49 protein-coding genes (2 of these 49 running past the window's edge) are annotated in these 57,671 nt (G+C 36.6%); 22 read left to right on the top strand and 27 right to left on the bottom strand.

The window, feature by feature from the left end; all coding sequences use genetic code 11:
* The 3 genes from C8J95_RS12810 to C8J95_RS12800 form a co-directional block, all read left to right on the top strand.
* Positions 1-2,006: the 3' portion of a pitrilysin family protein gene (locus tag C8J95_RS12810; protein WP_107808680.1), read on the top strand. 910 nt of this gene lie to the left of the window's left edge; only the last 2,006 of its 2,916 coding nucleotides appear in the window; its start codon lies beyond the left edge, outside the window; the stop codon is at positions 2,004-2,006.
* Positions 2,007-2,291: 285 nt separating this feature from the next.
* Positions 2,292-3,788, top strand: a complete 1,497-nt coding sequence (putP, locus tag C8J95_RS12805; protein ID WP_107808679.1) for a sodium/proline symporter PutP — start codon at positions 2,292-2,294, stop codon at positions 3,786-3,788.
* A gap of 167 nt (positions 3,789-3,955) precedes the next feature.
* Positions 3,956-6,217: a glycoside hydrolase family 3 C-terminal domain-containing protein gene (locus tag C8J95_RS12800; RefSeq protein WP_107808678.1), complete on the top strand. Its 2,262-nt coding sequence runs from the start codon at positions 3,956-3,958 to the stop codon at positions 6,215-6,217.
* 65 nt (positions 6,218-6,282) lie between these two features.
* Here the strand turns inward: C8J95_RS12800 and C8J95_RS12795 are convergent, their stop codons facing one another.
* Positions 6,283-8,418, bottom strand: a complete 2,136-nt coding sequence (locus tag C8J95_RS12795; protein ID WP_107808677.1) for a S46 family peptidase — start codon at positions 8,416-8,418, stop codon at positions 6,283-6,285.
* Positions 8,419-8,551: 133 nt separating this feature from the next.
* On the opposite strand from C8J95_RS12795, the gene C8J95_RS12790 reads away from it, so the two are divergent.
* Positions 8,552-9,028, top strand: coding sequence for a copper resistance protein NlpE (locus C8J95_RS12790; RefSeq protein ID WP_107808676.1), 477 nt, complete (start codon positions 8,552-8,554; stop codon positions 9,026-9,028).
* Between the two features lie 50 nt (positions 9,029-9,078).
* Here C8J95_RS12790 and C8J95_RS12785 read toward each other — a convergent pair whose 3' ends face one another.
* The 13 genes from C8J95_RS12785 to C8J95_RS12720 form a co-directional block, all read right to left on the bottom strand.
* Complete coding sequence (locus tag C8J95_RS12785) at positions 9,079-9,450, bottom strand: hypothetical protein (protein WP_107808675.1); 372 nt, start codon at positions 9,448-9,450, stop codon at positions 9,079-9,081.
* A gap of 11 nt (positions 9,451-9,461) precedes the next feature.
* Complete coding sequence (locus C8J95_RS12780; protein ID WP_107808674.1) at positions 9,462-10,106, bottom strand: MgtC/SapB family protein; 645 nt, start codon at positions 10,104-10,106, stop codon at positions 9,462-9,464.
* Positions 10,107-10,188: 82 nt separating this feature from the next.
* Complete coding sequence (locus C8J95_RS12775; protein ID WP_107808673.1) at positions 10,189-11,910, bottom strand: ATP-binding protein; 1,722 nt, start codon at positions 11,908-11,910, stop codon at positions 10,189-10,191.
* Between the two features lie 5 nt (positions 11,911-11,915).
* The gene (locus C8J95_RS12770) at positions 11,916-13,025 is read right to left on the bottom strand and encodes a histidine kinase (RefSeq protein ID WP_107808672.1); all 1,110 of its coding nucleotides are present in this window, start codon (positions 13,023-13,025) and stop codon (positions 11,916-11,918) included.
* A gap of 149 nt (positions 13,026-13,174) precedes the next feature.
* Positions 13,175-14,263, bottom strand: coding sequence for a porin (locus C8J95_RS12765; RefSeq protein WP_185124603.1), 1,089 nt, complete (start codon positions 14,261-14,263; stop codon positions 13,175-13,177).
* A gap of 2 nt (positions 14,264-14,265) precedes the next feature.
* Entirely contained in the window at positions 14,266-14,832 is a 567-nt protein-coding gene (locus C8J95_RS12760) for a potassium-transporting ATPase subunit C (protein WP_107808707.1), read from the bottom strand.
* 10 nt (positions 14,833-14,842) lie between these two features.
* A complete protein-coding gene (kdpB, locus tag C8J95_RS12755; protein WP_059322677.1) occupies positions 14,843-16,882 on the bottom strand; it encodes a potassium-transporting ATPase subunit KdpB in 2,040 nt (679 codons plus the stop codon).
* Between the two features lie 24 nt (positions 16,883-16,906).
* A complete protein-coding gene (gene kdpA / locus C8J95_RS12750; protein ID WP_107808671.1) occupies positions 16,907-18,601 on the bottom strand; it encodes a potassium-transporting ATPase subunit KdpA in 1,695 nt (564 codons plus the stop codon).
* Positions 18,602-19,124: 523 nt separating this feature from the next.
* Positions 19,125-20,453: a sigma-54 dependent transcriptional regulator gene (locus C8J95_RS12740; RefSeq protein WP_107808670.1), complete on the bottom strand. Its 1,329-nt coding sequence runs from the start codon at positions 20,451-20,453 to the stop codon at positions 19,125-19,127.
* A 111-nt stretch (positions 20,454-20,564) separates the two neighbouring features.
* Positions 20,565-22,550, bottom strand: coding sequence for a heavy metal translocating P-type ATPase (locus tag C8J95_RS12735; protein WP_107808669.1), 1,986 nt, complete (start codon positions 22,548-22,550; stop codon positions 20,565-20,567).
* 57 nt (positions 22,551-22,607) lie between these two features.
* Complete coding sequence (locus C8J95_RS12730; protein WP_107808668.1) at positions 22,608-23,315, bottom strand: LytTR family DNA-binding domain-containing protein; 708 nt, start codon at positions 23,313-23,315, stop codon at positions 22,608-22,610.
* A complete protein-coding gene (locus C8J95_RS12725) occupies positions 23,315-24,379 on the bottom strand; it encodes a sensor histidine kinase (RefSeq protein ID WP_255412804.1) in 1,065 nt (354 codons plus the stop codon). Before C8J95_RS12725 ends, C8J95_RS12730 begins: the two co-directional genes overlap by 1 nt.
* A 164-nt stretch (positions 24,380-24,543) precedes the next feature.
* Complete coding sequence (locus tag C8J95_RS12720) at positions 24,544-25,281, bottom strand: CPBP family intramembrane glutamic endopeptidase (RefSeq protein WP_107808666.1); 738 nt, start codon at positions 25,279-25,281, stop codon at positions 24,544-24,546.
* A gap of 163 nt (positions 25,282-25,444) precedes the next feature.
* Here C8J95_RS12720 and C8J95_RS12715 point away from each other — a divergent pair, with 163 nt between their 5' ends.
* A complete protein-coding gene (locus C8J95_RS12715; RefSeq protein WP_107808665.1) occupies positions 25,445-25,930 on the top strand; it encodes a DUF6265 family protein in 486 nt (161 codons plus the stop codon).
* 56 nt (positions 25,931-25,986) lie between these two features.
* On the opposite strand, the gene C8J95_RS12710 is transcribed toward C8J95_RS12715, so the two are convergent.
* Positions 25,987-26,346, bottom strand: a complete 360-nt coding sequence (locus C8J95_RS12710; RefSeq protein WP_107808706.1) for a Fur family transcriptional regulator — start codon at positions 26,344-26,346, stop codon at positions 25,987-25,989.
* A 192-nt stretch (positions 26,347-26,538) separates the two neighbouring features.
* On the opposite strand from C8J95_RS12710, the gene C8J95_RS12705 reads away from it, so the two are divergent.
* The gene (locus tag C8J95_RS12705) at positions 26,539-27,003 is read left to right on the top strand and encodes a hypothetical protein (RefSeq protein WP_107808664.1); all 465 of its coding nucleotides are present in this window, start codon (positions 26,539-26,541) and stop codon (positions 27,001-27,003) included.
* Between the two features lie 60 nt (positions 27,004-27,063).
* Here C8J95_RS12705 and ligA read toward each other — a convergent pair whose 3' ends face one another.
* The 3 genes from ligA to C8J95_RS12690 all read right to left on the bottom strand — a co-directional run bounded on the left by ligA (position 27,064) and on the right by C8J95_RS12690 (position 33,065).
* Positions 27,064-29,070, bottom strand: coding sequence for an NAD-dependent DNA ligase LigA (gene ligA / locus C8J95_RS12700; RefSeq protein WP_107808663.1), 2,007 nt, complete (start codon positions 29,068-29,070; stop codon positions 27,064-27,066).
* Positions 29,071-29,145: 75 nt separating this feature from the next.
* The gene (locus C8J95_RS12695) at positions 29,146-31,602 is read right to left on the bottom strand and encodes a DUF5686 family protein (RefSeq protein WP_107808662.1); all 2,457 of its coding nucleotides are present in this window, start codon (positions 31,600-31,602) and stop codon (positions 29,146-29,148) included.
* A 125-nt stretch (positions 31,603-31,727) separates the two neighbouring features.
* Positions 31,728-33,065: a carboxylesterase family protein gene (locus tag C8J95_RS12690; protein WP_107808661.1), complete on the bottom strand. Its 1,338-nt coding sequence runs from the start codon at positions 33,063-33,065 to the stop codon at positions 31,728-31,730.
* Between the two features lie 102 nt (positions 33,066-33,167).
* Between C8J95_RS12690 and C8J95_RS12685 the strand changes: the two genes are divergently transcribed.
* Positions 33,168-33,662 carry a thermonuclease family protein gene (locus tag C8J95_RS12685; RefSeq protein ID WP_255412803.1) on the top strand — a complete coding sequence of 165 codons (495 nt, stop codon included), beginning with the start codon at positions 33,168-33,170 and terminating at the stop codon, positions 33,660-33,662.
* A gap of 73 nt (positions 33,663-33,735) precedes the next feature.
* The gene (locus C8J95_RS12680) at positions 33,736-34,449 is read left to right on the top strand and encodes a 3-ketoacyl-ACP reductase (RefSeq protein WP_107808659.1); all 714 of its coding nucleotides are present in this window, start codon (positions 33,736-33,738) and stop codon (positions 34,447-34,449) included.
* 67 nt (positions 34,450-34,516) lie between these two features.
* On the opposite strand, the gene alaS is transcribed toward C8J95_RS12680, so the two are convergent.
* From alaS to C8J95_RS12665, 3 genes are all read right to left on the bottom strand, one after another.
* The gene (gene alaS, locus C8J95_RS12675) at positions 34,517-37,120 is read right to left on the bottom strand and encodes an alanine--tRNA ligase (RefSeq protein WP_107808658.1); all 2,604 of its coding nucleotides are present in this window, start codon (positions 37,118-37,120) and stop codon (positions 34,517-34,519) included.
* Between the two features lie 213 nt (positions 37,121-37,333).
* The gene (locus tag C8J95_RS12670) at positions 37,334-38,182 is read right to left on the bottom strand and encodes an ABC transporter permease (protein WP_107808657.1); all 849 of its coding nucleotides are present in this window, start codon (positions 38,180-38,182) and stop codon (positions 37,334-37,336) included.
* A 4-nt stretch (positions 38,183-38,186) separates the two neighbouring features.
* A complete protein-coding gene (locus tag C8J95_RS12665) occupies positions 38,187-39,077 on the bottom strand; it encodes an ABC transporter ATP-binding protein (protein WP_107808656.1) in 891 nt (296 codons plus the stop codon).
* A gap of 98 nt (positions 39,078-39,175) precedes the next feature.
* Here C8J95_RS12665 and C8J95_RS12660 point away from each other — a divergent pair, with 98 nt between their 5' ends.
* Complete coding sequence (locus C8J95_RS12660) at positions 39,176-40,519, top strand: AAA family ATPase (protein ID WP_107808655.1); 1,344 nt, start codon at positions 39,176-39,178, stop codon at positions 40,517-40,519.
* 174 nt (positions 40,520-40,693) lie between these two features.
* On the opposite strand, the gene C8J95_RS12655 is transcribed toward C8J95_RS12660, so the two are convergent.
* Entirely contained in the window at positions 40,694-41,260 is a 567-nt protein-coding gene (locus C8J95_RS12655; protein ID WP_107808654.1) for a Crp/Fnr family transcriptional regulator, read from the bottom strand.
* Between the two features lie 177 nt (positions 41,261-41,437).
* Between C8J95_RS12655 and prfB the strand changes: the two genes are divergently transcribed.
* The 8 genes from prfB to C8J95_RS12615 all read left to right on the top strand — a co-directional run bounded on the left by prfB (position 41,438) and on the right by C8J95_RS12615 (position 50,344).
* Positions 41,438-42,547 carry a peptide chain release factor 2 gene (gene prfB, locus C8J95_RS12650; protein ID WP_107808653.1) on the top strand — a complete coding sequence of 370 codons (1,110 nt, stop codon included), beginning with the start codon at positions 41,438-41,440 and terminating at the stop codon, positions 42,545-42,547.
* Between the two features lie 9 nt (positions 42,548-42,556).
* Positions 42,557-43,033 (top strand): cupin domain-containing protein, encoded by a 477-nt coding sequence (locus tag C8J95_RS12645; RefSeq protein WP_107808652.1) that lies wholly within the window; start codon positions 42,557-42,559, stop codon positions 43,031-43,033.
* A 93-nt stretch (positions 43,034-43,126) separates the two neighbouring features.
* Positions 43,127-43,804, top strand: a complete 678-nt coding sequence (locus C8J95_RS12640) for a DedA family protein (RefSeq protein ID WP_059322655.1) — start codon at positions 43,127-43,129, stop codon at positions 43,802-43,804.
* A gap of 95 nt (positions 43,805-43,899) precedes the next feature.
* Positions 43,900-45,819 carry a DNA primase gene (gene dnaG, locus C8J95_RS12635; RefSeq protein ID WP_107808651.1) on the top strand — a complete coding sequence of 640 codons (1,920 nt, stop codon included), beginning with the start codon at positions 43,900-43,902 and terminating at the stop codon, positions 45,817-45,819.
* Between the two features lie 70 nt (positions 45,820-45,889).
* Positions 45,890-46,573: an ATP-dependent Clp endopeptidase proteolytic subunit ClpP gene (gene clpP, locus C8J95_RS12630; protein WP_009091431.1), complete on the top strand. Its 684-nt coding sequence runs from the start codon at positions 45,890-45,892 to the stop codon at positions 46,571-46,573.
* A 170-nt stretch (positions 46,574-46,743) separates the two neighbouring features.
* Positions 46,744-48,222, top strand: coding sequence for a hypothetical protein (locus C8J95_RS12625; RefSeq protein WP_107808650.1), 1,479 nt, complete (start codon positions 46,744-46,746; stop codon positions 48,220-48,222).
* 63 nt (positions 48,223-48,285) lie between these two features.
* The gene (locus C8J95_RS12620) at positions 48,286-50,091 is read left to right on the top strand and encodes a cytochrome-c peroxidase (RefSeq protein WP_107808649.1); all 1,806 of its coding nucleotides are present in this window, start codon (positions 48,286-48,288) and stop codon (positions 50,089-50,091) included.
* A gap of 19 nt (positions 50,092-50,110) precedes the next feature.
* Positions 50,111-50,344 (top strand): hypothetical protein, encoded by a 234-nt coding sequence (locus C8J95_RS12615; RefSeq protein ID WP_078404363.1) that lies wholly within the window; start codon positions 50,111-50,113, stop codon positions 50,342-50,344.
* Here C8J95_RS12615 and C8J95_RS12610 read toward each other — a convergent pair whose 3' ends face one another.
* From C8J95_RS12610 to C8J95_RS12600, 3 genes are all read right to left on the bottom strand, one after another.
* Entirely contained in the window at positions 50,345-50,761 is a 417-nt protein-coding gene (locus C8J95_RS12610) for an EamA family transporter (RefSeq protein WP_107808648.1), read from the bottom strand.
* An 18-nt stretch (positions 50,762-50,779) separates the two neighbouring features.
* On the bottom strand, positions 50,780-51,478 hold the full coding sequence (locus C8J95_RS12605; RefSeq protein ID WP_107808647.1) for a VIT family protein: 699 nt from the start codon (positions 51,476-51,478) through the stop codon (positions 50,780-50,782).
* 120 nt (positions 51,479-51,598) lie between these two features.
* A complete protein-coding gene (locus tag C8J95_RS12600) occupies positions 51,599-52,027 on the bottom strand; it encodes a GNAT family N-acetyltransferase (protein ID WP_107808646.1) in 429 nt (142 codons plus the stop codon).
* Positions 52,028-52,284: 257 nt separating this feature from the next.
* Between C8J95_RS12600 and C8J95_RS12595 the strand changes: the two genes are divergently transcribed.
* Positions 52,285-53,088 (top strand): hypothetical protein, encoded by an 804-nt coding sequence (locus C8J95_RS12595; RefSeq protein ID WP_255412801.1) that lies wholly within the window; start codon positions 52,285-52,287, stop codon positions 53,086-53,088.
* A gap of 31 nt (positions 53,089-53,119) precedes the next feature.
* Here the strand turns inward: C8J95_RS12595 and C8J95_RS12590 are convergent, their stop codons facing one another.
* Positions 53,120-54,040 carry a DMT family transporter gene (locus C8J95_RS12590; protein WP_107808645.1) on the bottom strand — a complete coding sequence of 307 codons (921 nt, stop codon included), beginning with the start codon at positions 54,038-54,040 and terminating at the stop codon, positions 53,120-53,122.
* Positions 54,041-54,169: 129 nt separating this feature from the next.
* On the opposite strand from C8J95_RS12590, the gene C8J95_RS12585 reads away from it, so the two are divergent.
* Positions 54,170-54,640: an Lrp/AsnC family transcriptional regulator gene (locus tag C8J95_RS12585; protein ID WP_107808644.1), complete on the top strand. Its 471-nt coding sequence runs from the start codon at positions 54,170-54,172 to the stop codon at positions 54,638-54,640.
* Positions 54,641-54,720: 80 nt separating this feature from the next.
* Here C8J95_RS12585 and folP read toward each other — a convergent pair whose 3' ends face one another.
* A complete protein-coding gene (gene folP, locus C8J95_RS12580) occupies positions 54,721-55,581 on the bottom strand; it encodes a dihydropteroate synthase (RefSeq protein WP_107808643.1) in 861 nt (286 codons plus the stop codon).
* A gap of 53 nt (positions 55,582-55,634) precedes the next feature.
* On the opposite strand from folP, the gene C8J95_RS12575 reads away from it, so the two are divergent.
* The 3 genes in view from C8J95_RS12575 to C8J95_RS12565 are tightly spaced (at most 56 nt apart) and all read left to right on the top strand, a layout consistent with a single transcriptional unit that may run on beyond the window.
* Positions 55,635-56,171: a DUF1599 domain-containing protein gene (locus C8J95_RS12575; protein WP_057267707.1), complete on the top strand. Its 537-nt coding sequence runs from the start codon at positions 55,635-55,637 to the stop codon at positions 56,169-56,171.
* A 46-nt stretch (positions 56,172-56,217) separates the two neighbouring features.
* Positions 56,218-57,303, top strand: a complete 1,086-nt coding sequence (locus tag C8J95_RS12570) for a BT_3928 family protein (protein ID WP_107808642.1) — start codon at positions 56,218-56,220, stop codon at positions 57,301-57,303.
* A gap of 56 nt (positions 57,304-57,359) precedes the next feature.
* Positions 57,360-57,671, top strand: the start of a protein-coding gene (locus C8J95_RS12565) for a M28 family peptidase (protein ID WP_107808641.1). It continues 1,158 nt past the right edge of the window; the window shows 312 of its 1,470 coding nt (coding positions 1-312); it begins with the start codon at positions 57,360-57,362; its stop codon lies beyond the right edge, outside the window.

The raw sequence follows: 57,671 nt of genomic DNA, 5'->3' as shown, positions 1-57,671 counted from the left end.
AATTGCCAATGAAGAAGATGGTTTCGGAAGAACCAATGATTAAAATTGTTGAAAAAACAGTAAAAAGTCCTACTACGCCGAGACTGCAAATGGCATGGAGAACAGATAGTTACGGTTCTAACGAATCTCATCTGGCAGAAATTACAGCACAAATCCTTAGTAACAGTGGAGAAGCAGGGCTTCTTGATACCAATGTCAATCAGCAGCAGAAAGCTTTACGTGCTGTGGCATATAACTCTCCGCTGAAAGCTTACGGATATTTTACTATGGTTATTGTTCCTAAAGAAGGACAAAGTATGCAGGATGCAAAGCAATTGCTGCTGGAACAAATAGACCTTATTAAAAAAGGAGAATTTCCGGACTGGATGATCCCTGCAATTGTAGAAGATATGAAGCTTTCCAGAATGAGACAACTGGAAACAGCGGATGGATTAGCAACCAATCTTTATGATGTTTATATCAAAGGCAGAAATTGGGATCAGGAGCTTAATGAAATCAATGAGTATTCTAAGATTACAAAAGATGATATTGTAAAGTTTGCCAACGATTTCTTTAAAGACAATTATGTTGTTGTTTACAAAGAAAAAGGTGTAAACGATAAACTAGTCAGAGTAGAAAATCCTGGTATTACCCCGATTCAGTTGAACAAAGATTCACAGTCACCTTTCCTTAAAGAAATCATTTCCGAAAAAGTTTCAGACATTGCTCCGGTATTTGTAGACTTCAAAAAAGAAATCAAAGAAACCACAGTTAAAGGTGTAAAACTGAGTTATATTCAGAATAAAACAAATGATATAGCACAGATGAACTATATCTTTAACCTTGGGACTGATAATGATAAAGAATTGGGACTTGCACTGAGTGTACTGGAATATTTGGGAACAGATAAATATACACCAGAGCAGTTAAAGGCTGAATTCTATAAAATAGGTATTTCCTATAACCTTCAGATTGGTGCAGACAGAATTAATGTTTCACTTTCAGGACCGGAGAAAAATATAGGAAAAGGCCTTGCTTTAGTAAACCATTGGATTCAGAGCGTAAAACCAGATCAGGAAATCTATAATAAAACAGTAAAAACAATCCTGGAAGGTCGTGAAATAGCGAAAAAAGATAAAGCCCGCATTATGGCTGCATTGACTAACTATGCTAAGTTCGGAACAGATTCAAGATTCAGAGATGTAATTTCCAAAGATCGTCTTACTGCCATAAAAGCAGAGGAAATCACAGATAAAATAAAATCCCTTGCAAAATATCCATACGAATTATTCTTCTATGGGAAAGACCTTGGTTCTTTTGAGAATGAAGTAAGTGGCTATGTACAAAAAGCAAGTCTGAAATATCCTGCAGCTAAAGTATATCCTGAATTGCCAACCGGCGGACAGGTATATTTCACAAACTATGATATGGTACAAATGGAGATGAGCAAAATTGGCCGTGGTGAAGAAATTAAGCCAGCTAATTTTGGCAAAATCAATGTATTCAATGAGTATTTTGGACGAGGCTTGTCATCTATTGTATTTCAGGAAATCCGTGAATCACGTTCATTGGCATATTCTGCTTATGTAAACTATGCTTATCCGGATGAACTGAAGAAACACGATTATGTAACGACTTATGTCGGAACACAAGCTAATAAGCTGCCACAGGCGGTTTCTGCAATGAATGAGTTGATGGCAGAACTTCCGCAAATTCAGGTGCAGTTTGACAATGCTAAAGGATCTGCACTAAAGCAGATTGCTTCTAACAGAATTACCAAGCGTAATATTTATTTCAATTATCTTAGGATGAAGAAACTTGGGATTGATTATGACGTCCGTAAAGATATCTACAATGAAGTGAAAGAACTCACTTTACCTCAGTTATCCAATTTCTATAATACAGAAGTTAAACCTGTTAACTATAATACGGCTATTATTGGTAAGAAAGAAAATCTGGATATGAATGCAATTAATAAACTGGGAACATTCCGGGAAGTAAGTCTGGAAGAAATCTTCGGTTATTAAAAAGATAAAAATGAAAATCCGGGAAACTTTCCGGATTTTTTATTGAAAATTAAACACGACTTTCAGTATTTAAAAACCTCACAGAATATTATAGCCTGTGAAGCTTTTTATATCTGTCCGGTTTACTACAAGTTATCATGTCTGTATCACTTTTGAAACGGAGACTATATGCAGTTTAAATAGTTTAAACACAGGTTTTACGGCTTTAAAATCTTAATTTTTTCTTAAAATTAGACCCCATATTTTTTTGAAAATGGTTATATTCGGGACCATAAAAAAAACGATATGCAAATATACGAAGCGATTTCTGTGGGGCTGTATCTGTTGTTAATGATAGGTATCGGCGTATATTCTTATAAAAAATCAACAAGCAATTCCGAGGAGTTTTTAATTGGAGGAAGGAAGATGGGAGCAGCCGTAACGGCACTCTCAGCCGGAGCAGCCGACATGAGTGGCTGGCTACTGATGGGTGTCCCGGGTGCCATGTATTTATCAGGGATTTCCAGTTCCTGGATTGCCATAGGACTTACTACCGGAGCATTTCTTAATTATATTATTGTAGCACCGCGGCTAAGGATTTATACGGAAGTTGCTCAGAATGCAATTACATTACCTGTCTTTTTTGAAAACAGGTTTAAAAATAAAAATCATCTTCTGAAAGTTACTTCTTCAATTTTTATTCTGGTATTTTTTACATTGTATACTTCGGCTGGTATGGTTTCCGGAGGTAAATTATTTGAATCAGCCTTTGGAATAGACTATACTGTGGGGCTATTACTAACCAGCTTGGTTGTTGTGTTATACACATTCCTGGGAGGCTTCCTTGCGGTAAGTCTTACCGATTTTGTACAAGGAACTATCATGGTATTAGCCTTAGTTATCGTACCTATTGTAGCGATTTTACAAATCGGAAGTATAAGTGAGACTTTTTCTCTTATCAAAGCTAAAGACCCTAAATACTTAGATTTGTTCAGAGGGACAACCACTATCAGTATTGTTTCTTTATTGGCATGGGGACTTGGATATTGTGGACAGCCACATATTCTGGTGCGTTTTATGGCAATAGATAAGCCAAAAGATCTAGTTAAGGCCAGAAGAATAGGGATTACATGGATGATCTTTACTGTTGCCGGAGCACTAGCAATTGGTCTAATCGGGATTGCTTACCTGCAAAAGTTTGATATTGACACAATGATGAAGTTTGATGGTTCCAAAACAGAGGCAGAAACTATTTTCATTTATTTCTCCCGTATTCTGTTCCATCCGCTTGTTGCAGGATTTTTATTAACAGCCATTCTTGCAGCGGTTATGAGCACTATCTCTTCACAATTGTTGGTAACATCCAGCTCATTAACTGAAGATATTTACAAAGCTTTCCTGAATAAAAATGCAACACCAAAACAACTCTTGCTTACCAGCAGACTGTCAGTTCTGTTAGTAGCTGTGGTTGCAGTGCTTTTGTCTCTTAATCCTAAAGATAGTATCCTTAATCTTGTGGGGAATGCATGGGCAGGTTTTGGTTCCGCTTTCGGACCTTTAATTTTATTGTCTCTTCTCTGGAAAAAAACAACTTGGCAGGGAGGTCTTGCAGGTATGTTGGTTGGAGGGATTACAGTATTGGCTTGGGTATATATCCAGCATCCTTTTAAAGACTGGTACGAAATGATTCCCGGTTTTATATTGTCATTGCTAACCAATTTGGTAGTTTCTACATTAACTTATAAGCCAGATGAGGTTATTGAAAGTGAATTTGAAGAAATGAATAAAATTATGCAGGAATAATAAATATCTGTAGAATATTATAAAATAATCAGAAGGAAGTAGTAATTTTAAAACGAATCCTTCTGGTTATTTTATTTTTATATCATATTTTTATTATCTCATTTTGAGACAATTTAAAAATTTATTACATTTACATTATTAATAATTATAAAGTAAAAACGATAGCTATGCTGAAGAGAATTATCTTAGCCTCATTGATATCTTTGCTGGCTCCCGGATTACAGGCGCAAAATAAACAAGTTCCTGCTTACCTGGATGCATCGAAGCCTGTAGAACAACGCATTGAAGATGCACTTTCCAGAATGACACTGGAAGAAAAAGTAACCATGCTTCATGCTCAATCCAAATTTAGTTCTGCCGGAGTTCCGCGCTTAGGAATACCAGAATTCTGGACTACAGATGGTCCGCACGGTGTACGTCCGGAAGTTTTATGGGACGAATGGGATCAGGCAGGTTGGAGTAACGACTCTATCGTAGCATATCCGGCTCTTACAGCTTTATCGGCTACATGGAACAAAAGAATGTCATGGAATTATGGTAAAGCCTTAGGTGAAGAAGCTCGTTATCGTAAAAAAGATATTCTGTTAGGCCCTGGTGTAAATATTTACAGAACACCGTTAAACGGGCGTAATTTTGAATATATGGGAGAAGACCCATATCTCACTTCCAAGATGGTCGTTCCATATATCAAAGGAGTACAGTCCAATGGAGTTGCAACCAGCGTGAAGCACTTTGCACTCAATAACCAGGAAGAATTCCGCCATACCAGTAATGTCATCGTTGACGACCGTACTTTATACGAAATATATTTACCACCATTTAAAGCCGCTGTTCAGGAAGGAGATTCATGGACAATTATGGGAGCTTATGATAAATATAAGAATCAGTATGCCAGCCAGAATGAATATTTGCTAAACAAAATTCTGAAAGGAGAATGGGGATACAAAGGTGTAGTGGTATCCGACTGGGGGGCTGTAAACAATACCGAGCAGGCTATTCATAACGGATTGGATATGGAATTCGGCAGTTGGACAAATGGACTTTCTGCAGGGACCAGAAATGCATATGACAATTACTATCTTGCAAAACCTTATTTGGATCTTATAAAATCCGGAAAGGTAGGCACAACAGAGCTGGATGATAAAGTAAGAAGGATTCTTCGTCTGGCATATAATACGACAATTAATCCTAATAAGCCTCTTGGTAATATCGCTTCGGAAGATCATATGGCTGTAGCCAAAGAAATTGGAGAAGAAGGAATTGTATTGCTCCAGAACAATAACAATGTTTTGCCAATAAACACGGATAAAGTCCGAAAGATTGCAGTAATCGGAGAGAATGCTATTAAGATGATGACAGTGGGCGGTGGTTCCTCTTCATTAAAAGTAAAATATGAAACCCTGCCTCTGGAAGGTATTAAGTCGAGGTTTGGTAAAAAAGCCGAAGTACAATATGCACGTGGTTATGTAGGTGATGTTGGCGGAGAATATAATGGTGTGAAGTCTGGTCAGAATCTTAAAGATGACCGTCCGGCTTCGGAATTATTAAATGAAGCTGTAGCATTGGCTAAAAAATCTGATGTAGTAATCTTTGTTGGTGGCCTTAATAAAAGCGACTACCAGGATAGTGAAGGACACGACAGAAAAGAATTGGGATTACCATATAACCAAGATCAGTTGATTTATGCATTGTCAAAAGCCAATAAAAATCTTGCCGTAGTACTGGTTTCTGGTAATGCTGTTGCTATGCCGTGGGTAAAAGAAGTTCCTGCAATTGTACAGGGATGGTATTTGGGTTCCGAGGCTGGAAATGCTCTTGCCGCTGTATTAGCCGGAGATGTGAGTCCTTCTGGAAAACTACCATTTACATTTCCTGTAAAACTGGAAGATAATGCCGCTCATCAGATGGGAGAGTATCCTGGGAATAAAGCCGAATTAGCTGCCGGAAAAGGAAAAGATCAAAAGAATCCGATTAATATTACTTACAACGAAGGTGTTTTTGTTGGCTATCGTTGGCATGATACCAAAAATATAAAACCATTGTTCAGCTTCGGCCATGGTCTTAGCTATACAACTTTTGAATATGGGAAAGTCCGTGCAGATAAAACACAGATAACTCAGGACGGAACAATTACATTTACTGTAAGTATTAAAAATACAGGTAAAAGAGAAGGCGCTGAGGTTGCTCAGTTATATATCAGTGATCTTAAATCATCTGTGCCACGTCCGCTAAAAGAGCTAAAAGGTTTTGAGAAAATAAACTTGAAACCAGGTGAACAAAAAGAAGTAAGCTTTACAATTGATAAATCGGCATTAAGCTTCTTTGATGCGGCTAAGCATCAGTGGGTAGCTGAACCAGGAGAATTCGAAGCATTGGTAGGAGCATCTTCTACAGATATTAAAACAAAAGTGAAGTTTACACTTCAGTAATATTAGGTTAATTATAAATAGAAAATGCCGGAATATTCCGGCACTTCTTATTTTAGTGATGAAGATTATTTTACAATCTTCATTTCGTTGATCAGCCATTTAGCATCAGCAAACTTATCGATAATGAACAGGACATATTTTGTATCCACCATAATATTTCTGCTGAAACGTGGATCAAAATTAATATCACTCATAGTTCCTTCCCATTGTCTGTCGAAGTTAAGACCTACAAGGTTTCCGTTAGCATCTAATGCAGGACTTCCGGAGTTACCACCAGTAGTGTGGTTAGTTGCTGTAAAGTTTACAGGAACATCACCCGTCTGGTCTTTATACATTCCGTAATCTTTATTGTTGTATAAATCAATAAGCTTCTTAGGAACATCGAACTCATAGTCTCCAGGTACATATTTCTCCATTACACCTGCAAGGTGAGTTTTGTAACCATAGGTTACCGCATCTCTTGGGTTAGAACCTTTTACTACACCATAAGTTACACGAAGTGTAGAATTGGCATCCGGGAAGAATTTCTTATCCTTATCTGTTTCCAGTTGCTGCTTCATATATTTCTTCTGAAGTGCATCGATTTCTGTCTGTAAAGAAGCATATTTAGGATCTACTTTCTGAGAGTAGGCATCTTTCATAGATAAAGCCAGTTTGTAGAAAGGATCGTTTTTAATAGCAGTGGCAAAACCGGCATCAGCAAAAATCTTGTCGATGTTCTGGTTTGTATAAGTACCATTTAGTGCTTTACGTCCACTGATTATAGAGTTTTTGGACCAGTCCTCGATTACTGTAAGGTTTTTGTTTACATCACTAAACTGAGCAAAACCTGATGGCAGAAAGTCTGCCGGAGTTTTCTGTACATACAGTGCCAATAATTTAGCTGTTACCTTAGCATCCAGTTCACCTTCGTAATCTTTATAGAAAGAAGTTAAAGTATTCTTCAACTTCTTAGTAGATTCCGGAGTTGCTTTTCCGGATTCAACATCCTGAAAATAAGTGATAAAATAATTAGCAAGACGCAATGTTTCAGCATTTCTTGTAACCTCAGTATAATAAGCGTTGTTTAGGGCATAAGGTGCCTGCTCGCTATACAGTTGGTTAAATTTATCAATAGTTGCTTTTACTTCCTGGTTTTTCTGTGCCAGAGTTTGCTCATAAGCTTGTTTTTTAGCTACAGCATTAGATTTTTTCAAACCTTCTACTTCGCCCATCCACTTTTTCCAGTAGTTAGCCACAGAAGCATATTTAGAAGCATACTTTATACGAGTTGCATTATCTGTACGCATTTTTTCATCAAGAGTTTTCAACGCAATATCACGTACTGTAATTTTTGCAGGATCTGTATCATTAATGATTTTTTCTACTGCAACAGAAGGAAGATATTCAGTTGTTTTTCCCGGGAATCCGAAAACGAATGTGAAGTCACCTTCCTTAAGATCTTTTACAGATACCGGCAGTGAATATTTCGGAGTATATGGAATGTTATCTTTAGAATATTCTGCAGGCTTATTGTTTTTGTCTGCATAGATACGGAACATAGAGAAATCTCCTGTATGTCTTGGCCATACCCAGTTATCAGTATCCGAACCAAATTTACCGATAGATTGAGGTGGTGCCCCTACTAAACGGATATCTTTGAAAGTTTCAATGATAAATGCATAGTATTTGTTGCCATCATACATGGATTTGATAACTACTTTCTGAGAAGGCTCCAATTTGAAGCTTGCTTTTGCAGCCTCTATATTTTTATCAATTGCAGCTTTTACATCCTTAGCAGCAAGGTTTTCTGTACCTGGAAGAATTTGATTGGTTACCTCTTTAATATCAGTAATGAAATCTACTACTACACCTGGATTAGGAAGTTCTTCGTCCATATTCTTTGCCCAGAAACCATTACTTAGAAGGTCATTTTGCACTGTAGAATGTGCCTGAATTTGTCCAAAACCACAGTGGTGATTTGTTAATAATAAACCTTTTTGAGATATTATTTCAGCAGTACAGCCTCCATTGAATTGCACTACAGCATCTTTAATACTAGGCTTTTGGGTATTGAAAATATCTTTTGCAGAAATCTTCATTCCCAATTCCTTCATTTCCTTTTCATTTAACTCTGTAGGAATCCACATTCCTCCCGCCTGTTGAGCAAAAGCCGTTACTGCGGGGAGTAAAGCAAGTGCTAGTAGGATGTTTTTCTTCATAAACTAAAATTTGCCCCAATTTACGAAGAATATTTAGGATAGACTGACTTTATATTAATTTCAGTAAGTCGGTAGAAATGGCTTGAAATTTGGATTGTAGGCGATAAATTTAACACCTAAAATTAACTAAAAGATGAAAAAAAATGTATTACTGATTGCTGCTACAGCGGGACTTTTATTAATGTCATGCTCCCAAAAGAAAGAGCTACAACCTGGAAGCGGGGTTGAAGAGACAACAGCTGAAGCTAAAACAAATTCAATATCTGTAGAGCCGATTACTAATGACGGTCACAATTCCCAAAACTCATTAGACTGGGCCGGAACTTATGAAGGAACATTGCCTTGTGCAGATTGCCCGGGAATTAAAACTACTATTACGCTGAAGGACGATAATACCTATACAATGACTGAAGAGTATGTGGATAAAAAAACAAAAGCAGAGGATAAAGGTAAGTTTGAGTGGGATAAGAGTGGTGGAAAAATTTCTTTGGTAAGTAAAGATGGTAAAAGACAATATATGGTTGGTGAAAACCAATTGATCCATCTTGATATGGACGGAAAAGAAATTACCGGACCAAATAAAGATTTTTATATTCTAAAAAAGAAATAAGGATTATTGATAACAAAAAGAGAACTCCCTGAATAGCTTCAGGGAGTTTTTTATACCAGTCTGCAAGGAACCTCCAGATCTTCGGTCAGATAGTAGCTGCTACATAAACGGTGATATCCGTCGGCAATAATTAACTCATTCTGACCTCTTACCAAAAGGATAGGAGAGAGCTTTTTATTCTTTTCTACCTTTTTCAGGTTTTCTTTTACATGAATGTTGGTTTCAGGAAGCAAGACTAGCCTACTCGCCCTTAGTATATCTTTGGATTTCTTCTTTATAGTGGGTACCTTTTTTAGTTTTGCAACAATTTTTTTGGCTTCATCCGGTACAAAAAGAAGTTCCAAATAATCTTGTGCTGCAGGAAAGTCGTGTTCTTCAGGCTGTTCCAGCCAGATATCTGCTTTTGGAGAATTCTTCTTCATTAGAGAATTTTTTAAAATTGATATGAAGTTATTTTTTCATCATCCATCAGTTGTTGAATCAATGCCAGATGGTGTCTGTTTTTTCCGGAGAGTCTCCATGTTGTAGCCAATACGCCCTGTCCATATTGTTGCCTGATAATAATGAAGTTCAGATGGTGCTTTTTAAATATACTTTCACAATAAGCAAAGTCAGATTGTGATGAGGTTGTAATTTTATATTCCCGTATTTTGTGATGGTTATCTATATAATCCTGGAGATACGTTAAAAGGCTAAGAATAGCCATGACCAAAACCGTACCTAATAATGCCAGGTATACATAACCGGAACCTACACACATTCCCAGTGATGCAGTAGCCCAAATTGTAGTAGCTGTAGTGATTCCGCCAATTTTATTGTCATCTTTGAAGATAACACCGGCGCCCAGAAATCCTATACCGGTAATGATATTGGCTGCTAACCGATCCGGATTTTCTACTCCGATTTTTATAGAAAGTATGGTGAATAAACAGGATCCGAAACATACCAGAATAAAGGTACGCAAGCCAGCCGATTTATTTCTGTATTCCCGTTCTGCCCCAATAATAAGTCCGATAATAACGGAAATGATAATAAGCAATAATTCATTCTGTACAGGAAGTTTATCAAATATATCCATAGCGCTGAAAATGATAAATAAATGTACAAAAAAACCTGTTACTATTTTTAGTAACAGGCCTTTATGGTGGTATATATTTTATTTAAATATCAGAAACTGGTAATGTAAAATAGAAAGTGCTTCCCTGATTCAGAGAACTGGATACACCAATTTCACCATGTTGTTTTTCAATGAAGTTTTTAGATATTGCCAGTCCCAGACCGGTTCCGCTCTGATGCTCCCCTGGTACCTGGAAGTAACGGTCGAATATCTGGCGGTGGTATTTTTCATCAATTCCTTTTCCGCTGTCCGAGATACCAAACCTTACAAATGCACCTTTTTTCTCTACAAGAATTCGGATACTCTCTTCGGGGAATGAATGCTTGATAGCATTGCTCAGGAAATTATTAATAACCCACACCGTTTTATCGAAATCTGCGGTTACGTGGTCTTCTTTCTCCGTCTTTATTTCTGTAGTAATGGAGATGTTTTTTTGTTCTGCCAGCATTTCAACATTTTTAACGGCTGTATAAACCAGCTCTTCCGGATTACAAGATTCAACATTCAGCCGTATATTACCACTTTCTACCTGAGAAAGGTTGAGTAGCTCACTGGTTATGGTTAGAAGGCGCTGTCCGTCTTCATCTATACTTTTTAATAATTCCTGTTGCTGTTCATTCAGAGTACCAAATTTCTGATTACCCAAGAGCTGAACACCCATTTTAATAGCGGCAATAGGAGTTTTTAGTTCATGAGAAATGGTAGCAATGAAATTGGTTTTGGCAAAATCTAATTCTTTGAAAGGTGTAATGTTGCGAAGGAGGATTACTTTACCAATATTTTTCTTTTCTTTCTCACCGGTTTTAATCGTACTGATAGGAATTACATCCTGTTCGAAATAACTCTCTTTGCTGTCAGCTGCAATTTTTATAGGCTCTTCCGAAGGATTATCGATATTTTTGAGGAGCTCCCGAAGCAAATCATTGTTTATTGCAACTTCATGAGCTGTTTTTCCCATAAGCTCTTCTTTCTTCAGATTGGTTATTCTTAAAGCCTGATCGTTGATCATGTAGATGAAGTGATTTTCATCCAGGCCAATAACAGCATCGTGCATATTGTTTACAAGTGTTTCAATGCGCTTTTTATCCATTAATTGCTTGGACAGATTACTGCTTTCATATTCCTCCAGTTTTTCAGCCATGATGTTGAATGAATCTGCAAGATCATTGAATTCTTCACTGCCCTTAAAGTGAACTCTTTCATGATAATTTCTGCCGGCAATCTGTCTGATACTGGATGTAAGCTGCCGGATAGGTTCGGCAATAGTCTGAGGAAGGTTAAAAAGAAGCGTAAACGCAATCATAAAGCAAACTGTACCTAAACTAACAATCCAGAATGTGGCATTACCAGCAGTAACAATAGCTATATCGCTTTTCCTTTCAATAGCCTTCATGTTCAGAGACATGATTTTTGCTAAATCACTGCGGATTTGCTTTTCACCGGCATCTGTTTTTTGTTCCAAATATTTTTTAAAATGGATATTCAGGCTATAGGTTGCCTCTTTTTCTCCCGGTTCCGAAAGATTCTTCTCCTGAAAAGAATTGTTTATCCTGAAGTTTTTTACCGCCTGAGCACTATCTGTGTCTATTTTATCCAATGCCAGCATCATATTTTTGGCATACTCCAGACTGTTATAATTAGCTGTAAGGATTTTTTCTGTGTCGGATTTTAGTTTATTGATATACAAAGCACCAATTACTGAAAGTAAAACAATCAGTAAAAACAGAAGCCCGACTCCTAAAGTGAGTTTTGTTTTAAGTTTCATAGCGCTTAGGATAAAATAATAATATCAATATGTTTTTCGTTCAGCCGGTTCATTAAAGTGTAAATCCAACTGTAACCAGATATACGCTGCCATAGTTTGGGGTGGGGTTTTCCAATACATACTGTAGTAATATTGTGTTGGTTTACATATTCCAATATACCCTGGTGAACACTGCTTTCTTTCATGCGTACAACTTTAGCGCCTAATTCTTGCGCTAAGTTAAAATTATTAATCAGGTATCGCTGCTTATCGAGGGCAATTTTTTCAGGTCCTTCCGAAGGTTTCTGAATGTAAAGAACAGTCCATGGACTGCTGTAATAACTAGCGAGACGAGCTGTTTTTCGGATAATTGTTTTGGCTACTTTTTCGTTGCTGCTGATGCAGGCCAAAAATTTAACCGGTTTGAAGTTCTCGGTTTTTATCTCAGCTTCTACTTTTCTTTCCACGTGGGTTGCCACTTCTTTCAGTGCCAGTTCCCGTAGTTGTAAAATATGATTGCTCTGAAAGAAATTAGCCAGAGCTGTTTCAATCTTTTCTTTTTTATAGATTTTTCCTTCTTTCAGCCGGGTTAGTAGTTCATCTGCTGTGAGATCTATGTTTACAACTTCATCTGCAAGAGCCAGAACCTTGTCGGGAACACGCTCGGATACTTCTATACCGGTAATGTTTTTTACATCTTCATTCAGACTTTCAATATGCTGAATATTCATGGCGCTGATTACATTAATTCCGTTTTCCAGAATTTCCAGTACATCCTGCCAGCGTTTTTTATTTTTGGAGCCTTCTACATTAGTGTGAGCTAATTCATCTACCAGTACAACTTCCGGATGATCATTAATGATCGCCTGAAGGTCCATTTCCTCCAGATATTTCCCTTTATAGAATATTGATCTTCTATCAATGGTAGGAATTCCTATAGCCAATGCGTCGGTTTCCTCTCTGCCATGGGTTTCAATAAAACCGGCTTTTACATCGATACCGTTTCTCAGCAAGGTATGAGCTTCCTGAAGCATACGAAAAGTTTTTCCTACGCCGGCGCTCATTCCGATGTATATCTTGAATTTTCCACGTTTGGATTTCTGGATAAGTTGTAAAAAATGGTCAGCTGATGACATTACCTAAATAATTTATTGATGTTTTTAATGAATTGTAAAATTGTGGAATCGTAAAGTTATTTTTTCGCTTTTTTGTTATTCTGCAACATTACAAATACACAAAAAAACAACTTTATCATTTCTCACCTATCTTTCTAGCTGTAGTTTTTTTAAAACCATACGTTAAGGCTGGATGTTATTATAAAATTAGCTTTTTTAAAGTTATCATTTTTAGCAAATACAGCATCTTTTGAAGTGAATCCTTTTGCCTCTGTCCGGAACATTACATTTTTGAAAATTGTATAATCCACATTTACAGAATAGCCAAAGGTCTGAAATCCGTTTGGAGTACCAGAGTTAATAATCACTCCGTTTTTATCATTGTAATATTCTAATCTTCCGGCTACGGCCCATTCGGGAGCCATTTGATATTTCAGCAACAGGTTAGGGGAGTACCAGATATTATAAGCATCACTACCTTTAGTTTTCTGTTCTGCTCCTATATCGAAACCTGCAATGGCTGAGAATTTATCTGTCAACTGAAATGTGCCATACAAATCATGGAAATAACGCATTCTTTTTTCTTCTCTGGATTTGTCGTTTCCGATGAATGAGCTGCTGTTCAGGGTTACTTTTTCTGATGGCTTATAAGTAACCTGGTGACCAAAAGATATAGACTGATTGCCTTCAGGTTTTGCTATTCTTTGCCATCCGTTCAGAACCAATCCGCTGAGGTACCACTTTCCGTTATCGGTTGTATAGGAAAGTCTGACACCGGTTTCAAAATAGGGAGAATTTTCGGCAGCAATGCTTCGGGTAAGGGTGTAGTTATCTTTTCCGATAGCGCTTTCCCAGCCGATGTGCGATGGCATAATCCCCGCATCGATCCATAAATTTTTATTTTCAGAAATTTTCACCCCAATATTGGCTTCGTTAACATAGCGCAATGCTCCCTGTTCTGCAACCATATTATCCTGTGCATAGGTGCCGGCCATCAAGGCAAGATTGGCCCTTATACGTTTATCCTGATAGGTTGCCTTTGCAACCGCCAGGTTGAGGTTAATCTCATTATGGCGGTTAAAATTATACAGGAAATTTTGATGCATATGTTGTTTGGGTTCATTAAAATTATAACTGTAAAATACTTCTGTGTAAGCAGAGAATGTTATTTTTTTATCTGTTGAGATACTGTCTGTAGACTGAGCTTTTACTGAAAAGCTCAATCCTAATGCCAAAAGGGCTATTATACTTTTTTGCATACTTAAGGGCGGGTACTAATTTTGTCTAATGCCAGGTTCAGTTCTAATACGTTTACTTTTGCAGGTCCAAGAAGATGAAGAACCGGTGGAGTTGTGTTTTTGGCAACTACCTCTTTTACCTGTTCTTCGGAAAGATTGCGGACTTTAGCAATTCTTTTTACCTGATAAAGGGCTCCTTCAGGAGAAATATCCGGATCTAATCCACTGCCGCTGGCAGTTATTAGCTCTACAGGTACTTTTGTATTTTCCATACCAGGATTTTGCATTTTTAGTGTATCAATTCTTTTTTGTACAATATCCAGATATTCTTTATTACTAGGAGCCTTATTGCTTGCTCCACTTCCGTCAGCTTTATAATTTACTGAGGAAGGACGTCCGTGAAAGTATTTTGGAGATTTGAATTCCTGTCCGACATTTCTATAGAATTTTTGACCTTTATAGGTAATGATTTCGGTATTTCCATTAGTAGGAAGAACCTTTGAGCCGGCATAAACAAATAAAAGGTAAATGCCTACTAAAACTGCCATCACGAAAGTGAGTTTTGCGGCAGGTAGAATATAATTTTTCATTTTTTTAAATTTAAAAGAATACACTGATTAACAGATCTATAATTTTTATTCCGATAAAAGGAACGATGATTCCTCCCAGTCCGTAGATAAGCAGATTTCTTCTCAGAAGAGCACTGGCACCGATCGGTTTATAAGCAACTCCTTTTAGAGCAAGCGGGATAAGTATCGGGATAATTATGGCATTGAAAATAATAGCAGATAGTATAGCTGACTGTGGGCTATGAAGTTGCATTATATTAAGTTTCTGAAGTGCCGGAATAAAGGTGATGAACAACGCAGGGATAATGGCAAAGTATTTAGCAACATCATTCGCTATACTAAAAGTTGTCAGAGTTCCACGGGTCATCAGCAATTGTTTTCCTATCTCCACGATTTCAATAAGCTTGGTAGGGTCATTGTCCAGATCCACCATATTTCCGGCTTCTTTCGCAGCTTGTGTTCCGCTGTTCATGGCTACGCCAACATCTGCCTGAGCAAGAGCGGGAGCATCATTTGTTCCATCGCCCATCATGGCTACCAGTTTACCAGATTGTTGTTCTTTTTTGATATAGTTCATTTTATCCTCAGGTTTAGCTTCTGCGATAAAATCATCTACACCTGCTTTTTCCGCAATATATTTTGCTGTTAAAGGATTGTCTCCGGTAACCATTACTGTTTTTACACCCATCTTTCTTAACCGTTGAAAACGTTCCTGAATTCCGGTTTTAATGATGTCCTGTAATTCTATTACACCAATTACTTTTTCATTAAGTGATACTACCAACGGAGTGCCTCCATTTTCAGAAATGCTTATTACGGCTTCTTCTGTTTCTTTAGGGAAAATATTCCCGGCTTTTTCAGTTAGCTTTTTAATAGCGTCATAAGCTCCTTTTCTTATTCTGGTATCATCAAAATCAACTCCTGAGCTTCTGGTTTCTGCTGTAAAGTTGATGTAATGAGGGTTGTTTACCTGTAAATCTTCTGATTTCAGCTGGCTAAGTTCTATAATGGATTTTCCTTCAGGAGTTTCATCTGCAACAGAACTTAGAGCAGCAGCTTTTACAAAATCGTCTTTAGCAACAGCCAGGCATGGATGGAACTGGGTAGCCTTACGGTTTCCTATAGTGATGGTTCCGGTTTTGTCCAGAAGCAATACATCTATATCTCCGGCTGTTTCTACTGCCTTACCACTTTTGGTAATTACATTGGCACGGAGAGCTCTGTCCATTCCTGCGATTCCGATTGCAGAAAGCAAACCTCCAATTGTAGTGGGGATTAAACAAACAAAGAGGGAAATGAATGCCGCTATAGTAATTGGGGTTTGCGCATAGTCTGCAAAAGGTTTCAGTGTTACGGTAACTATAATGAATGTAAGGGTAAAACCTGCCAGGAGTATAGTCAATGCAATTTCATTTGGTGTTTTCTGGCGAGAAGCTCCTTCCACAAGAGCAATCATTTTATCCAGAAAAGATTCACCAGGTTTAGTCGTTACTTTTACTTTTATTCTGTCTGACAGCACTTTTGTACCACCGGTTACAGAGCTTTTATCACCACCGGCTTCGCGGATAACTGGTGCACTCTCTCCGGTAATTGCGGACTCATCTATAGTAGCTAGCCCCTCAATAATTTCACCATCCATAGGGATTTGGTCTCCGGCTTCGCACAGAAATAAATCCCCTAGTTTCATTTCTGCAGATTTTTTCAGTGCGGTTTCTACCTGAAATCCTGGCTGGTTATTTGTGATAACTTTTGCAGGAGTTTCTTCACGGGTTTTCCGTAGAGAATCGGCTTGTGCTTTACCTCTTGCTTCAGCAATAGCTTCAGCAAAATTGGCGAAAAGAACAGTGAAAAATAATATTATAAATACTAAAAAGTTGTAAGCGAAACTTCCCTGACTTGTATTTCCTGCAAGACTGAATAATGATACAATAAACATCACAACTGTACCAATTTCTACAAGAAACATAACCGGATTTTTAAACATGATTTTCGGATTCAGTTTTACGAAGGACTGTTTTATGGCCTCATTTACTAAATCTTTTTGAAATAATGTTTGAGATTGATTTTTCATTTTTTTAATGTTAAAAATGTTCTATTATTTGGAGAAATATTGAAGCTGTTCTGCGATTGGTCCCAGTGTAAGAGAAGGGAAGAAGGATAGTGCAGCAATTAATATGATGACAGCAAGTGTCATAAATCCAAAAGTTAATGTGTCAGTTTTCAGTGTTCCGGAACCTTCAGGAATGAATTTTTTCTCAGCCAGACATCCTGCAATAGCTATAGGGCCTATAATCGGGATGAATCTTGAAAGCAGAAGAACTATTCCTGTGGAAATATTCCACCATGGTGTATTATCTCCCAGACCTTCAAATCCGGATCCGTTGTTTGCTGAAGAAGAGGTGAACTCATATAGCATTTCGCTGAAGCCGTGGAAGCCCGGGTTGTTCAATGTTTTGGTGCCAAATTCCGGCAAATAGGCAGTAAGAGCGGTTCCTGCCAGAATAAGAAACGGATGGAATAAAGCTACAATCATAGCTATTTTCATTTCTTTGGCTTCAATCTTTTTACCCAAAAACTCTGGGGTTCTGCCGACCATTAGTCCACTAATGAATACTGCAAGGATAATGAAGATGAAGTAGTTGAGAATACCAACACCACAACCTCCGTAAAAGCAGTTAATCATCATTGCCAGAAGTTCATTCATTCCGGAAAGCGGCATGGTACTGTCGTGCATAGAGTTTACAGATCCTGTAGAGATTACAGTAGTTGCAATACTCCAGTAGCCGGAAGAAGCGCTGCCAAAACGTATTTCTTTACCTTCCATAGCACCAAGACTGCTGTCTGCACCCATTTGTGTTATTAGTGGATTCCCTGTGGTTTCATTGATAACGTTCGGAATTGCTAACGCCAGGAAGCCTATTGTCATCACTGTAAATATGATCTGGGATAATTTTTTTCTTTTAAGGTAAAACCCTAATGCAAATACTAAAGCAAACGGAATGATCATCTGAGTTGCCATTTCGGTCATATTCGTAATATAGTTCGGATTTTCCAACGGGTGTGCGGAGTTAGTTCCGTAAAATCCACCACCATTGGTTCCAAGGTGTTTAATCGCTACAAATGCTGCTACAGGACCTCTTGAAACATCTGATTTTTGTCCCTCCAGAGTTGTAATATGATCTTTCCCTTCGAAAGTCATGGGAGTTCCGTTTGCAGCTAATATAAATGCTACAATGATGGAGATGGGAATCAGAATCCGGGTCATGGATTTCATGAAATAATCATAGAAGTTCCCTAACTCTGTGGTTGTTTTTTCTTTGAAAGCTTTGAAAAGTACAGCCATAGCAGCCATTCCGGTTGCAGCTGTTACAAACTGAAGAAACATCAGAAAAAGCTGACTAAGATAGCTAACCCCTGTTTCGCCGGAGTAGTGCTGAAGGTTGCAGTTAACAAGAAAAGATATAGTTGTATTAAAAGCTAAATCTGGTGACATATTGGGATTGTCATCGGGATTCAGAGGCAGCCATTGCTGGGTTTGAAGGAGTATGAACCCGATAACGAACCAAACCAGATTAATGGTAAGCATGGCGTACATATTTTGCTTCCAGTTCATCTGGCGATTAGGATTTATTCCTGATATTTTGAAAAATAATTTTTCAACAGGATTAAAAACCGGGTCTAAAAAGGTTTTCTCATAACCATACACACGGGCGATATATTTCCCTAAGAAAAGCCCTATGATAAAGGTTAGAACAAACATGGCAATAATGCCTAAAATTTCTGTATTCATAATAATTTAAAATTTTTCAGGTTTCATCAGCACATAACAGATGTAAATGAATGCCAGAACGGAAAGGATGAATAAACTCCACATGATATATTATATTTTATCAAAAAATTGAACTGTTTTATACAAAAGCCAGAACAAAACAATACTGAGTAATAAAAGGATTAAAAGCATCATATCATTCTAATAATTAAGGTTAGAACTACGAGTGCAGCCAGAAATGTCAGTAGCCAGGTATAAGAAGACTGGCTGGGCTTCTGACCGGTTTTTTTTAAAGTTGTCATTTTTCATAATTTTTTATCTGAATGGTAAATGCCAAAACCGGTTCCAATTCAATATGAATGTTCTTAAAGTGCTATTGTGTAGGATGTTACTTGTTTTTAGAGAATACGGATGACAGAGAAAACCTTATCAAAATGATAGGCTCATTATCCAAATGATAAATAAACAATAGATTTGTTAAAATAAGACACCCCATAACTTTCATAAGTTATGGGGTGTCTTATTTAATAATAAATAGAATTCTTTATCTCAATTGGTATTCCTCCAACTTACGATATAAGGTTGCAATGCCGATTTCTAGAAGTCGCGCAGCTTCAGCTTTATTGCCCTTAGTATATTGTAACACTTTCTGGATATGTTCTTTTTCAAGTGTTTTAATGCTTAATGAGTCTGTGTCTGTAGAAGCCTGTTCCGAGTACAGTGGCAGACTGCCTGCATCAAGAATATTATTATTCATCAGAATAAGGCTCCTTTCAATGGTATTTCTAAGCTCACGGATGTTTCCCTGCCAGTTATTTTTCTTTAGTATTTTATAATAATCTTCAGAAACCTGAACTTTTGAAAGGATATTCATTTTTTTACTGAAAACGTCGATGAAGTTTTTGGCAAGAATTTTTAGATCTTCTTTTCTTTCACGTAAAGCTGGTAGATGAATTTCAAAAACATTTAGTCTGAAATAGAGGTCTTCTCTGAAGCTTCCCTGCTTTACTTCTTCCAGTAGGTTTCTGTTGGTAGCTGCAATAAGACGGAAGTTAGAGGTCGATACTTTTGTTTCTCCCATTTTAATAAATTCTCCGGTCTCTAGTACACGCAATAATTTTGCCTGTAAATCCATTGGCATTTCTCCAATTTCGTCCAGAAATAGTGTGCCACCATTGGCTTCTTCAACAAGTCCTTTTTTATCTTTTACAGCTCCTGTAAAAGCGCCCTGTTTGTGTCCGAATAGTTCACTTTCCAAAATTTCTTTACTGAAAGCAGAGCAGTTGATAGCCACAAAATTTTTATTATTCCGACTCCCTGTTTCATGAATTGCATGAGCAAATACTTCTTTCCCGGTCCCTGTTTCTCCGGTTAGTAAAACGGTAGCGTCTGTAAGCGCAACTCTTTCCGCAAGCTTTTTCGCCTGAAGGATAGACTCTGCACTTCCCAGGATCTGATCCATCCCTTTTAGTTTACATACCGGGATTGTATTATGAGATTTATTATCTTTTGCTTTCTCAATAGCTCTGTATACGAGAGGAATAATTTTTTCGTTATCATCTCCTTTTACCAGATAATCGTATGCGCCATTCTTCATTGCCTGTACAGCATCGGAAATATTTCCAAAAGCTGTCATCAGGATAACCTCTTTTTCAGGATATTTGGTTTTAATGGCCTTTACAAGCTCTACACCAAATGCATCCGGAAGCCGTACATCACTTAGTACAACATCAAAATCGTGCTGCTCAAGCATTGTCATAGCTGAGCGCGCAGTTGAAGCTTCTTTTACATTGAAGTTTTCCTGAGAAAGAATCATTCCCAGAAGTTTCAAAAGTTTAAGTTCGTCGTCAATGATGAGGATAGTTCCCGGCATATGATAGAATTGAGATGCAAACTTACATATTATTCGGCATCGAAAAACAGAAGAGGCTATTCAAAATAAAAAAATCGCCAGAAAATAGTTTCTGGCGATTTTTAACTGATATTAATTTTTAAAATTCATTCTCTGTATTCTTACTGCATTCAGAATAGCCAAGAGAGCTACACCTACATCGGCAAATACTGCTTCCCACATTGTAGCCAAACCTCCGGCCCCAAGAATAAGAACAATAGCTTTTACGGCAAAGGCTAATATAATGTTCTGCCATACGATTTTCTTAGTCTCTTTCCCTATTCTGATGGCTGTAGGAATTTTTGAAGGCTGGTCATCCTGGATAACAACGTCCGCTGTTTCAATGGTTGCATCACTGCCTAATCCACCCATTGCCATTCCGACATCACTTAGAGCAATAACCGGTGCATCGTTTACTCCATCGCCAATGAAGGCAACTGTTTCATTTTGTGCTTTTATGGCTTTTACTTTCTCAACCTTATCTTCTGGTAATAAATCACCAAAGGCATTTTCAATTCCAATTTTTTGTGCTACTTCTTTTACAACAGCTGTTTTATCACCACTCAACATAGTTGTTTTTATATTGAGCTTTTTAAGCTCTGCAACAGCTTTTACTGCATCTGGTTTTATCTGGTCCGAAATACTCAGATAACCTGCAAACTGACCACCATAAGCAATGGCGATTAATGTATCGGAAATTGCAGAGTGATTAACCTGATACTGAATATTAAATTTATCCATCAACTTGAAGTTACCGGCAAGGAAATCTTTCCCGTTGATAGTAGACTTCAATCCGTGTCCCGGAATCTCTTCTGCATTTTCTAATACTATAGAATGGTCTACTTCTCCAACATATTCGTGTACAGCAGTTGCAATAGGGTGTGTAGATTTACTTTCAATAACATTCAGATACTTCAGGATCTCATCTTTATCAAATCCGTTTTCAATATTTGCAGTTTGTACTTTAAATACACCTTCTGTCATTGTTCCGGTTTTATCCATTACTACATTCTGAATATTGGCTAATGCATCCAGGAAGTTACTGCCTTTGAAGAGTATCCCGTTTTTACTTCCGGCACCAATTCCACCGAAGTATCCTAAAGGAATGGAAATAACCAATGCACAAGGACATGAAATAACCAGGAAGATCAACGCACGGTATAACCAATCTCTGAACTCATATTGTTGTACAAAGAAGTAAGGCAATAGACAAATAGCAATAGCCAATACTACGACAATTGGTGTATATACTTTAGCAAATTTCCGGATAAACAATTCTGTTGGTGCTTTTTGCGAAGTGGCATTTTGTACCAGTTCCAGTATTTTGGAAAGCTTGCTGTCTTTATACTCTTTCTGAATCAGCACCTGACTTACTGAGTTAAGATTGATCATCCCTGCAAGTACAGCTTCACCTTTTCTTTTAGTGTCTGGCTTGCTTTCACCTGTCAGAGCTGCTGTATTGAAAGATGCACTCTCTGAGATCAGCTCTCCGTCTAAAGCCAGTTTTTCACCTGGTTTTAGCTGAATAATCTGTCCAACCTGTGCTGTTTCAGCCTTAATAGTCTTAGGAATATTGTTTTCCAGAATTGTAATTTCATCCGGTCTCTGATCCAATAATCCTTTGATATTCTTTTTGGCTCTTTGTACTGCCATAGTTTGGAATACTTCTCCTACAGAGTAGAAAAGCATTACCGCAACGCCTTCAGGATATTCTGCAATGGCAAATGCACCAAGAGTAGCAATACTCATCAGGAAAAACTCTGAGAAGAAATCGCTGTATCGGATACTCTTAACAGCATCTTTTAGTACCGGAAGACCTACCGGAATATATGCTGCTACATATAATACAACTCTTACCCAGCCCTGGAACCATTCAGGTTTTATATAATTGTCCAATGCGATTCCTACCATAAGCAGAACGAAGGAAATCACAGCTGGCAAAAATAACTGGAAGGTTGTTTTCTCGCTATTATCATGAGAATGGTCGTGACCATGATCGTGGTCGTGTCCATCCCCATTATGCTGATGATTGTGTTGTTGCTGCGGTTTTGTGCTGCAGCAGTCGCTATTTGAACTCATAACTTTTAATTTTCATCAAAGATAATACGGAGAGGCATGCAACCCTATTGCAAAGTTTTATTTTATACCTAACTGACTGAAGAGTTCATCTTTTTTGTTAAGAGCTATTGATATTGTTTTTCCGTTGATTAGCTCTACCATATTGGCATTTACACTTCTTATAGCTTCTATATTCAGTATAAATGACCGTTGTACGCGGAAGAAACCAGGTAAGGTCAGAATCTCTTCCATAGATTTTAAAGTTGCTTGTGTAGTATAAGTTTCGGAATCTATAACAATTTTAAGATAATCACCCTGAGCCTCTACATACAGGATTTCGTCCAGTAATATTTTAATGAGTTTGCCTTCAGATTTTATAAAAATTCTGTCCGTATTGACTTGCTGGATTGAAGGAATCTGTTTTAAAGCGATATAATCTTTAGCTCGGTTAACGGCTTTTAGAAAACGATCAAAACGTACAGGCTTTACCAGATAATCCGTAACCCCGGTATCAAAACCATCCAGTGCAAAATCACGGTGTGCAGTAATAAAAATAATAACCGGTGGATTAGAGAGTGATTTTACAAGCTCCATTCCGTTGATTTTAGGCATCTGAATATCACTGAATATAATATCTACAGTATTGTTTTGCAAATAGAACAAAGCTTCTGCCGGATCTCCAAATGATTTTGTTAAACTGAGAAATGGAATTTCCTGTACAAAGGACTCTATAACATCTCTTCCAAGTGGTTCATCATCTATAATTATGCAATGCAATTTTTCCATCAGTTTTCTAAAACTATTTTTAAAGTTACTTTAAATCTGTTTCCGGTATTTTCTATTTGTAGTTCATGCTGTTCAGGATATAATAACGTTAAACGTTTTCGCATATTTTCCAACCCGATTCCGCCAACGGATTGGTCTTGGTTTATTATTTCCACATCGTTTTCCAACCGAAAATAAAATGTATTGTTTTCTGTCTTTATATCCAAAAGTATAAATTGTTCTTCTGAACTTCTGAGACCATATTTGAAAGCATTTTCTATACAGCTGAATGCTAGCAAAGGTGCTATATATAATCCCGAAGTATTACCTCCGTTAGAAATATTGATCTGAATATTTTTATCTGCAGGGTAGCGCATTTTTTCCAACTCAAAATAATTTTTGATGAAGTCTAGTTCTTTATCCAGAGGAACCTTTTCAGTATTCGATTCATATAGAGTGTAGCTCATCATCTCAGACAAATTAAGGATAACTTCCGGCGTCTGATTGTCTTTTTTTATAGCCAGACTGTACAGGTTATTTAGAGTATTAAAGAGAAAATGCGGATTGAGCTGAGCTTTCAGGAAATCCTTTTCCATATTGATATTCTGAATTTCTATTTCCATTTTCTGCTCCTTTAGTTTTAATGTTCTGTTGTACATTCTGAAAATTTCAAAAAGAATTTTCACAAAAAAGAAAGGTGATAAAAGTGAGATTACAATAATGATCTGAGATAAAACTCTTTTAAAAGATAAAGCCTGGGTAAAGCTTTGCTCTGCAGCTTTGGAAATAATACCTTTTAGTTCACCCATCGGAACGTCAAATCCCAAACCATTGTATACTAATGTAATGAAGTAAGTGATGGCCATCCATAAATAGATACAGAAGGGAATACTAAGCACCAATAAAATGATTGCTTTTATTTTCCCGCCTTCAAGAGCTTTAGGTAATAGCATATAAAAGAAAATATAGAATACAACCATATTGCATATCGCCATACGCAGGGTTAGGATAATGCTATGAAATAAAGGGATATCATAAGCTAAAATATAGCTAAGCAGTAAAAATGAGGCAAAAAGTAACCACATTATGCAGTGAAATAATAATCTTCTTTTTTTACTGTAAAACTGATTGAAGTCGAATGTATCAATCTTATTTGCAAAGTAATTGTCAGGCACTGGTATATTTAGTTTTTATAGATCTAAAAGCAACTTCAAAGATAGTTTTTTGAAGTTGCTTTTGGAGATTAGTATTATAAAATTCTTATAATGACGTTGGTGATATTTATTAAATTATGTCCTAGTACAGGGTAAATAAGATTACCAGAGAACTTTCTCAGAATTCCCACACTGACTGAGGAAATTAAGGTAAGATAAACAATCGTGATGATGTCTATTTTAAACTGATGTGTATCCGTAAGAATAACACCATGTATAAGTCCAAACGTGATGGTTATAATAACAAACCCCCAACCAAATTTTATCCCTTTAAAGTTCCATTGAGGAGGGAAAGCTTTTTCCAACATCCATAGAAAGATTCCTCTGAATAGTATCTCTTCGCTTAAACCGGGCATTGTAGCCTGAAAAAGAAATGTTTCAGCATCGAAAGTACCGCCTTTGGGAAACATAATCAATTTGAATATAATGTCGAATAATGTGAGTCCCAGGAATACTAAAAGACCATATCGGATTTGTTTCTTACTATTGGTTTTGGTAGTGAATCCAATGGCTTCTCGCTCGCTTCGTGAAACTGAAAATATCAGTATCAAAGCAAAAACAATACTTATTAATTTGCTGGCCCAATTGAGCTTTAATCCCAAAAAATCAAGATTGATGTACTGTCTGCCCAATATCAGAAGATAAGAGTCTGCAAGAAAGTAAAGAATAAAATAGACCAGATATTTGGTGTTTTTGTTTTTAGATTTTATAAATGCTAAAATGATAATCGGAAGAAGAATTAAGATCCAGATGATAGGTGTAAATAATGACATAGTTTTTGATTTTTTTTCAAAGGTATTTTTATCACATACGGATACCGAAAGCTACCGATGAAATCATCTTATTAAACGATAAAAAGATATTATCAGCAGATTAAGGTTTTTGATATTAGAGGTGAAATACGGTTTATGTATATTTGATATTAGATTAACTGATATGAAAACTAGGTCTGTAAAAATAGTCTTGTCCGCAATTATTGTTGTACTTATTGTGAGCAGCTGGGTTCATCATTCTGTAAAGCCAATTGATAAAGCTATGTGGCTTATAGGTACATGGGAGAACAAAACCTCTCGTGGAAGTATCTATGAATCCTGGAAAAAAATAAATGAAAATGAGCTGTCAGGAAAGAGTTATGCGCTTAAAGGTGCAGACACCATTATATTCGAAACAGTTCAGTTGAAACAAGAAGGGGAGAGTTTATATTATATTCCCACGGTAAGAAATCAGAACGATGGTAAGCCGGTTAGTTTTAAAGCCTATTCTGTTACGGATAGTAAAATAGTTTTTGAGAATCCCGAGCACGATTTTCCACAGTCTGTTTCTTATACAAAAGTAAATGCTGATTCATTAATCGCAGAAATTTCAGGTGTTAAAAATGGAAATGTACGCCATCAGACTTTTCCCATGAAAAGAGTTAAATAGATTATTATACCGAAACTTCATTGTTGTGATATAATAGGCTATTTGGTTTTATAAAGCTATATCCGGCATTCTCTGCAAATACCTGTAGCCAGAAATTTTAATTCTTTTACCAGATAGTCATTAGGAAACGGAACATTGCTGAAGCTTACTTCCTCCAGACAAGTCGTTTGCTTGCACTTGGTACAATAAAAATGCAGGTGATAGTCATGGTGGATTTCCTCATTGCAATCATCACTACATAAGAGATATTGTGTTGTATTATGTTCCTGAATACCATGAATAAGACCTTTTTTTTCAAAAGTTTTCAGAGTACGATATAAAGTACTACGGTCAGATTGCGCTAATTTTTCCTCCAAATCGGACAACGAAAGAGCTTGTGGAGCCTCTAGAAAAGCATCCAAAACCAGCATCCGCATAGAAGTAATGGGAATCTTTTTATTATCGAGGATATTTTCTATTCTTTGTGTGTTCACAGGAGATTATAATTAGGTTTTTGATGTTATAACAAATTTAAGGATAAATTTTAAATTTTTGTTAAACCAAATGTTTTATAATCGATTAATAATCAATTTTTTATAAATTGTATATGGATATATAAAAACCTTGTTATGGAAAATATTAAAAAAAGACTGCAAGAATACTCTTTTGATAATTATAAACTGGTCTTAAACTTTGCGACTTTCGAGGATGCAGAGTTGTATGCTCAGGAACATCAGGGAGATCTTGTAGAAATAGGATTTACAGACGGTGCAGATAATCCGTTATTCGATGATTATGCAAAGCTAATTAGTAACCGTGCTGTGTTCAGAGTGAAACTTCCTGCAGAATATGACATTTTATATTCTCATGATGAACGTTTTCAGGAGTTGGCAGAAGACATTCTGGAAGCTATGAAACGTAAAGAAAATGATGTAGCTCCAGAGGACTGGCTTGCCGATCAGAATATAGCACCCGGAGACAGAATTATTATTCTGAGAGATGGTAGTATCAATACTGTAACAACAAGAGAGAGGATTAAATTCCTAATGGCCGGAAAACTTTACGAAATTGCAGTACAACTGCCTAAAAAATAGTAAAAACGCCTCACAGATCTTAAAATCTGTGAGGCGTGTAGTTTTATAGATGACTTGCTTTTAGCTGTTGACAAGATCCAAAAATTGTTGCTCATCCAGAATAGTGATGGTTCCTATATCCTGAGCTTTTTTCAGTTTGCTTCCGGCTTTTTCTCCAACAATAAGGTAGTTCAGATTTTTAGATACAGCAGAGATGTTTTTGCCACCATGTTTTTCTACCATTTCTTCAGCCTGCTCTCTTGTGAAAAGTGATAATTTTCCGGTGAAAAGGAAAGCTTTTCCATCCAAAACATTACTGATTACATCATTGGTATTTTCACCTTTTTCAAGCTGTATACCATAATTTTTCAGACGCTCTATCATCAGAAGGTTTTCCTGGTTTGCAAAGAATTCGGTAATGCTTACAGCGATTTTTGCACCGATATCTTCTACCTGGCAAAGTTCTTCTTCAGTAGCATTCTTTAATTCTTCTATACTTGGGAAGTTTTTGACCAACTTTTTAGCAACGGTTTCTCCTACATGCTTTATACCTATTCCGTACAATACCTTTTCAAAAGGTATTTCTTTTGATTTTTCTACACCATCCAAAATGTTTTGTGCAGATTTCTCTGCCATACGCTCTAAAGGGAGTAATTGTTCTTTGGTTAGAGTATAAAAGTCTGCAGGATTCTCGATTAGTTTTTCACGGTAAAGCTGTTCTATAGTTTCACCACCCAAATTTTCTATATTAAGGGCTTTACGGGAAACATAATGAATCATTCTTCCTACTACCTGTGGCGGGCAATGCAGTTCGTTCGGACAAAAATGTATTGCCTGATCTTCTATTTTTACAAGTTCGGTACCACATTCCGGACAATGCTTTATATATTCTATTTCTTTGCTTTCAGATGTTCTTTTCTCAGTATTAACACCTACAATTTTAGGAATGATTTCGCCGCCTTTTTCTACATAGACAAAATCGTTTTCATGTAGATCTAGCTTTTTTATAATATCCTCGTTATGAAGAGATGCACGTTTTACAGTAGTTCCGGCTAATAAAACCGGACGCAGATTGGCTACAGGAGTAATAGCACCAGTTCTTCCGACCTGATAAGAGACACTCAGAAGTTCAGTTTCTACCTTTTCGGCCTTAAACTTATAGGCCATGGCCCAACGTGGTGATTTGGCAGTATAACCCAATTCACGCTGATGTTTTAGTGAATTAACTTTTATAACGATACCATCGATCTCAAAAGGTAGGTTATGTCTCTCCTGATCCCAATAATTGATGAAGTTTTTTACATCATCCAGCGTTCTGCATAATTTTGCCTGATCTTCAGAAACTCTGAAGCCCCATTGCTTTGCATTCGCCAATAAATCCCAGTGAGTTTCTGCAGGGAAATTTTCAGCAATATATTGATATAGTACTGCAGAAAGTCCGCGTTTCCTTACCTCACCGGAGTCCTGCATTTTAAGGCTTCCACTAGCTGTGTTTCGTGGATTCATAAAGGGATCAAGTCCCTCTTCCTCACGAAGTGCATTAAGTTTATCAAAGTTTTTACGGGTAAGATAAATCTCACCACGCATATAAAAACGTTCAGGAAATTCACCCTTTAGCTTTAACGGAACGTCAGAAATCGTTCTTACATTACTTGTAATTTCATCACCCTGAAATCCATCTCCACGAGTTACTGCCTGAGATAATTTTCCGTTTTCATAAAGAATGGAAATAGATGCACCATCATATTTTAGTTCCGCAACAAACTCTACAGGCTCGTCAATGGTTTTTATAATTCGTTTTTCCCAATCTTCCAGATCATTAAAGTCGTATGAATTATCCAGAGAGTACATTCTAAACTGGTGTTGTACGGTAGGAAAGTTTTTGGTTACACCTCCGCCAACACGCAAAGTAGGCGAGTTAGGATCATTAAACTCGGGATGCTGTGCTTCCAGATCCTGAAGTTCCTTCAGTTTTGCATCGAATTCAAAATCCGAGATAGAAGGTTCATCCAGAATATAGTAATTGTAATTATGCTGATGAAGCTCTTCTCTTAGCTCTTCTATTTGTTGTTGAATGTTTTCGGACATAGGGTCAATAAATGTTTTTACAAAAATAAGCAATCTGCTATTTTAATCATATTTTAAACTGTAAAAAGAAATTTTCTAAAAAGCATTTAATTTAATTTGGAATCCAATATTGTCTTTGAAAGCCGGCATCTGATAGTAACCTAATCTGTAAGAAAAACCTACACCAAATTTACTACCCAGAAATCTGTTCCATATAATACCAACTTCCTGATAGTTGTGATCTAGCACTCTAAAATTGAACTGATGATCAGCACTGTTTTTAAAATTACCTACTACGGTTTGGTATTCCAGTTCTATATTGGAATAAGCTTTTCCAAGAGTTCTGAATCTGAATGGCAGAGATTGAGAAATCTGAAAACCAATAAATTTGTCTGCGTAGAACGTTCCAGCTGGCATAGTTACAAATCCCAGATTAGAAGGCTTATTGATTTTTGAGGCCCAGTTACTGCTGATATCTCCGGTTTGTCCTGTTATTTCAAAGCTTTTCCAAATAGGAGCTGTTCCGGAAGAAAAGCCGCCAAAAACTTTAATATTAGTATAGCCTAATTTTGTCCCGAACTGATGAATGGCCAAGGCATCTAGTCTGTGATAATTAAGATCTCCGTCGAATATTTTATTTCCTTTTTCATAGTTTACAAAGAAGTAAGGATAATGTTTTTCATAGGTCAGTTTTCCACCAGGGGTCATTAGGTTTTTATCGTTCGGTGCATATTTCAGAGACAGGATAGTACTAACATTTTTAAAGCTATTGCCCATATCGCGGTACTGATAGTCGAACATAGCATTTTGATTCTCGTGATTGATACTGACTTTAGCACTCAGTGTATTGGATAGGTCATATAAGAATGATGCTCCCCATTTCTGACTCCGGAAGAAATTGGCGTTGTGCATATCTACAAGAATATCCTTTAGCTTCATCGGATTGTCCCAGAATGTTGTATTTATTCTACCGGCTGGGAATACATCGTCATAATAATCTACACGGAAAACAGATGTTCTTTTATCTGAAAGTTTCATATCCATGCCTGCACCATATTTCCAGCGGTGATCTTTGAAACCATAGCCAAAATAGGCGTCGGGAGAAAATGTTTTGCTAAACTTTTCATTCAGTTTTACGCTAGCTCCAAGTCTTACACCCTGGTATTTATCGTAATTAATAATTTTGGTCAGATCAAAATCCAACATTTTGTAACGTAGATTTCCCTTCATCAGGTTAGTGAAGAGGCTTACTTTTTTATCAAAATCATATTTTTTCACCAGGCTGTCTATCTTTACATAGGTGCCTTTCTCTCTCTCTGTAAGGCTGTCGGTTCTGTATTCCTGCAGGAGTTTTCCGTCGGAATTTTTCACAGTCATTGTATAGCCACGATAGTCATCCGCTTTCTGTTCTTTATTAATTTCAAAATCAAAGAATTGATTTTTAATATAGAGATAGTTTCCAAATTTTTTTCTCTTTAACTTGGGCTTCTCTGTACTTTTAGTACTATCCTGTACTTTCCCGGTTGTAAAGCTTTGGTCTCCCATTTTTATTTTCAGATTCTCAGAATCCAGAAACCATTTATTGTTTATTGGCTTCCATACGGATACTACATTCCCTTCATTGTTTTTTTTGCTGTTGCTTTCTATTTTCTTCAGTGCATAGTTTTCGGCATCTACATAGATGTAACCATTGTATTTTCTGGGATTCTGTCTTAGTTTGTTATTGATCTCCTTAAACTTGATTACATAAGTTTTTCGGTTATCCAATGTTGTGGTGTCGGATATATAATAATGGTAAATAGTTCTGCTTTCGGGCCTTATCTGCTTTGGTATTTTGTTGAGGTTAGAAACATTCATAGCCAATGCTTCATAAATAGGATTGGGGAAGCCAGACATTCTGTTGTCCAGTATATTTGTTTTTTCTCCGTATTTTTTAGAGAAAAGATATTCGGAGGCTTTTTCCCAAAGAAAATATTGGTTGTGTTGTACCATATTTACCAAGTCTTCCTCAGCTAAAGAATCTTTCTTTTTAGTTTCTGTAGTTTTCAGATTTCTGTTCGGAATTTTACCAATAGAGTCATTTCTCTTAGTCATAAAATTCTGATAGGTGGCAATAGAGTCTTTATCAAAATCAATTGATATTTTGCTGTATGATTTGAAATTGTAAGAGTCTAACGATTGTGGACTGTTCTCTTTGTAACGCTTTAGAAGCTCATCCAGCATTTTTAATGCACGTGGATCGCTTTTATCAGCAATTGTAACACGATTGATGCTTTTTGTTTTCTCCGAATTAGGCTTTAGGGAAATAAGCATTTCTTTACTTATCGTAGCTTCTTCATCTTCGAAATCGTTGGCCAGGATATCAACTTTCTTACATTTGGTTTTAAATGTTAGAATACCTTGCTGGTTAGTTTTCCCAAGTAGATTGTCATCACAGTATACAGAAGCATCCGGAACTGGATTTTTATTATCAATATTAATAATTTTTAGCTGAGTCTGGCTAAAATAGAAGCTGATAAAGAAGAGAAGTAAAAAAGATAAAGCTTGTTTCATATATTGTTTTTATATATGACAAAGCTATGTGTAAGAAAGTTACAGAAAATACAAACAAAATTTAAATTTTTGTTAAAGTGGATGTTCTGTAATGCTTACTGATAAAGAGTTTAAGCTAAAATAAATTATTTATCACTTATATGTGATATTTTTAAAGATTCTGGTTTGTCAGCATTTTCTGATACGGAACCATTTCTGGCAAATTCTGCCCATATAGCCCTTATTTTTTTTCCTACTTTATCCACCTCTGCCCATGGAATACCTTTTAGCAATTCCGCATTTTTCCATGCTTTTTCGTTACCAAATAACAAAGGAAGATCTAAACAGTGTGCTGCACCTATTTTGTTGCTTTCCAATTTGGAAAAGATCCGGAATAAATACACATTACCGCCTGCTTTGGCATAAGCCGAAGCAAATTCTGCAGCTGGTTTTCCGTAAATCTTTTCGGTCGTAAGGCGTATTGTTTTGTCCAATATTCTTTTTCCGAAGCCCTTTTCTGTGTATTTCTGTAATGCTCCGGAAGTTCTTAGATAGAATGCAGTTTCTTCATCATTTATACCTATAAGGACGTCATATTTTGTAGCATTATCTTTCCATAATTTGCGAATCTTATTCTCCGGAGCCATAGGTGGGAAGCCGTATTGCAGTGCAAAAGGCATCGCAGCTTTCAATCCGTATTTTAATAGTGAAGGGCGAAATTTGGAATATTCATCAACCATCTTCATAAAATCTTCATCATCTTTAATGGGAATGGTTTTTATAGAGAATTCTTCTGACATCTTTTGTCGTTTTTCACGAAGTCCTAAAGGAGCACTTTGGATAATAGCTCTTTTAAACAGGTTTTCTGCACCCTCAGCAATCATAAGGTGAGTAACGGCATCTCCCCCGGAAGATTGTCCTAGAAGGGTAATGCTTTCGGGGTTTCCTCCGAATGCTGAAATGTTGGTTTTAATCCATTTCAATGCTTCAATAATATCAAATAATCCCAGATTAGCAGGTCTTTCATCATAGCCTCCCAAAAAACCGAACAGACCTAAGCGATAGGAAACTGAAACAACAATAATACGTTGTTCCTTTATCCACACTGATGGATCGGAAGTAGGAAGGTTTCCGCATCCTATTTCATAAGATCCACCATGTATCCAGACAATAACTGGAATATGCTCTTCTGGCGAAATATCTTTTGGAAATGTAACAGAAAGATATTGTGGAGATTCTTCAACCAAAAAATCTTCAACACGGGTCGGTTCAATCAACCTTTCCAACATTTCGCTTTGATGCTGAGGACAGACCGGAGTCAGTACAGGTACCGAGGCTAATGCTTCAATAATGCTTACAGGTATTGGAAGCTGATAGCGTTTTGATTTGGCATACCGGATATTTTTTGCTTTAAAAACTCCGTTTACTTCCTGAATTTTAATCTTTTCTGAACCAATACTGAAAGTGTAATCTTCCAAAAGCATAAATACTGTGTTTTTTTGATGATTAAAAATACGGACAAATTTCAAATAACCAGCGATGGTAAAAGAAACTAATTCGTATTGTATATGCGTATCTTTGCGGCCATGAAAAAAATAATAGCACTATTATTATTTCCTGTTTTATTGTCTGCACAGACAGTAGCAAGGGTAGTAGGGATTAAGGATGGGGATACTGTTGTGGTTCTTTTAAAGGGTAACGTACAAAAAGCATTGAGGCTGGCAGAGGTAGACTGCCCGGAGAGCAGGCAGCCTTTTGGTAAGAATGCAAAGAAATTTACTTCTTCAGAAATTTTCGGAAAAAGTATTACTTACGTAGAATCAGATACGGACCGCTATGGAAGATCAATAGCTAAGGTATATTATGATAATGGAAAATATCTCTCTGCAGAACTTATTAAGGCCGGATTAGGCTGGTGGTACTATAGTTATTCAAAGGATAAATCATTGGGTGATTTACAGGAAGTCGCTAAAAATCAGAAACTGGGATTGTGGCAGGATGTTCATGCTATAGCTCCATGGGAGTACAGAAAGCAACAGAGAAATAAGGTAAAACAGAATAGTAACAGTTTCGGAGGCTAAGGATTTAATGTTTGGTAAACATAAGTCTCCTATGCTTTTTGTAAATTTGTATACACAGATAAAAAATAACATAATGGATCTAAAGGGAAAAAACGCCATTGTAACAGGTGGTGGTAAAGGATTAGGTAAGGCAGTTGCTTTAGCACTGGCTAATGAAGGAGCAAACGTTGCAATTACCGGAAGAAATGAAGAAAATTTAAAGAATACAGTAGCCGAATTAGAGCAGCTGGGAGTGAAATCGGGTTATGCAGTATTCAATGTAGATCAGGAAGCTGAGGTACAAAAAGGTATTGCAGATCTTGCTAGTGAGTTAGGAAGTGTAGATATCCTGATAAACAATGCCGGAATCGGAAATATGGGAACGTTAGAAGATATGTCTTCTGATGTATGGGAACAAGTAATTAAAACCAATCTTTTTGGTGTGTATTATGCTTCAAAAGCGGTATATCCGTTTATGAAAGAAAATGGTCAGGGAGATATCGTAAATGTTGCTTCTACAGCAGGATTGAAAGGTGGCGGCGGAATGTCTGCTTATGCAGCTTCTAAAGCAGCAGTAATATCACTTTCCCAGTCGATGATGGCAGAATGGAGAAAACAAAATATCCGCGTGATTACTCTTACACCAAGTACAATAGCATCGGATATGAGTATCGGAGCAGGTTTAACAGATGGTAATCCTGATAAAGTATTGCAACCGGAAGACTTTGCAGAGTGGGTTAGAGATATCCTGAAAATGAACAGAAGAGCGCTAATAGCTAATGGTTCTATTTTCTCCACAAATCCTTAAAATATTATTTGACAAAATAAAAAAGCTACCTGATTCAGGTAGCTTTTTTTATGTATAAACGATGTTGTTATAACTGTTGTGCTTTTTCAAAAGCTTTTTCCAGTCCGTCAAGGTTTTTACCTCCGGCTGTAGCAAATGCTGGTGCACCGCCGCCGCCGCCCTGGATTTCTTTAGCAAGATCTTTAATCAAAGTTCCGGCCTGATAAGTCTGGGTAAGATCGTCGGAAACTCCAATTGTAATCATTGGTTTATCACCTGCGTTGGACAGGATAATAGTCAATGACCCCGGAATTTCTTTCTTCAATTGGAAAACAATATCTTTAACAGAACCAGCATCCATTGAAGTTTTCTTTACCAATAGCTTTTTATCACCTTTATCCTGATATTCATTTTTCCATTGTAAAGCTTCTTGTTTCGCTTTTTCGGCTTTAAAGCTTTCAATTTCTGATTTTAAAGCTTGGTTTTCTTCTACCAGTTTTTGAACAGATCTTAAAACATCTTTGGACTTCAGGAATTGTGCAATTTCCTGGTAGTTTTTTTCTAATGTTTCGAAATATTCTCTTGCTTTAGATCCTGTAATAGCTTCAATTCTTCGGATTCCGGCTGCAGCCGAACCTTCGGATTCTATTTTGAACAGACCTATTTCTCCGGTATTTTTTACGTGAGTTCCTCCACACAATTCTTTGGATGTTCCAAATTCTATCATGCGGACATTATCACCGTATTTCTCACCAAATAAAGCCATAGCACCTTTGTCCATAGCTTCCTGAATCGGAATGTTTCTATATTCCTGAAGTGCTATATTAGCTCTGATCTTTTCATTTACCTGTTGCTCTACAGCAGCCCATTCTTCTTCTGTCATTTTGCTGAAATGAGAGAAGTCGAAACGTAAATAATCTGGTCCTACAAACGAACCTTTTTGCTCTACGTGAGTTCCTAATATACTTCTTAAAGCTTCATGTAAAAGGTGAGTAGCAGAGTGGTTGTTTTCGGTATCCTTTCTTTTGGAAATATCAACTTTTGCTGTAAAAGTAGCTTCTACATCCTGTGGCAGAGTAGGGATTAAAGAAATATTAAGGTTGTTTTCTTTTTTGGTATCCAGAATTTCAATGCTCTCCGTAGCATTTTCTAAGATTCCTTTATCTCCAACCTGGCCACCTCCTTCTGCATAGAACGGAGTCTCATCCAGTACAATCTGATAAAATTCTCCGTCTTTATTTTCAATCTTTCTGTAACGGGTAATTTTTACTTCGTTTTCGGTAAGATCATAACCTACAAAGTTTTCAGATTTTTCTTCCAAAATAACCCAGTCATAGGTTTTAGAAGCTGAGGATTGTTTTGAACGTTGTTTTTGCTTGTTCATTTCCTCTTCAAAACCAGCTTCATCTATGCTTAGCCCTTTTTCTTCAGCAATAATGCGGGAAAGGTCAGCCGGGAATCCGAAAGTATCATATAATTCGAATACTTGTTCACCCGGAAGGTTTTTCTCGTTATTTTTTATAGTTGCCTGGATAATAGCATCCAGTCTTACCAATCCATGTTCAATAGTTTTCAGGAACGAGTTTTCTTCTTCCTTAATTACTTCGGTAACCAGTTTCTCCTGCTTTACAATTTCCGGGAAGAAAGATCCCATCTGATCCTTTAGAACAGCAACAAGCTTGTAAAGGAAAGCCTCTTTCATGTCCAAGAATCTGTATGCGTAAGAAATAGCACGTCTTAAAATTCTTCGGATAACATATCCGGCACCTCCGTTAGAAGGCAACTGTCCATCTGCAATTGCAAATGCTACAGCACGGATATGATCTACTACTACACGAATAGCAATATCTTTTTCATCTTCGAGAATACCAGTATATTTTTTACCGGAAATTTCCTCTACTTTAGAGATTAGCGGTGTGAATACATCTGTATCGTAGTTGGATTCTTTTCCTTGTAATGCCATACAAAGACGCTCGAAGCCCATACCTGTATCCACATTTTGTTTTGGAAGTTTTTCCAGAGATTTATCTGCTTTTCTCAGGAATTCCATAAATACAAGATTCCATACTTCGACCACCTGTGGATGATCCTGATTGACTAATTCTCTTCCGGATATTTTTGCTTTCTCCTCGGCGCTACGGATATCTACGTGGATTTCGGAACAAGGTCCACATGGTCCAGTATCACCCATTTCCCAGAAGTTGTCTTTTTTGTTACCATTGATGATTCTGGATTCATCAACATATTCTTTCCAGTAATTATAAGCATCCTGATCTCTTTCCAGATTCTCGGAAGCATCACCTTCGAATATGGTTACATACAAATCGTCTTTAGAAATCTTATATACTTCTGTAAGAAGCTCCCACGCCCAGGCTATTGCTTCTTTTTTGAAATAGTCACCGAAAGACCAGTTGCCTAGCATTTCGAACATTGTGTGATGGTAGGTATCGCGGCCTACATCGTCCAGGTCATTGTGTTTTCCGGAAACACGAAGACATTTTTGTGTATCGGCAATTCTGAGACTTGAAGGCTCTTTGTAGCCTAAGAAAAAATCTTTGAATTGCGTCATCCCCGAATTGGAAAACATCAGTGTGGGATCATCCTTTAGCACAATTGGTGCGGAAGGGACGATCTGGTGTCCTTTTTCTTTAAAAAAATCTAAGAACCTTTGGCGTATTTCTTGTGAAGTCATATGAAAATTTGATGTGCAAAAATAATGATTTTAAAAGAAAGTGATGTACTGTATATCATGATATAAAAAACTAATATTAATAAAGTGTTGAATAAACAGAATGATATACTGTTTCGGGCAAATAAAAAAGGAACTTTCTCCTTTGTATTTCGGGGAAAGTTCCTTTTTTATTTGCTATTGATTTATGCTGATATAAAATCAGCCAAGATGGATTTACCAGTCTCTTTTCTTCAAAATATAATAGGAGCCATAAACGAATAGTACACACCAGAAAATGCAGGCAATTACACTTTCGGTAGGGTATTCAAATTTATATGGAACGCCAAATATTTTCATGGCTTTTAATCTCATCACCGGATTAGGAATCAGCTGAGACATACTTTCCAGCGGAAGAATTTTTGAAATGAAAAATGAATCGTGCATTACATTTGCTGCCTGCTCATTATTCAATCCTTTGAATTTGGAATAGCTTTCAATACCTCCAAAAATAGCCTCGGCAATCCACCACATAAAAGAGGCAAGCAATACGAAGATGGATTTTCTTAACAGAATGGAAAGAAACATAAGAAAGCTAAAGAAGGTGAACAACTTCAGGAAATAGTGACCTATGAAGAATATTTCCTTGAAAATTAAATCCGATTGTGTAGACTCCGAGTAGGAAAGTCCTATAGCCAGTGTAATACCAAATACTATGAGAGTTGATATAAATGTGAATATAAAAATTGTAAGCAGTTTTGAACCTATAAATTCTTCTCTGCTAAGTCCGTCAATTGTATTTTGTTTAAACATCCGGTTTGTGAATTCCTGACAGATGGAAAAAACAATAATAAGCCCCAGAAATATCTTTAGGAGCGCAACAATCCAGGTTGTGAAGTTCCATATTTCCGGGAAATTATAAATTCCCTGATCTTTTAAGTTGATCTGAAAACCTTCTGAAAATTTTATATCGATAAGCCCGATAAATAGTAGGGCTATTAGTATAATAAAATATAGAGTTGTAAATATTTTGAATGGCCTGTAAGTAAGGTTCTTATAGTATTCTATTGCAATTAATCTTTTCATCGGGTTATTTTTTTACAAGTTCCAGGAATTGGGCTTCAAGAGATTGTTTCTTCTTGGCAAGATGAGACAGATAGATCCCTTTTTCAGTAATTTTTCTGTTGAGTTCTGAAGCTGATAAATCTTCATGAATATTGGCAATGATGACCTCTCCGTTTTGCTTTAAGTTCGAGAACAGGTCAAGTTCTTCAAGTACTTTAAGGAGTAGATCATTATTGTCCGCTTTCAGTTCAAAGTAACCTTTAGAATTCGTCATTCCGTCTACACTACCACTGTATATTGCATTACCTTCTTTTAGAACAATTACATGACTGCATATTTTTTCTATTTCATCCAAAAGATGACTGGCGATAATAATGGTAATGCCTTTTTTTGCAATATCAGAAATGATATTCCGGATCTGAATAATCCCTTCCGGATCCAATCCGTTAGTTGGTTCATCCAGGATTAATACCTGCGGATTGTTTAGCAATGCGGAAGCTATTGCCAGGCGCTGCTTCATCCCCAGAGAAAAAGTTCTGAAAGGATCATCTTTTCTTTCGAGAAGACCTACAGTAGAAAGTACTTTGTCAATTTCTGAATATGGTGTTCCTTTTATTTCAGCAACAATTTTCAGATTTTTAGCAGCACTCAGGTAAGGATAGAAGTTCGGCTGTTCAATAATTGCCCCTATCTTTTTCAAGGTTTCTGTGGTTGTTCCTTTTTTACCAAACCAGTACCATTCTCCTGAAGTTGGGTTAATAGTTGTGAGAAGCATTCCGAATGTTGTTGATTTTCCACTTCCATTGGGTCCAAGAAGCCCGTAGACATTTCCTTGTTCAACATCAAACGAAATATTGTTTACAACCGTTCTTTTAAATTTCTTTGTAAGATTCCTGACGGATAAAACTTTTTCCATTTTTAGTTTTATTTAATAGTAGTTAAAAAATCATAAATGTTACAATCGGGAAGAATTCTAATGAAATAGTTGTATCTTGAATTAAAATTTCAAAACGGATGAAACTAGCAGAGCTTACAAATGATCTTACAATTTCTAAGGAGAGTATAAAACAGTTTATACAGGACTTTGATCTGGGAGTAGAGGATGTAATGGATGGACAGCTGAATCTTAAAGATAACTTTGTACAGTTTGCAGAAGAGAATGCAGATTTTCTGAAGAAATATGCTGAAGATATTCGTGCTGAGAAAACATCTGAAGAGATTGCGCAACGTATCAAGAAACCTGTAGAACAGGTAGATGAAGTATTGAAAAAAGAATGCCCAAATTTGTTTGAGGCTAATGGCTACAAAACAAGTGTTTCCAGTTATGGTATAGACAACAAGCTGGGTGGAGATTATAACTTTATTTATAATTATTTTGGCAAACAAACGCCGCTTACGCAACATAATTTTATAGGATACAGAGATCTGTTCTTTTATGTTACAGATATTATAGAACCGTTTATTAACCCAAATCAGCTTGAAAATTGGGGTATTGCAAAACCTGCGGGAATAATATTGTACGGGCCTCCTGGTAGTGGTAAGATTTTCTGGGCTAAAAAAATAGCCGAAATGATTGGTTATGATTTCGTAGAAGTAAGGAACGATTATCTTTCGGTGCGCTATAATGATGGAAAAATGAGGAAGTTTAAAGACTTTCTTTTTGGTAAAATGAAAAAGCCAAAAACATTATTATTCATGGAGCATTTTGAAGATGTTGCATTGGAAAAGACTCCTGATGTTGTATTAACACCCGAGGCTTTGGAAGTTAAAAATGCCATTCTGCACGCCATACAAAATAACCTGAAAGATGAAGCTTTATTTGTAGGATCTACAGATGCTCTTGCTGGATTTGATGAAGAAATACTGGCACCGGGGAGATTTGATCTGCTCATTCCTGTTTTTCCGCCTAATGAAGATGAGAGGGCGCAATTAATCCTTTACCATATGATGAAGGATTTGGTAGAAAGTTCTCCGCTTCTGAAAATTATGAGAGATAACCAAGCGGATAAAAAACCTTTCTGGGAAGGAGTTGCTGAGAAAATGAAGCTATTCTCTAATACCATGATGATTGATTTTACTCAGGGAATAAAAAAAAGATTACATGCCGAGTATATGCGTTTGCAGGGGCAGAATGTTATGATTTCTGAAAAAATAATTAATGCTGCTTTAAGCGAGTCTTTAGCCAAGCTTACTCCTGAGTATCTGAATCAGTGTGCCGTTTTCATTTCAGAGTTTAATCAGAATCTGTCTACAGAATTTCCGTTACGTATCCAGAAATTAAGTGAAGAGTTGGATCATTATCGCATTAAGGAAGAGCCTATAAGAAAAATAGGATTTAATCAGGATGATGAAGATTAACATAAAATCAACTGAAGAAAATATTGCCTGAATTAATCAGGCAATAAATTTTTTCTCAAAGCCTAGGTGCTTTTTTTTCATTTGTGAGTTTGAGATTTGAGAAAGGTTTAATTCTTAAAGTCAAAAACCAAGGCAAAAATATAGATTTTTTTTAACAAAGGAAATGAATTGGGGTTAAGAAATCCGCCTTCTAATCCTGCTTAAAGCCTGTGGTGTCACTCCGATATAAGATGCAATATACTTTAACGGAATTCTTTTGATGACCTCCGGATTTTGTTTGAACAGGCTTTCATATCGCTCCTGTGGAGATGTTGTTAACAAAGAAAACTCTCTGTCAGACCTTTCCACATAGGCCTGCTCATTCAGTACACGTCCGATTTTATCCCATTTTGCAGATCTTTGGTAGAGATCCTGAACATCATGCCACGATATTCTCAAAAGGCTGGTGTCTTCCAGTGCCTGTAATGAGTATCTACACGGAGTCTGAGTAATGAAAGAATCATAAGCAGAAACAAAGTCTTGTTCGAAAGCAAAATAGAAGGTAGCCTCGGCTTCACCTCTTTCAATAAAACGCCTTACAATGCCTTTCTCAATGTAGTAGGCATAACGTTCTACACTTCCTTTAGGTGTTATAATATCACCTTTCTTATAATCTTTACTGGATATTTTCTGTAGGTAGTAATTAAATTCAGCATCAGTTAGCTTGATAATATCATCAAACAATTCTCTTATTTTTTCCATCAAATCTGTTGTGTGTTTGTTTAAAAAATGTGGTTTTATTTATTTGTATTTGTGTGTTGGATACATGTAGAATGTCTACTATAGTAGTAAATATAGCGGTTTTTTTGAAAAATCAGAATTATTTGTTAAATATTAAATTATTCTTAGCATTCGTTGCCGAAGTTTTATCTTTGCGGAATGATAAATAATGAGCAAACAAAAGATGTCCTAAAACGCATCGATGATCTATATAAATATCTACAGATTGAAAAAAAGCGGATAGAAATTGTTAATGAAGATGAGAAAACTGCTGCTCCTGAATTTTGGAATGACCCTAAAGAAGCGGAAGTCTTTTTGAAGCAACTTCGTGGAAAAAAGAGATGGGTAGAAAGTTATGATGAAATCAGAAGTACATTTGAAGATTTATTAGTTCTGCAAGAGTTTGCAAAAGAAGATCCTGAAAGCGAAAAAGAATTAGATGAGGCTTTTCCTCAGCTGGTTGAAAAAATTGAAGAACTGGAATTCCGAAATATGCTATCCAATGAAGGTGATGAATTGTCAGCTGTAGTTCAGATTACAGCAGGCGCCGGTGGAACAGAAAGCTGTGATTGGGCAAGTATGCTAATGCGGATGTATGTAATGTGGGCTGAAAAACAAGGATTCAAGGTAAAAGAACTCAACTATCAGGGAGGTGATGTTGCAGGAGTAAAAACAGTAACGCTGGAAATAGACGGAGATTATGCTTTTGGTTATCTGAAAGGGGAGAATGGAGTGCACCGATTGGTACGTATTTCTCCTTTTGATTCTAATGCCAAGAGACATACCAGCTTTGTTTCTGTATATGTATATCCTTTGGTAGACGATACTATTGAAATTAATATTAATCCGGCTGATATTTCGTTTGAAACAATGCGTGCCAGTGGTGCCGGCGGACAGAACGTAAACAAGGTAGAAACAGCTGTACGTCTACGACATGCTCCAACCGGAATTATTATCGAAAACTCCGAAAGCCGTTCGCAGTTACAAAACAAAGAAAAGGCAATGCAGCTCCTAAGATCCAGACTATACGAAATCGAATTAGAAGAGCGTATGAAAGCCCGTAACGAGATAGAGGCTAATAAAATGAAGATTGAGTGGGGAAGCCAGATTCGTAACTATGTAATGCATCCGTATAAACTAGTGAAAGATGTACGTTCTGCTTACGAGACATCCGATGTAGATGGTGTTATGAACGGTAATATTACTCCATTTCTAAAGGCCTTCTTAATGAATGAAGGACAGAGCTCTGCAGAAGAAGATATATTTTAAAGAAAAAAAATGTCAGAAATTCCTAAAATCCCAAGAAGAGTCGTTACAGGCATTAAAGATGGAAAGTCTGTAATTGCAGAAGATAGTGTTGTAACCAATATAAATGAAGATATTAAAGGCCTTGTGCTTTCAGATATCTGGTCAACAGATACTTTCCCGGTAGACCTAGAGAAAACTCTTGTTATAGAGAACACACCTATCCCAAAAGTCCCTACAAATGGTACTTACTTTAGGTATGTAAGTATTCCGCCGGATAAAGAATTGGGAATAGAGGTGAAAGAAGGTCAGCCACATCCATTAATGCACGAGACGAAAACACTGGATTATATTGTTATTCTTTCCGGTGAAATATATTTGATTTTGGAAGAAGGAGAAACTTTGCTGAAGCCCGGAGATATTGTCATTCAACGTGGCACGAATCATGCATGGAGTAATCGATCGAACGGAAACTGCATCCAGCTGGCGATACTTCTGGAAGCGAAATAAAGTACGGGTGGAATTTTAACAAAAGATTAAATAGATTCTGTCATTAGAATTTTTTAATTTTATTTATATTTGTCAATCATATAAAACTACTGAATGGAAAGTTGGAAAGACCTGCTTAACCCCGATTTTTATATTACAAACGGAGGGTTGTGGATTGTGTTGTTTATTATTTTTGCTGAAACCGGTTTATTTGTAGGTTTCTTCTTACCAGGAGATAGTTTGCTATTCGTTTCTGGTATATATGCAACGAAGATTATATCCGAGAGTTTCGGATCTACAGGAAGTGATTTTATAGACACTACAATTCTAGCATCGTTAATAGCTATTGCTGCTATTGTTGGTAATATGATTGGTTATTGGTTTGGTTACAAAAGTGGACCAATGTTATACGAAAGAAAAGATACCTGGATTTTCAAGAAAAAATATTTGTTCAAGGCACATGACTTCTTTGAAGATCACGGTAAAGTAGCTGTTATTATGGCTAGATTTCTTCCGGTTGTAAGAACCTTTGCACCTATTGTTGCAGGGATCGTAAAAATGGATAAAGGACGTTTTCTGGTATATAATGTAATTGGAGGTGTACTTTGGTCATTCTCTTTAGTATATGCCGGACATTATCTGGATAAGTTCTTCCAGGTTCAGTTTGGAATAGATTTGAAAAGACATTTGGAGTGGATTATTATCATTATTGTGATTATTACTACAGCTCCTGTTCTTATCAAATTACTTGCAGGTGGAGATAAGAAAAAAGAAATAGAAGGGTCTAATTAATTTCCCCTGATATACAGATAGATTGAGATTGCTTTTAGCAATCTCTTTTTTTCTTAAATAAATAAATTAATATTTTTACTTTTTAAAAACTTAGTATGATTTCGAAAACCACAATAGATAAAATTTTCTCGGCTGTAAGAGTGGAAGAAGTGGTTGGTGAATATGTACAGCTAAAACGTGCTGGTGGAAACTTCAAGGGGCTAAGTCCTTTTCATGATGAAAAGTCGCCTTCTTTTGTGGTATCGCCAAGTAAGCAAATCTGGAAAGACTTTAGTTCTGGGAAAGGGGGGACTGCAGTGTCTTTTCTTATGGAAATAGAGAACTTTACCTATCCTGAAGCATTACGCCATCTGGCTAAGAAATATGGTATCGAAATAGAAGAGGATATTCAGGAGATTTCGGAAGCCGAAAAGGAATCCCGTAATCAACGGGAGCTTTTATATAAAATCCATGAGGTTGCCAATAACTTCTTTCAGGAGCAGTTGTATGATACTGAAGAAGGACAGAATATTGGTTTATCATATTTCAGAGAAAGAGGGCTGAATGATGAGATTCTGAAAAAGTTCCAGTTGGGATACTCACCAGAACTTAAAAATGCCTTTACCAAATCTACTAAAGAAAAGGGCTATGATAAAGATCTTCTGGAGAAGTCCGGATTATCTATTTTTCCGGAAAATGCACCTGACGGAATCGATCGTTTCCGCGAACGTGTAATCTTCCCTATTCTTAGCTTCTCAGGAAGGGTACTGGGCTTCGGTGCCAGAATTCTGAAAAGTAATGTAAAAACAGCCAAATATCTCAACTCACCCGAGACAGAGATTTATCATAAATCCAATGTACTTTACGGAATTGCCCAGTCTAAACAAGCAATTTCTAAAGAAAATCACTGCCTTCTTGTGGAAGGTTATATGGATGTTATTTCACTGCATCAGGCAGGAATAGAAAATGTTGTAGCCAGTAGTGGTACTGCTTTAACAAAAGAGCAGATCAAACTGATCAAAAGGTTGACGCCTAATGTAACAATCCTGTTCGATGGTGATGCTGCCGGAATTAAAGCCTCATTCAGAAGTATCGATTTGCTTTTGGAAGATGGTATGAATATCAAGGTAATGCTGTTTCCGGATGGACACGACCCGGATAGTTTTGCCAAAGCTTTTCCACAGGAATATGTGAAAAGCTATATCGCTGAACATGCTGTAGATTTTATTCACTTTAAAATTGATGTTCTTCAGAAAGATGCCGGAGATGATCCCTTTAAAAGAGCAGATCTGATAAAAGAAGTTGTAAAGAGTATAGCTTTTGTTCCGAACAACCTTCAGCAGGAGATATTTATACAACAGGCATCCAAATTATTACATGTTTCCGAACAAAACTTGTTCAACGAACTTCAGGTTCAGAAAACCGGAATACAGCATCAGGAAAAACCGAAAGCACCGCAAATTCAGCCAAAATTAGAGAAGGTGGAGATCTCTCAGATTGAAACTATTAATCCGTTGCTGCTATTGGAGGAAAAGCTGGTTGAGCTTATGCTGAAGTATGGTGATAAAGAAATTGTAAGGAAGAAAGAAGAGGGCATGGTAAAATCTTCTGTTATTCAGGAGATTTTAAATCACTTTGATGAAGATTCTTATGAAATTCAGATTCCTCTGCATCAGAAGATTGTAGATGAAATCCGCAAAGGTGCTGAAAAAAGTGAGTTGCGTTCGGGGCAGTTTTTCTTCAGCCTGATGGACGAAGAGGTGAATCAGAAGGTTGCTGATGCACTGATCGATCCTTACCAGTTAAGCGACTGGAATAAGTTCAATATTTACTTTAGTTCGGAAGAAGATGTTGTGGAAAAGATGGTTCAGGATATTATTCTCCGTCACAAACGGGAGTATATACTGAAGATTATAAAGGAGTTACAAGTAAAAGTGCAGGAGGACCCGGGTAACGATGTACAGTATTATGCCACAATTGTAAAACTCACCAGACTTAAAATGGAGCTGGACAAAGTATTATACAGGATATTGTAATTAATTTCTGCCAGAATGTCCGTATATTCGTTTGGAACAAAATTAGTAACACAATAGAAAAATTAATTCAATGGATATTAAAAAAGAATTTAGAGATTACGCAGTAAAACACCTTGGAGTGAATGGTCTTGCTGCTGATCAGTATATGGGTATATATGGTCCAACCAATTTAACGCCATACATTATGGAGGAGCGTCGTCTAAATGTAGCGCAAATGGACGTTTTTTCCCGTTTGATGATGGACAGAATTATCTTCCTTGGAACAGGAATCGATGATCAGGTTGCCAACATTGTAACGGCTCAGCTATTATTCCTGGAAAGTGCTGATCCAGCTAAAGATATTCAGATCTATATCAACTCTCCCGGAGGTAGTGTATATGCCGGATTAGGAATATATGATACAATGCAGATTATTAAACCAGATGTTGCTACAATCTGTACAGGTATGGCAGCGTCTATGGGTGCTGTATTATTAGTAGCCGGAGAAAAAGGTAAGCGTTCTGCTCTTAAGCATTCAAGAGTTATGATTCACCAGCCAAGCGGAGGTGCTCAAGGGGTGGCTTCCGATATGGAAATCAACCTTCGTGAAATGTTGAAATTAAAAACAGAATTATACGATATTATCGCTCACCACTCAGGTCAGACTTACGAATGGGTAGAGAAATCTTCCGACAGAGATTACTGGATGACTTCCGAAGAAGCAAAAAGCTTCGGTATGGTAGACGAGGTATTACAGCGTAAAGAAGAAAAATAATTTTTTTCGTAGCATATTTGTTTAGAAGGAAGGCGTAAAATCTATGGGTTTTACGCCTTCTTTTATTTATAATCAATATAATTAAGCTTTTTTTAATATATTATAATATTTTGTTAAAATTCAGTTCACAATGGAAAGATATTTTTGTCCGGAAATAAAAATAAATAAAAATGAAAGGAACAAAAACAATCTTATTCGGTTTAGCGGCTGTTTCATTTGCATTATCTAGCTGTAATAATGATAATGACAAGCCTAGTGAGCAAATAAATCCGAATATTAAACTCGAGAATTTTTCCAAAGAACCTGCATTTGTTTATCCAATGTCGGGATTTGAAAATCTTAATATTACTACACTAATCTCAAGTTCGGATGTGTTAAAGGACACTCCTGATTTCGTTTTCGCCGGACAACCAGATGGAATGGGGATTATGAAAGATCCTACAGGAGAAGGGTATATTATGATTACCAACCACGAAATCACTCAATCGGTTTCCAGAGTTTATTTGGATAAAACTTTCAAACCTGTAAAAGGCGAATATATAGTAGATGGAATCGGAGGAATTACAAGATTGTGTTCTGCAACTCTTGCAACACCTCAGGAACACGGATTTAGTGCGTTTTTAACAGCGGGTGAATCTGGAGAGGAAAGTATGGTACATGCGATCAATCCTTTAGGTAGTGCAGGACAAAAATCTGATAAGTCCAGAGTCAAGCCCGCTTTAGGTAAAGCTTCTATGGAAAATGCGGTGCCATTACCTTCCGATGTATCTAATGGAAAATCATATATAGTAATAGGTGAAGATCAAAGTTATGATACAAAACATCAGTCCGCCGGGCAGCTGATAATGTATGTTGCAGACAGACAAGGCGATTTAGATAACGGAAAACTATATTCATTAAAAAGAAAAGATAATGATTATACAGAGACTAATATTAAAAAAGGAAGCTCATACGATGTAGAGTTTGTTGAAATTCCGAATGCTAAAAACCTAACAGGTAAAGAGATTAACCAAAAAAATATAGATAATCAGGCAATTCGTTTTTCCCGTGTTGAAGATGTAGACTACAGAAAAGGTAAAGGTAATGGACGCGAGATTTACTTTACAGCCACAGGTCAGTCTGCTGATGGTTCAATGCCAACAGAAGGATTCACTATGTGGGGGAGAGTTTACAAACTTGTGCTTAATTCTAATAATATGCTGACAGGTAAGCTAGAAGTAGTTGCAGAAGGAGATTCAGATCCGGGTAGAAATCTAATCAATCCTGATAATCTTTGTGTAACAGAAAATTATGTTTACATCCAGGAAGACGGAGACTCTTATTACAAAGCAGCTGCACACGATTCGTATATCTGGCAGTACAGTATTGCGTCCAAAACATATAAGCCTTGGTTAAACATGAAACATGATAGGAATAACAGTGCATGGCAGACAGCTTACAATCAATCTGGAAACTTACAGAAGTTTGGATCTTGGGAGTTTGGTGCTATGGTAGATGTTTCAGATGTTATTGGTATACCAAATACCTTTGCGGTTAACATTCACTCACATACATGGCAAAGTTCCAAATTTGTTAATGCAGATGGAGCCGGGGTGAATAATAATAAGGAAGGAGGACAAATTGTTCTTATCCGCAACGTACAACGATAATTTTTTATTTTACTTTTTGCCTGAAGCATTTATACGGTGTTTCAGGCAATTTTATATTTTTCCATGAAAAAGCTTTTATACTCACTATCAATCTTGTTATTACTAGTCATATTTGCCTGTAAAAAAAATAATCCAGAACCTGTTTCTGAACATTTAGGAAGTGTTCAGAAATATATTTTGGTAACCAATCTCAGCTTTCAACAGAAAATACAACAGTTGATAACAGAAGTACAAAGGGGTAATATAAATGCAGGTGTTCTACAAAAGCAGTTTGATGATCTTCGGGCTGAATATAAAAAAATGGAATGGGCTGTTGCTTATTTTCAGCCACATACAGAGCGATTCGTAAACGGGCCTGCACTGGATGAGGTGGAAATTGAAGAAAATACAATTCTGGAAGCCGAAGGATTGCAGGTTCTTGAAGAATATTTTTATCCCCAATATGAAGAAGAAAATAGAGAGCAGGTCTTGAGATATCTAAAAAAACTACAAAATAAATCTACAGCAATCGAGACTTATTTCGATGTCAATCAGATTAACCTTTCGCAAACTTTCGATGCGCTTCGTTCTGAAATATTCAGAATTACAACACTTGGTGTCACCGGATTTGATACGCCTGTTTCCGGAAAAGCAATTACTGAAGTTATATATTCCCTGAATGGGGTAGAATCTGCATTGAAAATACTGGAGAAGAATATTCAATCTAAAAAAGAATTAAAAGCTTTACATGTAGCCATTATCCAAGCGAAATCTTTTATTAAAAAATCTGGTTCTAATAGAAACCAATTCGATTATTTAACATTCATTACCCAGCATCTGAATACAATTTCTGAAAAGCTATTTGAGCTGAAAAATGCGGATAAAATTCCTAATGTAGAAGTGGGAAAAGTAGTGAAAGATATAGCTCCGACAATTTTTGCTCAGAATGCCTTTAATGCAGATGCATTTGTTCCGGGACAGGATTATAAACTAACTGATGCTAAAGCAAACCTTGGTGAAAAACTTTTTTATGAAAAAAGATTATCAGGAAATAATCAAAGAGCTTGTGTCTCCTGTCATTTACCCGAAAAAGCTTTTACAGATGGATTGCCTAAGTCAGCATCTTTGGCAGGAAATCCTTTATTAAGAAATGCTCCCTCACTTAATTATGCCAATTTCCAACACGGACAATTTTGGGATATGCGCAGGGAAGATCTTGAAGGGCAAAGTGTAGACGTAATTTCAAATAAAGAAGAAATGCACGGAAATCTGAAAGATATTGTTGTAAAGCTTAATAAAGATAAGTTTTATACAGAAGAGTTTCAAAGAGTATATAAAAAAGAAAAAGCAATTGAAGATTGGCAGGTGAAAAATGCTTTGGCAAGTTATATTCGTTCTCTGTCTGTATTTAATTCCAGATTCGATCAACAATTTCGAGGAAAAGAAACATTAACGAAAGCAGAGAAAGAAGGTTTTAACTTATTTGTTGGAAAGGGGAAGTGTGCCACCTGTCATTTTATTCCGCTTTTTAACGGTACAGTACCTCCGGAATTTTCTAAAACGGAATCTGAAGTATTAGGTGTTGCAGAAAATAGTAAAAATAAAAAACTGGATTCAGATTTGGGTCGTGGTCGCTTTCATGAAACTATTGGACAGTTGCAATTTGCTTTTAAAACTCCTACGCTGCGTAATATTACACAAACAGGGCCTTATATGCACAATGGTGGCTATCCTACACTAATGGATGTAATGGATTTTTACAATCAGGGAGGCGGAAAAGGTTTTGGTTTCAAGTTAGATAATCAAACATTGCCCGAAGATCAGTTGAATCTTACACCGGAAGAAAAAAATAAAATTATATCCTTCATGGGAGCTTTGACAGATCAATAAGCTTTTTTATTTTTGCAGCATGAAAAATATTCAGATAAGAACCGAGGAGTTTTTTGAATTACTGAAGCTACAGGATGCTTCTATGTGGGACGTTTTCGAGAAAATGATAGATGGAGAAGAGAAGCAGATTATCTTTCTGGACAAGGATGAAAAGGTTGTAACGACTTATATATTGCCACAAACAATAGAGCAGTTGAAAGAAGATAAAGAAGTCTTCAATAAAACATTCGCTGAGAAGTTATCACAGAACTAATTACTTTAGTAATAAAACAATTGTTCCGGCAATAATTAATCCTGCACCAATTGCTGTTTTGGTGTCTATAGATTCGCGCAGAAATACAGCAGCCAATATAATAGTGAGAGCTATACTTAATTTGTCTATAGGAGCTACTTTAGATACGTCTCCCATTTGTAAAGCTTTAAAATAGAATATCCAGGATAATCCGGTTGCTATTCCGGATATTGCTAAAAATATAATATTGGTTTTCGAGAGACTGACTATTCCTTTTGTCTCCCCACGGAAAATAACAATTCCCCATATCATAACCAGTACAACCACTGTACGAATTGCAGTAGCAAGGTTAGAATTTATATTAGAAACACCTATTTTGGCAAATATTGCTGTAAGAGAAGCAAATAAAGCAGAGAGAAGTGCATAGATCCACCACATCACAAATTAATATTTAGTTTAAGAAGCATTGACTCCGAATAAATAGCCGACTAGTGCAGTTAGTGCCATAGCAGCAGTACCCCAGAAACAAATTCTTATCACCGCAGTACTTATTTTAGAACCTCCGGCTTTAGCAGCGACGGCACCAAGAATCATAAGAAATATAATGGAAAAGCCATATTCATAATAAAGCATTTGAGGGATAGGTGCAAATATAGCCACCAGAAACGGTAATATTGCCCCTACGGTAAACGACGCAAATGAGGAAGCTGCAGCCTGCAAAGGTCTTGCTGTTGTAATCTCGTTAATACCTAATTCGTCACGGGCATGAGCTTCTAAAGCATCGTGCTGAGTTAATTCTTCAGCGACCTTTAGAGCCAGTTCAGGGTTTAGACCACGGCTTTCATATATTTTAGCCAGTTCTTTTAGCTCTATTTCAGGAATACGTTCCAATTCTTTAGCTTCCCTTTCCAAATCAGCTTTTTCTGTATCGGCCTGAGAGCTTACCGATACATATTCTCCCGCAGCCATTGACATTGCACCAGCAACAAGACCTGCCAGTGCAGCCAGTATAATTGCTTCTCTGGAAGGCGTAGCAGCAGCCACACCAATTGTGATGCTGGTTGTGGACAGAATACCGTCATTAGCCCCAAGAACAGCCGCTCTTAGCCATCCTACACGATTTACATAATGTTTTTCTAAATGATGATGTGTCATTTTTTGTAAATAGTATTTGAGAAATAAGAATTTTGATATTTACGTAAATTTAGGTAATAATCTGCCTAATAAGGAGTGTGAATGACTGATTTTCTTTAGGAAATAAAATTTTTAACTCGCCTAAATAAAGATAATTTTCTTTTGATAAAAATAACGGGAAAACCCACGTGGGAAATCCTGTTCGGTTCCAATCTTTATAAAGCCTAATCTTTCATAAAATTCCGGAGCCTGATATGAAAATGTATTTAAGCTCAGGTAATTGCATTTTCTTCTTTTGGCCTCTGTTTCTGCTGCAGATATCAGTTTAGATCCTATACCTTTGTGTCTGTAGTCCGGGTGAACAGCCAGGCGTTTTATTTCTAATGTGCCCCACAAAGAACGGCCAATGATTCCGCCAACAACCTTTCCGTTATCATAGATTACAATTTCGACATCTTCATTAATTTCATCTTCAAAAGAAACAGCACGCTCCTGATTGTACTGATTTAGAAAGCCGGTTATGATTTCATCATGATTCTCTGTAATTACTGAACTGGTTTCGATCTTCATAAAAAGTATTTTAGTTAAAGGTTAGATTTTATGCTGAATAAAGATATGCTTTTTGCATCCGGAACATAATAAAAAACATATATTTAATCAATAAAAGCAAGTGTATGAAAACTATGGCAAGGTTATATGTTATATTACTTTTGATATCAAGTGTATTGACATCTGCTTAATATAAAAATACAGATATTGAGGGCGTTTATAATAAGGGCGGTGTTTCTTTTATTCTCAAAAAAGACAGTACATTCCTTGTTGTTGCTATGGGTACACTGATAAAGGGAAAATGGAGCACTGATAAAAATATAATCACACTAACACCTAAAAATCCTGATGCATCGTTTTATCTTTATGCCAGAAAAAATCCGGATATTAAAGGTGAAATGCGGTTAATGGTTTCCGGAAATGATCCTTCTAATGACATTTATATTGGTGCCTTTCCAAATAAAATGAAGCGTCTTTTTAATAAAGAAGCAAACTGTTTTGACTATCCTTATGTACATCGCTCCAAAGAGCTTCCCGAAATTTTGACTTTTATAGATCAGACGAAATCAGAAAATCCTTCTCAGATGGACGTGCCAAACATAATGCAGCACTTCCAGACAGCAGGATATAACGATTTTATTGTGCAATATATGAGTCCGAGTCTTTTTTATAATCCATTCAGGTTTGAGATAAAAAAAGAAGGGTTAAAATCTTTATCCGATGCGGATGGTGGAATTGTTAAAAAGCAGAATATAAAAGAATTCTTTAAAAATGAAAAAGAGCTTCAGTTTTTAGAAGAATCATTTGATATGGCTTATAATGTAGATTTTAAACTTGTCAATTATGCTTACAATACTAATGATGATATGTCCGAAAAAATAGATATATCTCAATACAAATATGATCCGGTACGTAATGTCTATGTCAATCCTTATACACCAGCCAAAAGCTTAAATTATAAAAGTGATGACTTTCATTATACCGATGTTTTAATGAAGTTTGACAAAATAAAATCTGAGAATAAAACAGTTCCAGAATTTAAACCTCTTCCCGGATCAGTATTCGTAGCAAAGTGTGAATAAGTTTTGACCAAAACCTGAAGCTTATAGAGGATCAGGTACCCGACAGACGCAGGCTTTTTTCTTTTTTGGTTTCGTAGCTTAGCAGGAATATTGTAGATATAATGAGTAAACTTCCGATCCAGTCGATGTACGTAAAAGGTACATGTAACCACATTACAGCAATAATTGTTGCTGACAAAGGTTCGCCGGATGCCAGAAGACTGCTTTTTTGCCCGCCAATAAGCTGAACAGCTGTCAGATAAAAATAGAAAGGAATTAATGTTCCGAATATTACGATGAAGGCTGTATAAAGATAGGATTGTGTATCCCAATGTCCTTCGGCCTGCCACGGTGCCTTTACAAATGAGAAAGCAATACCACCAATCAGCATTCCCCAACCAATGATTACCGCCGAATTATATTTGTTAAGCAGGGCTATAGGTTGCAGTGTGTAAATAGCAAGAGCAAAAGCCGAAGCTATACCAAAGAATAATGCGGTAGATGAAATATTCAGCCTTCCCATATCGCCATGGGTAACTAATATAAAAGTACCAAGAACTGCAAAAGCAATGGCTACAAAATCAATAAATCTGGGGATTTTCCTATTTTTAATAGCAAGATAAACCGCAATAATTACCGGTCCGGCATATTGTAATACTGTAGCTGTAGCAGCATTGGAATGTTTAATAGCAGCAAAATAAGTATACTGAACCATTAGCATACCTGTAATTCCGAATAATACCAGTTTCAGAGCATCTTTTTTATTCTTCCATACGGCCAATAAGTCGGGGTTTTTACCAAAAGCCCCGATAAGCAATAGAATAATGCCTGATATCAGCATGCGGACTGTAATCATCCATTCCACACTGACCCCTCTTTGCTGAAATAAAAATTGTCCGAAAGTGCCGGATACTCCCCATAATGAAGCGGCAATAAGTGCTAAAAGAAAGCCTTTGGTGTTTGTACTTCTCATGTCGTTGTGAAGGATTAAGAATAAGAATTAGTTTTTGATATTTATTGTGCGAAATTACTTCAAAACTCATGTGTTTTTTCTTTAATTTTAACCACTTATTTGCAATTTTGTTTCATATTAAACCTGCTTATGGAAGATTTGGATAAATTCGATTTACAGATTCTGGATATTTTACAGAAAGATAACCAGACGTCGCAACGGGATATTGGTGATAGAATAGGACTTTCAGCTGCTGCTGTACAACGACGTATTAAGCGGATGCGTGAAAATAAAATTATTACGTCGGATATTTCCGTGATCGATCCAGAAAAAGTAGGAGCACAAATTCTATTATTTGTAGAAGTAGAACTGGACACTGATAAAATTGAATTTATAGACGATATTAAGAGAACCTTTAGCAAGGTACCTCAGATCCAGCAATGCTATTATGTAACCGGTGAAGTAGATTTCGTATTGGTAATGGTTGTCAATACAATGCAGGAATATGAATTGCTGACAAGGCAGTTATTCTTTAGCAATACCAATATCAAACGTTTTAAAACGTTTGTCAATATGCATACCGTAAAAAATGGTTTACAGATACCTATTCCGGGAAAATAGAAATTAGAGGTTAGAAGTACGAAATGTAGAGTAAACAATTCAACGATTAACCAATTTAACAATACATAACAACAGTTAAATTAATAATTGTTCAGGAAAAGATCAACTGTTTTTTTAGTTTCAGCAACATCGTGCACCCGCAGGATTTTTGCTCCCTTGTGTAGCAATTTTAGGTGTAGCTTTTGAGTTTCTTCTACGATTTCCAAAGGTGATTTGCCTAAAGATTTGTAGATAAAGGACTTTCTGGAAATACCAATTAGAAGAGGAAGTCTTCCGAATCCAAAATATTCAGCTTCTTCAGTCATTTTATACTGATCTTCTATTGTCTTTCCGAATCCAAATCCGGGATCCAATATAATATCATGTACCCTTAGTTCTGTAAGCTCCCGAACTTTTTCAGAGAAAAACTGATTAATACTGAGTGTAATATCCTTGTATTGTATTTTATCATGCATTTGTCCGAATTCAGGATTAATGTGCATCAGAATATAAGGTAAACCGGTTTCGGCAACGGTTTTAAACATTTCGGAATCAAATTGCCCGCCTGAAATATCATTGATGATATCCATTCCTTCATCCGCTGCATATTTTACAGTTTCAGCATAGAAAGTATCAACAGATATCAGCGTCTCCGGAAACTCTTTTTTCAGTGATGAGACTACTTTGCCTAAGCGTTCCATTTCTTCCTTAGCATCAATCTGTTTAGAATTAGGATTGGTAGACTGAGGGCCGATATCGATGATAGTAGCACCTTCCGAAATCATTTTTTCTACATGTTCCAGGGCAGCCTTTTCCTGACTAAAACGTCCGCCATCGGAAAACGAATCGGGAGTGAGATTCAGAATTCCCATGATTAATGGTTTTTCAAGGGAAACTAATTTTCCGCGGCAGTTGATACTAAAATTATGATTTACAGAAAGTTGTTTTTTATAAGTGTTCATCAGCTTTTTCGCTTTAGGCTAAATTTGTATCTTTGGCATTAGAACGCTAATTTATGCAAAATACAGCAATACAGTTTGATGAAATAATTTCCGGGTGCAGAGATTTATTTAGCAAAAAAATGCACGATTACGGAGCAGCATGGAGAGTACTCCGTCCAAGCTCTATTACAGATCAGATTTATATAAAAGTAAACCGTATCCGTACCCTGCAAATGACCACTGTAAAAATGGTGGATGAAGATGAAAAAGGAGAATTCATCGCTATTGTTAACTATTCTATTATAGGATTAATTCAGCTGGAAAAAGGACTTGCCGAATCATTGGACGATGATCAGGAACAGATTCTGAAGCTATATGATCATTATGCCAACGAAGCCAAAGAGCTTATGCTGCGTAAAAATCATGATTACGGAGAAGCGTGGCGCGAGATGCGTATTTCTTCAATTACCGATTTAATCTACCAAAAAGTACTGAGAACAAAACAGATTGAAGACAACAAAGGAAAGACCTTAGTTTCTGAAGGCTTAGATGCCAACTATTTTGATATGCTGAACTATGCCGTTTTCTGTCTGATTAAAATGACAGATTAATAGCAAAACGCAAAATTGATTTACCAAACACTATATATTGTATAAGATGAGAAGATTTATCAGAGTTTTTGTAGCAATTGTATTTATTATATCAGGCTTTGTAAAAGCAGTTGACCCCGTAGGATTCTCTTTCAAGCTGGAAGAGTATTTTTCGCCTTCGGTATTTAATATTCCTTTTCTGGAAAAACTGGCATTACCAATTGCTATATTGGTGGTTACGGTAGAATTTTTATTAGGAGTTCTGCTCTTACTGAAAATAAGAATCAAGCGCACATTGCGCTCACTTTTGGCCATCTGTATATTCTTTGCATTCCTTACTTTTTATTCTGCATATTTCAATGTGGTAACAGATTGTGGATGTTTTGGTGATGCATTGAAGATGACTCCGTGGACATCCTTTGCTAAAGATATGGTGTTGTTAGTACTTATTGCTATTCTGCTTGTAATGTATAAGAACGATGAAAGCAACAAAGTACATTTCCTGAAAAGTGGTTTCCCAAGGATGACATTGTTCTTGCTAAGCTGTATTTTCCTTACGGTTATTGTACTGAAAGGGATCTTAGGAGAACCTTACATAGATTTCAGGGATTATAAAATCGATACAGATCTGAAAGCTGAAAAAGCAAAAATAGAAGCCAATCCTTCTGAATATGAAGTTTTCTATACCCTGAAGAATACTAAGACAGGGGAGAAAAAAACGATGTCGCAGAACGATTACCTTTCTACCAACATCTGGAAAGACGAAACCTGGCAGATAGAGTCTGATAAGACTAAGGAGAAATTAAAAAAGCAAGGTTACGATTCTACAATTAAGAATTTTAAAATTACAGATGCGGACGGACAGGACGTTACAGATCAGATTCTTAATGAGCCGAGGATCGTAATGATCTTTACTTACAAGCCCGAAAAACTTTCTAAGGAACTGATTAGCAAAATTGAAAATGGCTTGTTAAGCAAAAAATCCAAAGCATATGCGGTTTCCACACAGGAGAATACTTTTACCAAAGTACCACATGGTACAATGGATGGGACAGCTATAAAAACCATAGCGAGAAGTAATCCATTTGTATTGATTCTTGAAAATGGAAAAATTGTTTTCAAACAAGAAGCGAAAGACTATTTTAATAATTAAGAATACTGAATCAGTATAATTCGGAATCTTAATGGCTTTGATATTTTAATTACAAGATGAAAAAGAGATATTTACAAGTGATTATTGGTTTGACCTTTTTTTGTTTTGGTCAGGCACAACAGTATAAAAAGCCACTGGTTTCGGCTATCAAAGAATCAGATCTTAGAAAAGATATGTTCGAGATTGCTGCGGATCAGTTTCGTGGCAGGGAAGCAGGAACATTGGATGAACTAAAGGTATCTATGTGGCTGGCCGATAAAGCAAGTGAGTCCGGAATGAAACCCGCAGGAGATAACGGAACTTTTTTTCAGTTTTTTGAAATGTACCGCCATCAGGTATCTCCGCAAAGCAGCCTGAAGATTGGAGAT

The sequence above is a fragment of the Elizabethkingia sp. YR214 genome (genome assembly GCF_003058195.1).
In the GTDB taxonomy this organism is placed as follows: domain Bacteria; phylum Bacteroidota; class Bacteroidia; order Flavobacteriales; family Weeksellaceae; genus Elizabethkingia.
Note: the sequence above shows the minus strand (reverse complement) of the source record. Positions and strands in the feature narration are given on the sequence as shown.

Coding starts and splice junctions, on each gene's coding strand:
- putP (WP_107808679.1), top strand. CDS start 2,292: ATGCAAATATACGAAGCGATTTCTGTGGGGCTGTATCTGTTGTTAATG.
- C8J95_RS12800 (WP_107808678.1), top strand. CDS start 3,956: ATGCTGAAGAGAATTATCTTAGCCTCATTGATATCTTTGCTGGCTCCC.
- C8J95_RS12795 (WP_107808677.1), bottom strand. CDS start 8,418: ATGAAGAAAAACATCCTACTAGCACTTGCTTTACTCCCCGCAGTAACG.
- C8J95_RS12790 (WP_107808676.1), top strand. CDS start 8,552: ATGAAAAAAAATGTATTACTGATTGCTGCTACAGCGGGACTTTTATTA.
- C8J95_RS12785 (WP_107808675.1), bottom strand. CDS start 9,450: ATGAAGAAGAATTCTCCAAAAGCAGATATCTGGCTGGAACAGCCTGAA.
- C8J95_RS12780 (WP_107808674.1), bottom strand. CDS start 10,106: ATGGATATATTTGATAAACTTCCTGTACAGAATGAATTATTGCTTATT.
- C8J95_RS12775 (WP_107808673.1), bottom strand. CDS start 11,910: ATGAAACTTAAAACAAAACTCACTTTAGGAGTCGGGCTTCTGTTTTTA.
- C8J95_RS12770 (WP_107808672.1), bottom strand. CDS start 13,025: ATGTCATCAGCTGACCATTTTTTACAACTTATCCAGAAATCCAAACGT.
- C8J95_RS12765 (WP_185124603.1), bottom strand. CDS start 14,263: ATGCAAAAAAGTATAATAGCCCTTTTGGCATTAGGATTGAGCTTTTCA.
- C8J95_RS12760 (WP_107808707.1), bottom strand. CDS start 14,832: ATGAAAAATTATATTCTACCTGCCGCAAAACTCACTTTCGTGATGGCA.
- kdpB (WP_059322677.1), bottom strand. CDS start 16,882: ATGAAAAATCAATCTCAAACATTATTTCAAAAAGATTTAGTAAATGAG.
- kdpA (WP_107808671.1), bottom strand. CDS start 18,601: ATGAATACAGAAATTTTAGGCATTATTGCCATGTTTGTTCTAACCTTT.
- C8J95_RS12740 (WP_107808670.1), bottom strand. CDS start 20,453: ATGCCGGGAACTATCCTCATCATTGACGACGAACTTAAACTTTTGAAA.
- C8J95_RS12735 (WP_107808669.1), bottom strand. CDS start 22,550: ATGAGTTCAAATAGCGACTGCTGCAGCACAAAACCGCAGCAACAACAC.
- C8J95_RS12730 (WP_107808668.1), bottom strand. CDS start 23,315: ATGGAAAAATTGCATTGCATAATTATAGATGATGAACCACTTGGAAGA.
- C8J95_RS12725 (WP_255412804.1), bottom strand. CDS start 24,379: ATGTGGTTACTTTTTGCCTCATTTTTACTGCTTAGCTATATTTTAGCT.
- C8J95_RS12720 (WP_107808666.1), bottom strand. CDS start 25,281: ATGTCATTATTTACACCTATCATCTGGATCTTAATTCTTCTTCCGATT.
- C8J95_RS12715 (WP_107808665.1), top strand. CDS start 25,445: ATGAAAACTAGGTCTGTAAAAATAGTCTTGTCCGCAATTATTGTTGTA.
- C8J95_RS12710 (WP_107808706.1), bottom strand. CDS start 26,346: ATGCGGATGCTGGTTTTGGATGCTTTTCTAGAGGCTCCACAAGCTCTT.
- C8J95_RS12705 (WP_107808664.1), top strand. CDS start 26,539: ATGGAAAATATTAAAAAAAGACTGCAAGAATACTCTTTTGATAATTAT.
- ligA (WP_107808663.1), bottom strand. CDS start 29,070: ATGTCCGAAAACATTCAACAACAAATAGAAGAGCTAAGAGAAGAGCTT.
- C8J95_RS12695 (WP_107808662.1), bottom strand. CDS start 31,602: ATGAAACAAGCTTTATCTTTTTTACTTCTCTTCTTTATCAGCTTCTAT.
- C8J95_RS12690 (WP_107808661.1), bottom strand. CDS start 33,065: ATGCTTTTGGAAGATTACACTTTCAGTATTGGTTCAGAAAAGATTAAA.
- C8J95_RS12685 (WP_255412803.1), top strand. CDS start 33,168: ATGAAAAAAATAATAGCACTATTATTATTTCCTGTTTTATTGTCTGCA.
- C8J95_RS12680 (WP_107808659.1), top strand. CDS start 33,736: ATGGATCTAAAGGGAAAAAACGCCATTGTAACAGGTGGTGGTAAAGGA.
- alaS (WP_107808658.1), bottom strand. CDS start 37,120: ATGACTTCACAAGAAATACGCCAAAGGTTCTTAGATTTTTTTAAAGAA.
- C8J95_RS12670 (WP_107808657.1), bottom strand. CDS start 38,182: ATGAAAAGATTAATTGCAATAGAATACTATAAGAACCTTACTTACAGG.
- C8J95_RS12665 (WP_107808656.1), bottom strand. CDS start 39,077: ATGGAAAAAGTTTTATCCGTCAGGAATCTTACAAAGAAATTTAAAAGA.
- C8J95_RS12660 (WP_107808655.1), top strand. CDS start 39,176: ATGAAACTAGCAGAGCTTACAAATGATCTTACAATTTCTAAGGAGAGT.
- C8J95_RS12655 (WP_107808654.1), bottom strand. CDS start 41,260: ATGGAAAAAATAAGAGAATTGTTTGATGATATTATCAAGCTAACTGAT.
- prfB (WP_107808653.1), top strand. CDS start 41,438: ATGATAAATAATGAGCAAACAAAAGATGTCCTAAAACGCATCGATGAT.
- C8J95_RS12645 (WP_107808652.1), top strand. CDS start 42,557: ATGTCAGAAATTCCTAAAATCCCAAGAAGAGTCGTTACAGGCATTAAA.
- C8J95_RS12640 (WP_059322655.1), top strand. CDS start 43,127: ATGGAAAGTTGGAAAGACCTGCTTAACCCCGATTTTTATATTACAAAC.
- dnaG (WP_107808651.1), top strand. CDS start 43,900: ATGATTTCGAAAACCACAATAGATAAAATTTTCTCGGCTGTAAGAGTG.
- clpP (WP_009091431.1), top strand. CDS start 45,890: ATGGATATTAAAAAAGAATTTAGAGATTACGCAGTAAAACACCTTGGA.
- C8J95_RS12625 (WP_107808650.1), top strand. CDS start 46,744: ATGAAAGGAACAAAAACAATCTTATTCGGTTTAGCGGCTGTTTCATTT.
- C8J95_RS12620 (WP_107808649.1), top strand. CDS start 48,286: ATGAAAAAGCTTTTATACTCACTATCAATCTTGTTATTACTAGTCATA.
- C8J95_RS12615 (WP_078404363.1), top strand. CDS start 50,111: ATGAAAAATATTCAGATAAGAACCGAGGAGTTTTTTGAATTACTGAAG.
- C8J95_RS12610 (WP_107808648.1), bottom strand. CDS start 50,761: ATGTGGTGGATCTATGCACTTCTCTCTGCTTTATTTGCTTCTCTTACA.
- C8J95_RS12605 (WP_107808647.1), bottom strand. CDS start 51,478: ATGACACATCATCATTTAGAAAAACATTATGTAAATCGTGTAGGATGG.
- C8J95_RS12600 (WP_107808646.1), bottom strand. CDS start 52,027: ATGAAGATCGAAACCAGTTCAGTAATTACAGAGAATCATGATGAAATC.
- C8J95_RS12595 (WP_255412801.1), top strand. CDS start 52,285: ATGGGTACACTGATAAAGGGAAAATGGAGCACTGATAAAAATATAATC.
- C8J95_RS12590 (WP_107808645.1), bottom strand. CDS start 54,040: ATGAGAAGTACAAACACCAAAGGCTTTCTTTTAGCACTTATTGCCGCT.
- C8J95_RS12585 (WP_107808644.1), top strand. CDS start 54,170: ATGGAAGATTTGGATAAATTCGATTTACAGATTCTGGATATTTTACAG.
- folP (WP_107808643.1), bottom strand. CDS start 55,581: ATGAACACTTATAAAAAACAACTTTCTGTAAATCATAATTTTAGTATC.
- C8J95_RS12575 (WP_057267707.1), top strand. CDS start 55,635: ATGCAAAATACAGCAATACAGTTTGATGAAATAATTTCCGGGTGCAGA.
- C8J95_RS12570 (WP_107808642.1), top strand. CDS start 56,218: ATGAGAAGATTTATCAGAGTTTTTGTAGCAATTGTATTTATTATATCA.